Below are 56325 nucleotides of genomic sequence, written 5' to 3'. Positions count from 1 at the left end.
CCCAGCTCTGGATCTGAAACGGGTGATCCTCGAAATCCAGGCTTTGCACGCGGGTGAACGGCGGCACCGCGTACAGGCGCTTCTCGCGACCGGCACCGAACAACATCAGGGCCGGGCTCATGTCGAGTTTGGGGTTATCGAATTTCGGGATCGGCGACGGGTCCATCACGTAGCGCTCATCGACCATCACCGGGTATGCATAACTGGTGGCGATATGGCCGAAGGTGGCGATGTCCTCGTAAAGTTTCACGTGCATCACGCCGTAATCGTTGAGCGCGTGCATGGTCCGGGTTTCGGTTTCCGAAGGCTCGATAAAGCGCAATGGCTCGGGGATCGGCACTTGATAAACCAGAATCTGGTCGGCATGCAACGGGGTTTCCGGAATTCGGTGGCGAGTCTGAATGACGGTCGCCTCTGGAGTGCGCTCAGTGGTGGCGATGCCTGCGGTGCGGCCGAAAAAACGCCGGATCGACACTGCGTTGGTGGTGTCGTCCGCGCCCTGATCGATGACCTTGAGCACGTCTTCAGCGCCGAGGATCGCCGCCGTCAACTGCATGCCGCCAGTGCCCCAGCCGTAAGGCAACGGCATCTCGCGGCCACCGAAAGGCACCTGGTAACCGGGAATCGCCACGGCCTTGAGCAAGGCGCGACGGATCATGCGCTTGGTCTGTTCGTCGAGATAAGCGAAGTTATACGCTTCGTCGGGTTCCGGTCGGGCCGGTCGGGATGTCTGATAGGCATTCATGCGTGCGGCTCCTTGTGCGCAGGTGCGCGCAACTTGCGGATCAGCCCCAGTTCGGACTGGAAATCCACGTAGTGCGGCAGTTTCAGGTGCGAGACAAAACCGGCGGCCTCGACGTTATCGCAGTGGGCCAGAACAAATTCTTCCTGCTGCGCCGGTGACTGGATCTCTTCGTTGAACTCCTCGGCACGCAGCGAGCGGTCCACCAGCGCCATGGCCATGGCCTTGCGCTCTGCATGACCGAACGCCAGACCGTAACCGCGAGTGAACTGCGGCTGCTCGGTGCCGGAGCCGACGAACTGATTGATCATTTCGCATTCGGTGACTTCCAGCGTGCCGATGGAAATAGGGAAACCCAGTTCTTCGGGCTCGATCCACACCTCGACTTCGCCGATACGAATCTCCCCGGCGAACGGGTGATTGCGGCCATAACCGCGTTGGGTCGAATAGCTCAACGCCAATAGAAAGCCCTCGTCGCCACGGGCCAGCGCCTGCAAACGCTGGGCGCGGGTGGCCGGGTATTCCAGCGGCTCGCGGGTGATGTCAGCAACCGCTTCACCGTCATCCGCTTCGTTCTTGATCAAACCTTCCTTGGCAAGCAAGCCCAGCACACGCGGGCAAGGGGCCAGCGCCGCATCTTCCTGCACCTGCGGACCTGGATAGTTACCTTCGGCGAGCAGGCTGAAATCCAGCAGGCGGTGGGTGTAATCGAAGGTCGGGCCGAGCAGTTGCCCGCCCGGTACGTCCTTGAAGGTCGCTGACAGGCGGCGGTTGAGCTGCATGTTTGACGTGTCGATTGGCAAGCTGGCGCAGAAGCGCGGCAACGTGGTGCGATAGGCCCGCAGCAGGAAGATCGCTTCAATCATGTCTCCGGCCGCTTGCTTGATCGCCAGCGCCGCCAGTTGTTCGTCGTACAGCGAGCCTTCAGTCATGACCCGAGCCACGGCCAGCGGCAATTGCTGGCGGATCTGCTCGACGCTGAGTTCGGTAATGGAAGTATCGCCCCGGCGCTTTTTCGCCAGCAGCTTGTGGGCATTGTCGATGGCTTGTTCGCCACCTTTGACCGCGACGTACATCAGGCACGCTCCTGCACACGAGTGCTGCGTGGCAAACCGAGCAAGTCACTGCCGGCGAGGAAAAACACGTCCAGGCCACGGGGGAAATCGTTGTGGGTTTCCCGCTCCTGCCAGAACGCATCGTTGACCGGCAGCGCGACGCGGTTTTCCGTTTGGATACCCGGCCCGCGCCAGCTCAGCAGCGGTCCGCCGGACAGACTCGGCAGCTGGATCAACAAGGTGCAGGATTGATCAGGGTAACGGTCGTTGCCCAGATCGAAGCCGTGCAGATCATGCAGCTGACTGTGATCGAGCAAGGCGAAGCGTGCGTTCTGCCGCTCGCTGACAATCGGGCAGCCGCAATGGAAGGTCAGGTTGGCGCGAATGACCGGCGTATCAAACGCTGGCGCCAGCCACAACGGCGTGTCGATATCCAACAGCGCCAGACACAATGCATGAGTCGCCGACGCCAGGCCTTGCAGTGCCGGTGGCTGTTGCGCCGCCTGCAAAGGGTGAATCACGCCGGGACCGGCCAGCGCCTTGAGCGCCGCACGAAAACTGCGTTGCGCATCGAGCACAGGATCGGCGAATGCCGGTTGCAGAAGGGTTGCGCTCATCAGTCTTCTCCTCTGACCAGGGTAAAGAATTCCACCTTGCTGGCGGCGGTCTGTGCGTCTTGCTCGGCGCGTCGTGCGGCCTGAGTGCGAGCCAGCGGCTCGATCAGTTCGTTGAGCCAGTGCTGCTGTTGCGTGCCTTGCAGATGGGCGTCGGCCAGGGCGGCCAGTTCAGCCCGTGCCTTGTCGCGCCCGGCCAGATAACTGAAACCGGTGCGCCCGTCGGCGAGGCGCACCACGCAGCGGGTCACGCTCATTTCCCCGACGTTGAACGGCGCGCCGGTGCCGCCCATGCGGCCACGGACCAGAGTCATGCCGATTTCCGGGGCGCGAATCAATTGGTATTCGGCGTCGCGCAAGGCCGATTCATGGCGGTTCAAGTCGTCGCCACTGGCGCGGGCAAGCAGCCCGATCCAACGCTGGCGAGCGACGATGGCGGGGTCTTTTTCAGGGTTCATGTCTGGCGTCTCCATCATGTAATGACCTGATACTGGAAGCGGTCGGAGCGGCTGGTGGAACGGGACAGTTCCACCGGATTGCCGGCGTCGTCGCGAGAAACGGTGAGCACCGTGAGCACCGGTAAATGCCGGGGCATCATCAAAAGCCCGGCTTCTTCACGGCTTGGCAAACGTGAGCCGATCAGGCTCAGGATGCGCGTCAAAGGCAACTGGCGCGAAGCGAAGTACTGCCGCAATGAGCCGCTTCGATAGGCCGAAAGCATTTCACTGCGGCTGGCACAGAAACGATGCCGGATCAGGCTGACCGGCTGCCCGTCAAGACGGCGCAAGGTGTTCAGCTCGATCAGCGGCGCATGTTCGGCCACGCCCAGATGTTGAGCATCTTCGGCAGCCGCCAGGCATTCATTGCGATGCAAGAGCGTTGCTTCAACTCCCAGGCCCAGCGCCGACAATGACTGGCTGTAGGCACTGTCGGCCTGCACCGGGTAAATCAACCGACGCTCCAGCACTTGCGTGCCCTTGCCCTGGCGGCGCAGCACGCAGCCCTCTCGCACCAGTTCGTCGATGGCCCGGCGAATGGTGTGGCGGTTGACGGCGAAGCGCGCGGCCAGCTGGATTTCGGCGGGTAGATAATCCCCGGGGCGATAACCGTCCAGTTCGTTGCGCAAGGTGTCCGCCAGTTCGCGGTACACCGGCTCTGCTTGTCTAGACATTTCCATGATTAAAAAAAGCGCAGCAAAGCGCCCCTCTCCTCCTAGATGAACTGCTTGCGCAAGCGCTGGGACACGATGTCGATGGCGCTTACCACGACGATGATCACCAGCAATACCGCACAGGTCTGGGTGAACTGGAAGGCGCGGATGTTTTCCCAGAGGATCACACCGATGCCGCCCGCGCCGACCATGCCCACCACCGTCGCCGAGCGCACGTTGGATTCGAAGCGGTACAGCGCATAGGAAATCCACAGCGGCATGACTTGCGGGATCACCCCGTAGATCACTTCCTGCAAGGCACTGGCGCCGGTGGCGCGCACCCCTTCAACCGGTCCCGGATCGATGGCTTCCACGGCTTCGGCGAACAGCTTGGCGAGCACGCCGGTGGTGCTGATCCACAGCGCCAGGACGCCGGCAAATGGACCCAGACCCACCGCCACCACGAACAACATGGCGAAGACCATTTCATTGATGGAGCGGAAGGAATCCATGACCCGGCGCAACGGCTGGTGAATCCACCACGGGGTGATGTTGTCGGCGCACAAAATGCCCAGCGGCACCGAGCAGACAATCGCCAGCACCGTGCCCCACAGAGCGATTTGCACGGTGACGATCATTTCCTTGAGGTATGAACGCCATTCGTGGAAGTCCGGCGGGAAGAAATCGGCAGCGAAAGTCGCCATGTTCCCCGAGTCGCGGTACAGCGCCAGCGGGTTCATTTCGGCGCCATGCCAGGCCCAGGCCAACATCGCCAGGAACAAGCCCCAGCCCAGGTATTGCGGCCAGGTGCGCTTACCCACGGCCTGGACGTATGCAGCGTGCGTAGTGCTCGTCATAAATAGCTCTCGGTGGCCAGAAACGGGCGCGGCACAACACCGCGCCCGGTCAATCAACCGGCGGTGGCAGTGTTTTTCTTCTCAAGCTCGGTGATGCGGTCTTGCAGCTTGGTCAGGCCGGCGTCAATGTCTTTGAGGCGCTTGGCCTTTTCATCAGCATCCAGCGTGGTGCTGGCGACCACTTCGGTGCGCTGCTTGAACAGATCGAGTTGGCGGATCGGCAACAATTGGTCATCGCTGGACTTGAGGAACTTGCCCAGCTGCATGCCTTTGAGCACGGCTTTCTCTTCATCGGTGTTGCCGTAATCAGCGAAGAACTCACGAATCTTGGCTTTGTTTTCGTCCGAAAGCGCCTTGCTCCAGACCATCGGGTCGGCCGGGATCAATGGCGATTTCCAGATCACCTTGAGCTTGGCCGCCATGTCCGGCTGGGTGACTTCCAGACGATCCCAGCTCTCGGTATTGAAAGTGGCGACATCCAGTTGACCCTTGGCGACGCTGAGGGCGTTCACTTCATGGCTGGAGTTGAGCGTGCGCTTGAACGCCGTGGCGGCATCGACGTGGTTCTTGGCGAACACGTAGTAGCCCGGGACCAGATAGCCGGAGGTGGAGTTTGGATCACCATTGCCGAAGGTCAGGGTCTTGGCGTTCTTGAGCATGTCCTCGACCGAGTTGATAGGGCTGTCCTTGCGGGCAATGATCACGCTCCAGTAACCGGCGGCGCCATTGGCGGCAGCGGTCTGGGCAAAGATTTCACCGTTGGAACGGTCCACCGCTTCCATCGCCGCCTTGTTACCCAGCCAGGCCACGTCGACCTTGTTGAAGCGCATGCCCTGAATCAGCCCGGCGTAGTCCGAAGCAAAGGTCGCGTTGACCTTCAGACCGGTTTTCTTGCCCATGTCATCCAGAAATGGCTGCCAGATGCTTTTTAGGTTCTGCGACGATTCGGTAGACATGATGCCGAAGTTGATGACTTTCTCGTCGGCATGGGCAGTGCCCAGCAAGCAACTGCCGAGTAAAGCAGCAGATACAACGACGCGACCAATACGGTTCAACATGGAAGCACTCCTGAAGTGATGTTCATGGATTGGCTGTTGGTTTTATTGCTGTATTCGTGAGTTCGGCGTCGCCGCTCAAACACGGGCGAGCGCCAGTTTGGGTGGCTGCACGGTGCGGCGGCCTTCGTCGGAAATCATCAGGCTGGTGTCTACATCCGCGCCGTAAAGGTCATTGAGGAACTGACTGCTGAGGCCATGGGCATTGCCGTCGTAATGAATACGACCGCCCTTGAGCGCCACGGCCCGCGGGCAATAACGCACGGCGTAATCCACCTGATGCAGGGTGACCACCACGGTCTTGCGGTCAGTGCGATTGATGTCGGCGAGGATTTCCATGACCTTGCGCGCCGACTCGGGATCGAGAGAGGCAATGGGTTCATCGGCGAGAATCACTTCGGCGCGCTGAGTCAACGCCCGGGCAATTGCCACGCGCTGTTGCTGGCCGCCAGACAAGGTCGAGGCCCGTTGTGCAGCGAGGTCAGCCAGGCCAACGCGGTCCAGGGATTCCATGGCACGCTGCTTTTCGTCGGCGTTGAACAAGCCAAAGTTGCCACGCCAGCCGGGCATGCGCCCCAGGCAACCAATGAGCACGTTGTCCAGCACGCTGAGGCGATTGACCAGATTGAACTGCTGGAAGATGTAGCCGATGTCCGAACGCAGATGCCGCACTTTGCCATTGAGGCGCCCGCTGGACTGCACTTCACGGCCCAGCACTTCGACCCGGCCGCCGTTGCTGCGGTCGCAACAGGCCAGGCCCGCCAGATGACGCAGCAGCGTGGATTTACCCGAGCCGGAAGCGCCGATCAAGGCAACCATTTCACCGGGTTGTATAGACAACGCAAGGTCAACCAAAGCGGGTTTGCGCGCAAAAGTCTTGTTCAGACGTTCGACATGGATGGCTGCGGACATAGGCTTCTCTGTCTGGTTGCGCAGCCGGAATGGCCGCTTGGGTGCAACAAACAGTAGAACCGGGGTATTTCAGCGGGATGAACTGAACATGACGGTTGGGTAACCGTTTGGTGAAAGGTTGAGTATGAAGGGATGACCAACCAGCATGTTCAGGACATCAACACGTGTTGGTTACACCCGTTATCTACCTTCAGAAAACCAATGTTTCATATCGATTACAACAACTAAAAGAATAATCAATGCAATATTGACGGCCCGAAGAAATACCACTAGACCCAAATAGTCACTGTTGTGACCTATCCCGGAAGAATGCTTGACCCGGCGTTATCGATGGCTTTGCCGCTTCGAACTATTTGAAAGAGATAGTTGGATAACGGAGGAATCACGGTCATGACAACCCAAACACAAACCCGGCGACCCATCACAAAAATCATCGTTGCCATTCACGGCATAGGCAGTCAGAGCCGTAGTAACACGATTCGCACTGTCGCACACCGCTTCGGAAGTCTGTCCGAGGACCCGCCACCGATCATGCCGCTGGGCTTCTTCCAGTTGGGTAACAACGGCGAAGTCCATGTCAGCAAGCTGGAAGTCGAAGAGGGCCATCCAATGGAAACGGTGGGTTTTGCCGAGATCTATTGGGCCGATGTTCCCAAACGTGTGGTCACGCAAGGAGATACGCTGGAAGAGAGCAAAGCCTGGGGCAAAACCGTTGTTGCCCGAGCCCACGCCTTGTACCAAAGGAGACTCAGGGAAAAGAATCCATGTCTGGATGACAAGGATTTCGCCTTGGCTGCGGGTGCGGTGGATGAAATATTAGAGGCCGTTACCGTGATCGAAAACCTGAGCTGGGTGTTCAAGAAGTCCGGAGTTTTCGAATTCCAGATTTCTTCCCTGCTCACTGATTACATCGGCGACGTGCAATTGGTTGCCGACTTCAAATCCTATCGAAAACAAATAATTGATAACTTCCACGACGCGATGACACAAATTGTCGACAGTTTTAAAACCAAACAACCTGAGACGCCGAGGATTTACATCGTCGCCCACAGCGAAGGGACCGTTATCAGTTTTCTCGCAATGCTTGAAGCGCTGTCCGCTCCCGTAAACAGTTCTTTGCAGGCCGAGTCCGGCCGAACCGCGACGTATCAGTGGATTCAACACGTTTCCGGCTTCATGACCCTGGGTTCGCCTATCGACAAACATATACTGCTGTGGCCAAAGCTCTGGCCGGTTGACACTATCGCAACCGAGAATTTCACCGGCGCATTGCCGTTGGGCCCCGTCACCGTCATTACGCAATCGCCGGAGAATGGCATCACCCTGCCCGCGCCGATCAAATGGCGTAACTACTACGACTTTGGAGACCCGGTCGGCTTCCAGCTGGATAGCGCACGGGCTTACCTGCAGGATCAGCGATGCGCTGCATTTGAGTTCAATTTAGAACATGACTTCGGTTTTGCCAGGTACTGGCTACCGGGCAAAGCACACGTCGATTACTGGCAAGATCCTGATGTGTTTCATCATTTCATTGATGACGTGGTGTTTGCTGATCCCTCGCCCAAAGTGGCAGATACGTCAGCAGCCGCAACCGACACGCCTGGCACCAGCGGTTCTCGCCCGGCGAAAAGCCCCCCGCCGAAGACCAGGCAAGTAGTCAGTCTGGTGAGTGTCGCTATTCCTTATGTACTGTCATTCCTGCTGCATGTCGCCGCTGTGTACTTCATGCTCAAAGCCGTCATGACCTTCCTGTATCTGGACTCCTGGACTGCGCTCCAAATAACAACCTGTGTCATCACACTGTCCATCCTGCTCGCCAGTATCACCGTCGCCGGCCGACTTCCGCGCCTGGTAAAACGCACGCAAAAGCGATGGTGGATACTTGCAATAGGTGTTTATGCAGTGGGGGCTTTCGCCGTTATATATATACTGGATGACCGAACTGCGGCCTTCCTGACTTTTGGCATCGCAGACGCGACGACAATTGAAAGCTTTTATGGGGTTTCGCTGGAGAAAGCATGGCTTATCGGCTTGGGTGCCTTTGTCGCGGCGTCGTGCTGGCTGGTTCCACGCAATCCTCGCTGGGGCCGTAGGTTTATGGTCGGTTCAGGTATGTTGGTGGTGGGGATTGCAATAGCAGTGGGCTATATCAATGCACCGACTATGTTCGAACCACCTACTGCAAATGGGACCGCAGTCAAGGAAGTAAAACGCCTGCTCTGGCCGCTTGTGCTTGCAGCGCTGGCGTTTATCTATCTGTGGTGGCTGGCGATCCTGACCTTTGATCTCGCGTTCATCTGGCATCGTTATATCCGTAACTCGGTGGCCATCGATGCCGTCAGGTGCTGGCAGGATGAAAAAGATGCAAAGCCACGAACATTCAAAGGGCGCGAACCCAGTCTGGCAGTACCTCATTTTTCACTGGTCAGCCAGGTCACTAAAAACCGATTGCCGCGATGATGTAGCTGGAACGCTGTCATCACTGTAGGAGCCGAGCTTGCTCGCGATAGCGTCAAGTCAGACGAATGATGGTTCGAATGACAGATCCAATCGCAAGCAAGCTCGGCTCCTACACTGTCCGTTTCAGGTAACGCTTCGCTTTATATCCGGAACGTCCCCACCAAATGCTGCAAACGCGCAGCCTGTTCTTCGAGATGGCCACAGGCATCCAGCGTGAGCTTGAGGTTGTCGACGCCTTCCTGGTTGAGGGTGTTGATCTGGGTGATGTCGACGTTGATCGACTCCACCACTGCAGTCTGCTCTTCGGTGGCCGCCGCCACAGACTGGTTCATGCCGTTGATTTCGTCGATGCGTCGGGTAACGCTGCTCAAGCGTTCGCCCGCCTGGTTGGCAACGGTGACGCTGCTTTCGCTCTGACGCTGGCTTTCGGTCATGGTGACCACCGCTTCGCGCGCGCCGACTTGCAGCTCTTCGATCATGGTCCGCACTTGCTGCGCAGAATCCTGCGTCCGGTGCGCCAGATTACGGACTTCATCTGCGACCACCGCAAAGCCGCGCCCTGCTTCGCCAGCTCGCGCAGCTTCAATAGCAGCGTTGAGCGCCAGCAAGTTGGTCTGCTGGGAAATGCTGGTAATCACTTCAAGAATCTGCCCGATGTTCACCGTCTTGCCATTCAGGCTTTCGATGTTGGCGCAGGACTCGCTGATTTTCGACGACAGCTCATTCATCGCCGTGATGGTCTGCTGCACCACTTTCTGGCCATCGCCTGCCAGTTCGCTGGCATCCGCCGAGTGCTGGGAAGTACGCGCGGCGTTCTGGGCTATTTCCTGGGCCGCTGCGCCCAACTGATTGATCGCTGCTGCCACACTTTCGGTGCGGTTGGCCTGCTGATCGGAGTTGGTCATCGACGAGTTCGAAGCTCTGACCACGCGCAATGCCACTTCACCCAGCTGACCGGCGGTGGACGCCACTTCACGGATCGAACCGTGGATACGTTCGACGAAATGGTTGAACGACTGCGCCAGGGCACCGAATTCATCCTGGGAAGTAATTGCCAGACGCTTGGTCAGGTCGCCGTCCCCATCAGCGATATCGCGCATGGCGCGGCCCATCTGGTGCAGCGGCTGCATCAAGACGCGGATCAGCAAACCGAGCAACAGGATGATGATCACCACGGAGATCACCATCGCGGTGATGGCCGAGGTGCGGAACTCACCGAGCATCGAATAGGCAGCGTCCTGATCGAGAACCAGCGCTACATACCAGTTGGCCGAAGAAACGCCCTCGACTTTGGTGAGCGACATGATTTCGGCTTTACCCGAAGATTCAATCTCCCGCACGCCAGCAGTGATTGCCGGAGTGTCGTTCGGGTAAGCCTCGCTGATGTTTTTCAGCACCAGTTTGCTGTCCGGGTGAATCAGGATCTTGCCTTCGCCGCTGACAATGAACGCATAACCATGACCGCCAAAGTTCAGCGAGTTGATGGTTTTACTGATGCTGTCCAGGGAGATATCCGCACCGGCGACGCCGATAAATTGATTCTGGTATTTGACCGGCGTTGCCAGCGTCACCACCAACTTACCCGAAGAGGCTGCAATATACGGTTCAGTCACAATGGTGCCGGAAGCGTTTTGCGCAGCTTTATACCAACCCCGCGCACGTGGATCATAATCGGCCGCGCGATTACCGGCAGGTACGGAAAACATTACGCCGTCGGTACTGCCGAAATAACTGAGCTGGAAGTTGTCGCTGTACGCCGGCACACCGATGGCGCGCTGCAGCTCAGGCAGCGCCTTGCCGTCGGCGGCAATGCGCTGGGACATGGATTGCAGCAACTGCGTGCGGCTGTCGAGCCAGGTCTGGATATTCTGCGTCGTCAAACTGCCAAGCTGTTGCAACTCGGCAAATACATTGGTTTTTAATGTTTCGCGTTGTCGATAATCGTTCACGACGATAAAGCAAGTAAACGCGACAACCACAACCAATGCGGCGGCAAGCAGGATCTTCCTGCTGAAACCCAAACTTTTCATCATCACGGACACTTCCACTGCAAAAGAACAACGACGGAGGCGGCGTATTCTGCAGATAACAGAGAATGCCGTGCGGCGTTGTACTGGGCTTCGCAATAAAAGGAAAGTCGCTTCTTTTGAATGTATCTTCCAAATTGCCACTATCAGACGGATGACCTTGAAAGCGCCGAATCCGGAGCCGATGCGGCCTTGGCAGGCGCCAACCTGTTGGCGAGTCGGCGGCCCTGCCCAGGCAGATCAAGCTAGCTGCTGCGCACAACAGACTGCAAATGGCATCGCACCTGTGCTTCTCCACCCCTGGCTGCTGCCAATACCTGAGGTTTGTCACAGCCCACTGTGGCTTTCGGGCAGCGGTCACGGAAGAAACAGCCGGTCGGAAGCCTGCGGTTACCGGGTAACTCGGTCGGCGCGGCGACCTGAGTATTGTCCAGCGGCGCACCGAGGCGCGGCACTGCATCGAGCAACAGTTGCGTATAAGGATGGCGCGGTTGTTCCAGCACCTCGGCAGCGCTGCCCAGTTCGACGATTTGTCCCAGATACATAACCGCGACCCGGTCCGCCATATGCCGCACCACCGACACGTTGTGGGAGATCAGGATATAAGTCAGGTCGCGGCCGCGTTGCAGTTCGGCCAGCAAATTCAGAATCTGCGCCTGCACCGAGATATCCAGTGCCGAGGTCGGTTCGTCGAGGACGATAATGTCCGGATCAGACGACAACGCCCTTGCAATGGCGATCCGCTGCCGCTGACCTCCGGAAAACTGATGCGCGAATCGATCCAGGTACTCAGGGCGGATGCCCACCTGCGCTGCGACCCTCGCCGCAATGTCACGCATGTCCCGACGCGGGACCGTACGTTGCACATACAGCGGCTCGGTGATGATTTTCCACACCGGCAAGCGCGGATCCAGCGAGGACTGCGGATCCTGGAAAACGATCTGCACATTGCTGCTGCGCTCGCGAGCGTCGTTGTAGATCCAGTCGACGCTGCCCAGGGTTGGCTTGATCAAACCCATCAGCAATTGCGCCAGGGTGCTCTTGCCACAGCCGGATTCGCCCACCACGCCCAGTGTTTCCCCGGCGCGGACCTGCAGGTCGAGACCGTTCAGGGCATGAGCCACGCCTTTAGGCCGCCCTAGCCAGTCGCTGCCGACCGGGAAATGCACCCGTACATCGTTGAGGGCAAGGATCGCCGAGTTGTCTTCCGGCAGGCGTTTACGTGCGTTATTGATCATGAGGCTTGCTCCGCAGCGTTCAGCCAGCAGGCGCTCTTGCGCAAGCCGGCAGCATCTATGGCCAGCAGCGGCGGACGCTCCAGGCACTTGGGCATGGCGAACGCGCAACGATCACGAAACGTGCAGCCGTCGGGTAAGGCGGACAGGTTCGGCACCTGACCGGGAATAGTCATCAGGGCTTCACCGGGCCGGACTTGCTCGGGCAGTCCGCTTAACAAGCCCTTGGTGTAGGGATGACGCGGATCGGCCATGACCTGAGCGGTATCCCCTTGCTCCACCACCGCGCCGGTGTACATCACGTACACCCGGTCGCAGAACTGCGAAACCAGCGCCATGTCGTGGGTAATCAGCAAAATCGCCGTACCCCGCTCCCGGGCTTTTTCTCGCAGCAACAGCAGCACCTGCCGTTGCACGGTGACATCCAGCGCGGTGGTCGGCTCGTCAGCGATCAACAGTTGCGGGTCACAGGAAAACGCCAGGGCGATCATCACCCGCTGGCGCATGCCGCCGGACAGTTCGAACGGGTAGCTCTCCAGCACCTGCTCCGGGTCGGCAATGTGCATGTCGCGCAGCAATGCAATCGCCTTGCTTCGAGCCTGATCCTTGCTCAAACGCTGATGATGAATGATGACATCAGTCATTTGCCTGCCGATGCGCCGGGTAGGATTCAGGGCGGTCATCGGCTCCTGAAAGATCATCGCGACATCGCGCCCGCGCACCTTCAACAGTTCTTTCTCCCGGGCCGCCAACATGTCCCGGCCGAGGATGTTCAGACTGCCTGCGGTGACCCGATAGCTGCGCTCCGGCAGCAACCGCAGGCTCAACATGGCCGTCACCGATTTACCGGAGCCGGACTCGCCAATCACGCCGACGATCTCGCCGGGATTGACATGCAGGGAGACGCCATTGAGTGCCTTGACCGTGCTGCGATAGGCCGGAAATTCAATGCTCAGGTTATCAATGGTCAATACCGGCGCGAGGCTCGTTGCCGGGATGCTAGCGCTATGAATAGGCATGGTCATTTCCCCTGTTGCCGTGGATCGAGCAAGTCGCGCACGCCGTCGCCCAGCAGATTGAAACCGGTGGCAGTGACCAGAATCGCCAAGCCGGGAAAAGTCGAATACCACCATTGGTCAAGGATGTAGTTGCGCCCGGTTGCGACCATCGCGCCCCACTCCGCTGTCGGTTGTTGCGCACCCAGACCGATGAAGCCCAGCGCCGAGGCCATGAGAATCGCCGCACCGATATCCAGGCTCAGTTGCACCAGCAAAGGCGGCGTGGCGTTGCGCGCCACGTGCCAGAGCACGATGTGCCAGCGCCCCGCGCCAAAGGTCTGCGCCGCTTTGACGTAGCCCATCTGGCGGATGCTCAGTGCCTGGCCACGAGCCAGCCGCACATAGAACGGAATGCGCACCAGGGTAATGGCCAACATGGCGTTGAACAGACTTGGACCCAGCGCCGCCGTCAGGGCCATGATCAGCACCAGCGATGGCACCGAGAGCATGATGTCCATCAAACGCATGATCAGACTGTCGAAACGACCGCCAATGACCCCGGACATGCAGCCCAGCAAACCGCCGATCAGGCAGGAAGAAAATGCGACGAACAAGCCGACTCCCACGGATTGCTGGCTGCCGAACAACACACGGCTCAATAAGTCGCGTCCCACTTCATCCGTGCCGAACCAATGCTCCGCCGAGGGCGGTGCGAGACGATGAATAAGGTCCAGTGCATTGGGATCGTAAGGCGCCAGCCACGGCGCGAAAATCATGCATAGCAGTACTAAAGCGCTGATGACCAGACCAGCAATGGTCAGCGGGCTGCGACCGATCTGATAGCGCAAATAGGCGAACCGTTCCCGCCACGCAGGGGTTTGCGCTACAGACGGAATGCTCAAGGGCGTGAGTGGAGTCGTCATGTCAGTTGACCTCGCCGATACGTGGGTCGATCAGGCGGTAGACAAGATCGATTGCCATGTTGAGCAGCACATAGATGAAGGAAACCACGATCGCAAAGCCCATCACCGCCGGAAAATCCAGAGACTGGATCGACTTGACCACGTAGGCGCCCATGCCTGGCCAGGCGAATACCGTTTCGGTCAGCACTGCGCCATACAGCAGATCGCCCAATGTCAGGCCCAGGACCGTCACGGATGGAATCAATGCGTTGGGCAGCGCGTGGCGCAGAATCACTGCCCACTTCGACAAACCGTAAGCCCGCGCGGTACGGATGTAGTCCTCGCCCAATTGATCGAGCATCGCGGAGCGTATCTGCCGCGCGATCACGCCAAGATTGACGAAGCCCAACGTCACAGCGGGCAGAAGCAAATGCTGCGCGGCATTCTTGAACAACTCCCAGTCGCCCATCAGCAACGAGTCAATCAGATAGAAACCGGTGATGGTTCGCGGCGGTGTCAGGCCTTCATCCAGCCGGCCACTGCCTGGTAACCAATTCAAGTGGCCGTAGAACAGCACGATCAGGCCAAGTCCTAGCCAGAACGCCGGGGTGGAAATGCCGGTGACCGCCACCGTGCGGGCAATCTGGTCAATGGCGCGGTTGTGGTACACCGCCGACAGCACGCCCAGCGGCACGCCAATCAGGATCGACAGCAACAAGGCGGCAAGCGCCAGTTCCAGAGTCGCCGGGAAATAGGCCTGCAAGTCCTCAAGAACCGGGCGACTGGTGCGGATGGACGTACCCAGATCACCCTGCAGCAGATCGAGCATGTAGCGGCCATATTGTTGATAAAGCGGCAAATCCAGCCCCAACTGATGGCGGATGTTGGCAACAATGGCATCGCTGGCCCGGTCGCCGGCGATCAGCCGGGCCGGGTCGCCGGGAATCAGGTGAGAAATCGCAAAAGTGATCACGGAAACGCCAATCACGACCAGCAGCAGGCCGAACAGACGTTTGCGCAGAATATTCAGGAAGGCCATCAGGCACCTCGGTCACGCTATAAATGGCAATTCAAAACGACTGCCTTGGGCACGGCGTTGCAGCACTCCCCTCTTTTGCCATGCAGGGAAGCGCTGAACGTTTACGGTCGAACGGATGAGCCGGTGACGGTTACTTGGTGATCGTCGCCACGTTGAACACTTGCTCCAGCATCGGATTGAACACATACCCTTTAACGTTATCCCGCATCGGCAAGGTGTAGGCTTTCTGGTACAGATAGGCATAGACGCTGTCATTGAGGACGATCTTCTGCGCCTGCTGGTACAGCTCGGTACGCTTGCCTGCGTCATTGGTGGCCGCTGACTCACGAATCAGCTTGTCCACCGCAGGGTTTTCGTAAAAGGAGCGGTTGCCGGCCAGGCCTTGCAGCTTGGAGTCGAACCAGAAGTTCATGAACATGTAGGGGTCGGCGAAGTCCGGGCTCCAGGAACCAATGGCGATGTCGAAATCACCGCTGCCCAGCCGCTCACGCATTGTCGCGTTGGCCATTTTTTCCATCTTCATATTGATGCCCAAGGGTTGCAGACCGGCTTGCAGGGTCAGGCCGATGGGTTCCCAGTTCGGGTCCTTGTCAGAGTAGATGAACTGCAGTGCGCTGATCTTGGTGGGCACCTTGGCAAGATCGGCCTTGGCCTTGGCAAGATCCTGTTTCGGGACCGGCAACCTCTCATCGTAGGCCCACATGCCTTGAGGAATCGGACCATTCATAGGCTTGGCCTTGCCTTTGAGAATGCCGTTGATGATGCCGTTGTAATCCAGGGCATCGACAATGGCCCGGCGTGCATCCGGGTTATTCATCGGGACCTTTTTGTTGTTCAGGTACAGCAGCGTGACCCGCAACGAAGGGAAGTCGCCAATGACCACGCCAGATTTCTTGCTCAAGGCTTCAAGCTGGTCTTCCGGCATGTCCTCGATGATGTCCAGGTCGCCATGTTCCAGTTGCAGACGGCGTACCGAGGCCTCACTGATGATCTTCACCACGACCTTGTTCAGCGTCGGCTTGGGACCGGCGTAATAGCTGTTGTGCTCCATGGTCAGCGATTGTCCCTTCTGCCAGCCGGTCAGCTTGAACGCCCCGGAACCCGCCGTGTGGGTCGACAGATACGCATCGGCACCTTCGGTTTTTTTGGCCACTTCCGGGTTAACGATAGCTGCACCGTTGTGGGCCAGGGTCGAAAGGAATGGCGCATAAGGCGTTTTCAGCGTGAAGCGCACGGTCAGCGGGTCGACCACGGAAACGGCCATGTCATCCGGGAACGCCCCGGACGGGCCCTGCTTCAGTTTCATGACCCGATCGAAGGAGAACTTGACCGCGTCGGCATTGACGTCGGTACCGTCATCGAACTTGTTACCCGACTTGAGCTTGAACTCCCAAACCAGACTGTCAGCCGAGGTGGTCCAGCCGGACGCCAGTTCGCCTTGCACTTCGGTACTGCCTTTGCCGTTCTCGACCTTGTAGGAAACCAGTCGCTGATAGGCTGGATAAGTCACCGTCCAGTCGTTGTTATCGATGGTCACGGCCGGGTCGAGGGTCTGTGGATCGGCAGGCTTGCCGATCATCAAAACGTCCTTGGGCACTGCAGCACTGGCGGACTGCCAGGCGCCAAGCCCCATGGCGGTACACAGCAGTGCCATGACCAGATTGCGCGGGTTCAAGCGCGGGTTGCAAAGAGAGTTCATGCCGGTTCCTTGATCATTCGATGTGTGGAAGTTCGTCAGGTTTTTTATTGAAGCTATACCGGGCAGTTCAAACTCGGACTTGCGTCCGAAAACGGCGTTTTCTCCAGGAAGATCACGCCGGATTCAAGCCGGGATTCATGGTCGTCCCGGTCCTATAAAACGTCAGTGCTGTCAGTGGCTGGCGGTGCAGATGGTCTGCTCATCGATCAACGGATAGTCGTCGGCCTCCGGTAATTCGTAGTGCCACCATTCGCTGTCGATGTGCCGAAAACCTGAAGCCAGCATGATGCCCAGCAGCATCAGGCGATTACGCTGCACCGCAGGCGGCAGGTCGGCATAAAACTGATGAGAAGGTTCGCGCATGTCATCGAAACCGGTGCCCATGTCCAGCGGCTGACCGTCCGGATCGAGCAGCGTCAGGTCCACTGCGACACCACGGCTGTGATGCGAACCCAGGCTTGGGTCACGCACATATTCCGGGTTCGGCAACGCCTGCCAGAGCAGAAGCTGCGCATACGGCGGGCGATAGGCATCGAAAATCCGCAGCCGGTAGCCCGCCTGGCGCGCCAGGCGGCTGGCTTGGCGCAGACAACGTTCGGCGTCCACATGCAGCAGGCAGCGCGGGTCCTGATAAATCACCTTGCCAGCCAGATTGTCGGCACCGGCATAAATCAGGTCGATGTCGACCTGCAGGGCATTGGCGTCGACTTCGACAAGTGGGCTGTTGTTCACGCGATTACTCCAGTGATACGTGGATCATTAAATGGCAATTCGACGGCCGAACCCGTTATTCAAACTGGCCGAACAATTCCTGCAACTGACGATTCTTCGCCAGGCGCTCGTCTAGGCTGTCGCCATACCGCTCGGCCACAGCGGAAACCATCAGATTGAACAGGCATGCCAGCGGTGCCGGTGAATCCCAGAACTGCCCGACGTCGGACTTCAGTTGCAGCAGATCAAGGGGAAAATCCCGTGCCCAGGGGCAATGGAAGTCGGTGATCAAGGCCAACGGCAGCCGTTGATTGCTGGCAGCCTCGCAGAACTTTCGGGTCATGCTGGAGTAGGTTCGGAAGTCGGCAATGATTGCGTAAGGGTTTTCGAAATCGGAGTTCAACGACTCGGCATAGGTCCCGGACAAACCGTCAACGTAGTAGACCTTTGGCCGGATGTATTCCAGGTGGCTGAAGAAGGTATTGAGGATGCCGCGGGTGGTCTGCACGCCGACGATAAATACCGCATCGGCGGCATGAATACGCTCGACAATGCTGGCAAACGCTTCGCTGCGCGCCAGGGCATAAACGTGCTGGATCGCCTCCAGTTCGCGATTCAACGAACGTTCCAGGGCGTCGCCTTGGGTCGCTTCTTCACGGAAGGCACCCAGTCGATCGGTCAGCACCCAACTGTGCGGGGATGCGCCGCGCAGGCTTTGCTTCACATCATCGATATTGCGATAGCCCAGCGAGCGAAAAAAACGCCCCACGGAAATGCCGGTGGTGCCGGTCTGCTGGGCGATGCTGTCGGCCGTCTCGAACGGCAGTTGCTGCGGATTGGCCAACAAGTAACCGGCAATGCGCTTGCCAGTAGGCGTCAGCTCAGTGAAGCGCTGTTCGAGGGTATCGAGGAAGCTGGGAGTTGGCGTGGAATTCATGCTGGATTCAGCATCCTGCTTGGCGCGAGAAATGTTAGAAATGACTCACGCCATCTCGAAGTGTTATCAACATAACATTCGATTTCGAGGAAATACAACGCCTTTTTTGCTGATTTTTCGGAGATTGATTGGGGTGATTCAAGTCGGTGCAGCAGGCGATCAAAGTGCGCTTTTAATGGGCAGAAAATGCCCGTTCGTGTACTGGGTAGAGCCAACGTGCTGGCGACGCGATGTCCGCCTGCACACAGGATCCGTAGGACCGGCTTTAGCCGGGAGGGCGCAAGGTCTGACGACGCAACTGCTGCGAATGTATCGGCCTGCTCCCGGCTAAAGCCGGTCCTACGGGTTGTGTGATGAGGATCAAGACGGCATCCACCTCCAGCGCTAGCGCAAATTAGTCTTCGCCAACTCAAACACCTCATCCCCGCGCCCGCTGAGTACGGCACGCATCATGTACAGGCTGAAGCCCTTGGCCTGGGCCAGTTTGATTTTTGGCGGGATGCCCAGTTCCTGCTTGGCGGTGACCACGTCGAGCAGGACCGGCCCCGGATGATCGAAGGCCTTGCGCAAGGCCGCTGGCAGTTCCTCAGCGTTTTCTACGCGAATCCCCAGAACCCCCGCGCCCAGGGCGATTCCGGCGAAGTTGGTTTCGTACAGATCGGTGCCGTGGGGAACGTAGCCGCTGGCTTTCATTTCCATGTCGACAAAGCCCAGCGAACCGTTGTTGAACACCACCATTTTGATCGGCAGGTTCAACTGGCGCACGCTGAGCAAGTCGCCCAGCAACATCGACAGCCCGCCGTCACCGCACATGGAAATCACCTGACGCTCCGGGAATGCCGCCTTGGCGCCAAGCGCTTGCGGCATCGCGTTAGCCATCGAGCCGTGGTTGAACGAGCCGATGAGTGTGCGCTTGCCGTTCATGTGCAGGTAACGTGCGGCCCACAACGTTGGCGTGCCGACATCGACGGTGAAGATTGCGTCAGCGTCGGCTTGCTCATCGATCAGCTTGGTCAGGTATTGCGGGTGGATTGGATTGCCCGGCGATGACGGCGTGGCCAATTCATCCAGCCCTTCCCGCGCCTTGGCGTAATGCTTGAGGGCCTTGTCCAGAAAGCGACGGTCCTCGTGGCGATCCAGTTTGGGCAGCAACGCCGAAACCGTTTCCTTCACCCCGCCCACCAGGCCCAGGGCAATCGGGGTACGCCGCCCGAGCGCAGTGGGATCGAGGTCGATCTGCACGATCTTCGCGTCAGTCGGATAGAAATTGCGATACGGAAAACTACTGCCGAGGATGACCAGCGTGTCACAGGACAGCATGGCGTGGTACCCGGAGCTGAAACCGATCAGACCGGTCATGCCCACGTCGAAGGGGTTGTCGTATTCCACGTATTGCTTGCCGCGCAAGGCGTGAACCACCGGTGCACCGAGTCGGTCGGCCAGCGCCACGACTTGCTCATGAGCGTCGGCACAACCTGCGCCGCACAGCAAAGTGATTGCCTTGGAATCATTGAGAATGTCGGCCAGTTGCTGAATGTCCTCATCGTCCGGCGTGACGCTGGGCGCGGCAACATTGACCCACTTTGCCGGGACATCCGGCGCATCGCTCAAGGCTACGTCGCCGGGCAGCACGATGACCGCAACGCCTTGCTGGCTGATCGCGGCACGCATGGCGCGTTCCAGGACGCGAGGGAACTGCTCGGGGTTGGTGACCAGTTCGACGAAGTGACTGCACTCTTTGAACAGTTCCTGCGGATGGGTTTCCTGGAAGTAACCGAGGCCGATTTCCGACGAAGGAATATGCGCAGCAATCGCCAGGACCGGCACCCGGCTGCGATGGCAGTCGTACAGTCCGTTGATCAAATGCAGATTCCCCGGCCCGCAACTGCCCGCGCACACCGCCAGCTTGCCGGTAGCCGCCGCTTCGGCTCCGGCAGCAAACGCAGCGACCTCCTCATGGCGAGTGTGCATCCAGCGGATGGCGCCGAGTTTTTCCAGGCTGTCGGTCAAGCCATTGAGGCTGTCACCGGTAACGCCCCAGATACGGGTGACGTCGGCTGCGGCGAGGGTCTGTGCGAGGTGATCTGCGATGGTCTTGGACATGCGGGATTCCTTGTCGAGACAGATGTTGGATCGCGCCGGGATTGCGACACGCATCAGTCATCGACCCGCTGTAGCCGGGACAAGTTCAGAACCTGGCTCTTACGGGCGGCGCAGAATCATCGTGGGAGCGAGCTTGCTCGCGAAGCTGTCTACCTGACAGCACCATCCGCACTGGCCTCTTCGCGAGCAAGCTCGCTCCCACAGGTCGCGCTTCATTCGTCCAACGAGCGCTCCTTGGCCCCTACACATGCGGCACATCCGGCTTGGCCTGCGGGGCGTATTGCGCCTTGAGCTTGCCGTCCTTGTCCAGCAGCCACGCGTCGAGGATCTGTCGCACCACCGGACCGGCAACCCGGCCGCCGGCTTCGCCGTTCTCGATCATCACCGACACCACGATCTTCGGATGTGCCGCCGGGGCGAAGCCGACAAACAAAGCGTTATCCCGGTTACGTTCCAGGGTCTTCAAGCGGTTGTAGCGCTCGCCCTGCTTGATCGCCACCACTTGCGCGGTGCCGCTCTTGCCCGCGATGCGGTATTGCGCACCCAAGGCTGCGGCGCGGGCGATGCCTCGGGGATCATGCATCACCATCTGCATGCCTTCGTTGACCTGATTCCACTCATTCGGGTCGTGCAACACGATATTGGGCATCGGGTGCTCGTCGACCGGCGCGACATTGCCGACGGTCATCGCCAGATGCGGCCGAACCCACACGCCTTTGTTGGCGATCAACGAAGTTGCCTGCGCCAGTTGCAACGGCGTGACCTGCATGTAGCCCTGGCCGATACCCAGGATCACCGTTTCACCGGGGAACCACGCCTGCCGCCGCGTGGCGCGTTTCCATTCGCGGGACGGCATCAGTCCTGCGGCCTCTTCGAACATATCCAGCGAAACTTTCTGACCCAGGCCGAACATGGTCATGTAGTCGTGCATGCGGTCGATGCCCAGCTTGTGCGCCAGGGTGTAAAAGTAGGTGTCGTTGGAGCGCATGATCGCCGCGTCCAGGTCCACCCAGCCATCGCCGCTGTGGTTCCAGTTGCGGTATTTGTGATCGAAGTCCGGCAGCTGGAAATAGCCGGGGTCGAAGACCCGCGTCGAGGCATTGACCACGCCGCTGTCCAGGCCGGCAATCGCGACTTCCGGCTTGATGGTCGAGCCCGGCGCGTAGAGCCCGCGCAGCACCCGGTTGAACAGTGGCCGGTCGATGGAATCACGCAGCGCGGCGTATTCCTTGAAGCTGATACCGGTCACGAACAGGTTGGGGTCAAAGCTCGGTTTGCTGACCATGGCCAGCACTTCGCCGGTTTCCGGATCCAGCGCCACCACCGAACCACGGCGGTCGCCCAAGGCTTCTTCGGCCGCTTCCTGCAGGTGGATATCCAGGCTCAGGGTGATGTTCTTGCCGGCAGTCGGATCAGTGTGTTTGAGCACTCGCAATACCCGGCCCTGAGCGTTGGTCTCGACTTCCTCATAACCCACATGACCGTGGAGTTCCGATTCGTAGAAACGCTCGATGCCGGTCTTGCCAATGGACTGCGTACCTCGGTAGTCCACAGAATCCAGTTGCTTGGACTCTTTCTCGTTGATGCGCCCGACATAGCCGATGGAATGGGCGAAATGCGCACCCAGCGGGTAATGACGCACGAACTGCGGCTCGACTTCGATGCCTGGTAATAAGAACTGATTCACTGCCAGCACGGCTATCTGCTCTTCGGTCAGCTCATATAACAGCGTCACCGGTTCGAAGGGATGCCGTGCCTGCTTGAGGTCTTTATCGAACAGAATCCGGTCTTCGTCGGGGAGCTTGAGCAGCTCCATCAGTTCGTCGATGACCCGACGCCAATCCCCGGCACGCTCGCGTGTCAGCGTCAGGTTGAAACTGGGACGGTTGTCGGCCAGCACCACACCGTTGCGGTCGAAGATCAGCCCGCGTTCCGGCGTAATCGGCAACACATGCACGCGGTTGTTTTCGGAAATCGTCGAGTGATAGGCGAATTCGGTGACTTGCAGGAAGTACATCCTGGCCACCAGACAGCAACTCAATATGGCCACGAACAGGGCGCAGGCGATCAACCGTTTGTTGACCAGACGCGTCTCTTTTTCGTGATCCTTCAAAGGTATCGGATCGGGCATTACTACAGCTTCTCGGTGGAATGACGAACGTTTGGAAGGTTACGCGAAAATATGTATGAATAAATATTTCCTGGATTATGCCTGCGCACGATACCAACAAGCATGAATATAAAGAGATTTGTCTTCTGAAAACGGTACCAGAGGCGATCAAGCAGAGGAATTGTTGCAAATAACGTAATAGTTAATTGCGAAATGAAGGCAATGCAACTTTTAGTAACACATCTATGATGGTTAAACCCGTGGAAAAGATGGCGACGGACTCTGGGTTTCGCCCGCTTAGCGTGCGCCTTATGCATGCCGCATTACCAGAGACTAAATGCCACACCCTCGCGTTAGCTCTCATTCGTCCCGTCGGTTGCCTGACGCGGACGTAAAACCGTGCACTGATCTCGAAGAACCAGCCCTTGACGGGGCTTGCTTGTGTTCGCCCGTCAGCGGTCTTCGCAGGAGTCCTGAATGTCTGAAAAACCCTCCAAAGGCCTGACCCGGCGCCAACTCCTGGTCTCATCCGCCACGTCCATCGCCGTCGGTGCGGCCGCCAGCGCCAAGGCTGCGACCCTGGCTGGCCTGCCGCAATGGGTGCCGTTCGACCGTAACGGTCCGATGCACTACGACACGCCAGGCTGGCAGTTTTTTACCGCCGACGAAGCGCGCGAAGTGGAAGCCATCGTTGAACGGCTCATCCCTGCCGACGACCTGAGCGTCAGCGGCAAGGACGCCGGTTGCGCGGTGTTCATCGACCGTCAGCTGGCCGGTGAATACGGCACGTTCGACCGCCTGTATATGCAAGGTCCGTTCGAAAAAGGCACGCCGATGCAGGGCGATCAGTCGCCGTTGGTGCCCCAACAGCGTTATCGCCTGGGACTCGCCGGCCTGGCGGGTTACTGCCAGAAGCAGTTTCAGAAAACCTTCAGCGCCCTGAGTGCCGAAGACAAGGACAAGGTTCTGACGGATCTGGAAAAAGGTGCGATCAGCCTCGATGGCATCGACGCCAAGCTGTTCTTCCAGCAGGTGCTGGGCAACACGATGGAAGGCTTCTTCGCCGACCCGATCTATGGCGGCAACCGCGACATGGTGTCGTGGAAAATGATCGGTTTCCCCGGCGCGCGTTATGACTACCGCGACTACATCGGTCTGCATAACCAGAAGCTCGACCTCGTACCGATTTCCATCATCGGCAGCTCCGCCTGGAACAAAAAGGGTTAATTCGACATGGCAAAGAAACTACCTTCCACCGACGTCGTGGTTGTCGGACTCGGCTGGGCCGGTTCCATCATCGCCAACGAACTGGCCGATGAAGGCCTGAGCGTTATCGGCTTCGAACGTGGCCCATGGCGCGACACGGCAAGTGACTTCAATATCGCTTCGGCCACCGACGAGCTGCGCTATTCGCGCCGTCAGGAACTGATGCTGCGCACCAAGCAAAACACCACCACCATGCGCAACAGTGTGACCGAAACGGCGTTGCCGATGCGCACCTGGGGTTCTTTCCACCCCGGCAACGGCACGGGCGGCGCGGGCAATCACTGGGCGGGCATCAGCTTCCGCTTCCAGCCCCACGAATTTCGTCTGCACAGCCATTTGACCGAGCGTTACGGCAAAGAACTGTCCCCTGAGTTGACCCTGCAAGACTGGGGCACCGACTGGGAAGAGATGGAGCCGTTCTACACCAAGTTCGACCGTCTGGCCGGTGTTTCCGGCAAGGCCGGTAACATCAAGGGCGTGATCCAGGAAGGCGGCAACGTCTTCGAAGGCGCACGTTCGGAAGAATACCCGAACCCGCCGACCGAGCAGACCTACGCCCCGGTCCTGTTCGCCGAAGCCGCGCGCAACCTGGGTTACAAGCCGTTCCCGGTGCCATCGGCGCTGGTTTCCCGCGCTTACACCAACTCCCTTGGCATCACCATGGGCGCCTGCACCTTCTGTGGTTTCTGCACCAACTACGGCTGCGCCAACTACTCCAAGGCCAGCGCGATCACCACGGTGTTGCCAGTGCTGATTCGCAAGCCGAACTTCACTGCCAAGACCAACTGCGAAGTGCTGCGCGTGACCATGGACAGCACCGGCAAACGTGCGACCGGGATCATCTTCGTCGACGCCAACGGTGACGAGTTCGAGCAACCGGCCGACCTGGTGGTGATCAGCGCGTTCATCTTCGAAAACGTGCGCCTGATGCTGCTTTCCGGCGTTGGCAAGCCTTACGACCCGGTCACCAACACCGGCACCACGGGCCGCAACTACGCGTACCAGACCGCCAACAGCGTGCGGATGTTCTTCGACGACAAGAACTTCAACCCCTTCATCGGTGGCGGCGCCATCGGCATGGGCATCGACGAGTTCAACAACGACAACTTTGACCATTCGGGTCTGGGTTTCGTTGGCGGCGGCAGCACCCGGGTAACCCCGATTGGCGCTGCACCTATCGACTCGCGGCCTTTGCCACCCGGCACTCCGGCCTGGGGTGCGGCGTGGAAGCAAGCGACGGTGAAGAACTACGCCAGCACCATGTCCATCGGTTGTGAAGCCAGCAGCTATTCGACGCGCACCAACTACTTGTCGCTGGACCCGACCTATAAAGATCCACTGGGTCGACCGCTGTTGCGCATCACCTTCGACTTCCCGGAGAACGACCGCAAGATGGCCGCCTACGTGACGGGTAAAGTCCAGGAAATCGCCAAGAGCATGAACCCGAGGCAAATGGTCCCGAGCGCGCAAACCGGTCACTGGAACAGCGCGCCGTATCAGTCTTCGCACATCGTTGGCGGCTTCATCATGGGCGCCGATCCGAAGACCAGTTCGGTGAATAAATACCTGCAAGTCTGGGACGTGCCGAATCTGTTCGTGGTCGGCTCTTCCGCCTTCCCGCAGAACCCCGGCTACAACCCCACCGGCACCGTTGCGGCGCTGGCCTTCAAGGCCGCCGACGCGATTCGCACCCGCTACCTGAAACGCCCTGGGGAGATGATCACCGTATGAAGACTCTTCTTTCGGTTTGCGTAGGCGTGCTAGGCCTGGCCCTTAACGTCGCACACGGCGCCACCGGTGCCGACTCCTACAACCTGGTGGAAAAAGGTCGTTACCTGACCACCCTGGGCGACTGCACGGCTTGCCACACTCTGCCCGGCAAACCAGCGTTTTCCGGTGGTGTCGTGCTCGACACGCCGTTCGGCAAACTGTTGGGTGCCAACATCACCCCTGATCCGGTCAACGGCATTGGCCGCTGGAGCTTCGAAGATTTCCAGAACGCCATGTCCAAAGGTCATGGCCTGGACGGCAAGCGTCTGTACGGCGCCATGCCTTACACGGCGTATACCAAGGTGCTGCGTCAGGACAATCAGGCGATCTGGGCCTATCTGCAAACCATCGAGCCAGCGGACAACAAGGTCGAAACCAACCAACTGCCCTTCCCGTTCAACGTCCGCACCAGCTTGCTGGGCTGGAACCTGCTGAACTTCCAGGAAGGCGAGTTCAAGGCCGATCCGAAGAAGACCGAGCAGTGGAACCGTGGCGCGTATCTGGTGCAAGGCCTGGGTCACTGCGGCACCTGCCACACGCCGAAAAGCCTGACCGGCGGTGACAAGAACGACCAGTTCCTCGGTGGCGCCAACCTGCAGAACTGGGTCGCGCCGAACATCACTGCCGATGCCCACAGCGGCATTGGCAGCTGGTCCGAGGACGACATCGTCAAGTACCTGAAAACCGGTGCCAACCGCTTCGACATCGCTTCAGGCCCCATGGCCGAAGAAGTCGAGCACTCTTCCCAGCACTGGAAAGACGAAGACTTGATGGCGGTCGCGGTGTTCCTCAAGGACGGCAGCAAACCGGCCAATCCGCCGAAAGCCCTGGCGGCTACGGATAGCGCGATGGTCGCGGGCAAGGCGATCTACGCTGATCGCTGCTCGGCGTGCCACGTCGGCAACGGCGAAGGCACAGAAAACCTGTTCCCGAAACTGGCCATGGCGCCTTTGGTCAACGGTGCCGATGCATCGTCGATGATTCGTGTCGTACTGGCCGGCAGCCGCGCTGGCGCCACCGATGCGGCTCCGACCGCACCGGCGATGCCATCCCTGGGCTGGGCGCTGTCCGACGACAACGTCGCCAACGTCCTGACTTACGTGCGCAATAGCTGGGGCAACGCGGCACCGGCCGTGTCCAGCGCGGACGTAAAGGCTGTGCGCGAGCAATTGCAGCCCAAGTAAAAGCGCTGCAATAAAAAATGCCCGGCCTTGTGATGAGGTCGGGCATTTTTTTGCTCGGAATGAAATCCTACGAGCCCCGCGCTTCCATGATCCTTGGCAGATTCCCTTCGATCCAGCTCGCCAACGTATCGACCTGCAACGCCACTTCTTCCCCCAGAGGCGTCAACCGGTATTCGACATGGGGCGGCACCACGGGCAGCGCCTTGCGCTCGACAAAACCATCGTGTTCGAGATTCTGCAGGGTTTGCGAAAGCATCTTCTCGCTGACACCGCCGATCTTGCGGCGCAGCTCACTGAAGCGATGCATGCCGCCACGCAGCACCACCAACACCAACACGCCCCAGCGGCTACAGACATGGCTGAGGATAATTCTCGACGGGCAATCGGTGGCCATCAGCTCCCCGGAGCGGGCTTGCATGATGGTCGAACAGAACTCTGTGGGAACCTTGGCACTTTGCGTCATGACACTTACCTTTTTGTACGTACTTACGAAAGGTTAGCATGATGCTTATGCTTGGGCTTCACTAAATGCCTAGCAAGGAAATCTGCCATGTACATTGTCACCGGTGCAACCGGCCAGCTCGGCCGCCTGGTAGTCGAACAATTGCTCAAGGTCGTTCCAGCCTCGCAGATCGTCGCGGCTGTACGCACTCCGGAAAAAGCCGCCGACCTGATTGCCTTGGGCGTCAAGGTCCGGCATGCCGACTACGACAGGCCAGAAACCCTGGACAGCGCGTTCAAAGGTGCTGAAACGCTGCTGCTGATTTCCTCCAGCGAACTGGGCCAACGTGCGGCGCAGCACCAGGCCGTCATCGATGCCGCCAAGCGCGTCGGCGTTCAACTGCTCGCTTATACCAGCGTGCTGCGCGCCGATTCTTCACCCTTGAGCGTGGCCGTCGAACATCGCCAAACCGAGGCGGCGCTACAGAAATCAGGCCTGCCTTTCGTGCTGCTGCGCAACGGCTGGTACACGGAAAACTACACTGCGGGCATCCCCGGCGCATTGGCTCATGGCGCGGTGTTCGGCAGCGCCGGCGGTGGTCGGATCAGTTCCGCGCCTCGAGCTGATTACGCCGCTGCGGCGGTGGCGGTATTGACGGCCAAGGACAATCAGGCGGGTCGCACCTACGAACTGGCCGGAGACGACTCCTACACCTTGGCCGAGTTTGCTGCGGAACTGTCGAAGCAGACCGGCCAAGCCATCGGCTACACCGACCTGCCTCAAGCCGACTTCGAAGCCGCGTTGGTTCAGGCCGGCCTGCCGAATTTCGTCGCGGCGCTGTTGGCTAACTCGGATGTCGGCGCGTCCAAGGGTGCGCTGTTCGATGAGGGGCATCAGCTCAGTTCGCTGATCGGTCGCCGAACCGTGCCACTGGCACAGACCGTCGCGGCTGAACTGAAAAACTGATCGTCGTGCCGTTCACCTTTCTGCAGTTGAGGCGAACGGCAACTTCAAACCGAATGTTTTTTGGCAACGGTGGTCCTAGCTACACGAACAGAGCATTACGCACTGAGCCGTTAGCAAATCAGGAACCACTTATGAACAGTAAATCGCTCATCGCTTGTCTGGCTATTCTTGGCTGCGTTTCTGTCACCAATGTCGCCGTCCAGGCTCAGGAAAAGCCTGAACCGAAAGTTGAACAATCCAAAGAGAATATCCGTGATCTGGAACTGGGTTCCCGGGCGCCAGCAAAATTCCAGCGCCCTGAAGCCGGCATGAAGGACTGGAGCAAGCACGGCCTCAAAGCACCGTCCAAAGAAGCCCAGTGGGTCAAGATCAATGACAAGTACGTGATGGTGCAGATCACCAACGGTCAGATCACCGAGATCGTGCCGATCAGAAAATAACAGCTTGTAGGAGCGAGGCTTGCCCGCGAATCATCGTCTGGTCGCATTTTTCATCGCCAGTTTTGACGCCTTCGCGGGCATGCCTCACTCCAACGGGTTTTAGAGAAAAATCCCGCCTGACGCCTCAATCCGTTGCCCGTTGATCCACTTCCCGCCGTCACCCAGCAACATGCTGATCGCCGCGCCGATGTCATCGGCTTCACCGACCCGTCCCAGTGCGGTGCTGGACGCTATCAGTTGGTTGACTTCAGCATTGTCCCGCACTGTCCCGCCGCCAAAATCCGTTGCAATCGCGCCGGGGGCCAGCACGTTGACGTTGATGCCGCGTGGTCCGAGTTCCTTGGCCAGGTAACGGGTCCAGACTTCGATGGCACCTTTCATCGAGGCATACGCCGCGTAACCGACCAGGCTGAAGCGTGCGAGACCGCTGGATACGTTGACGATGCGCCCACCATCGGCCAGCAATGGCAGCAGTTTCTGGGTCAGGAAAAACGGCCCCTTGAAGTGAATATCCACCAACTGATCGAACTGCGCCTCGCTGGTTTCGGCAAAGCTGTTGTAGATGCCGACGCCCGCATTGTTGACCAGGAAATCGAACTGACTGGTCTGGAAAACATCCGCCAGCGTCCGGGAAACCTGCGCGCTGAAAGCATCGAAACTGCTGCTGTCGCTGACATCCAGTTGCAGCATGTGCGCACGACCGCCAAGGGCCTCAATTTCGGCGACCACGGCTTGGGCTTCTGCCTGCTTGCTGTGATAGGTGCCGATCACATCGACACCTTGGGCCGCCAGGTGCAACGCCGTACTTTTGCCAAGCCCGCGACTGGCACCAGTAATCAAAGCGATTTTCTTGCTCATGGGTATTTCCTCGAAGAGAGTGGTCAGGGAGTGGGAACGAGTCTATTGTTCGATCCACTAGCGATAAACTGCTGATAAGCGAAATGACTAGACGCTTTAAGCGAACAATTGAAGGAAAGCCGCGCAGAGGATTTATCCATGTCGCTTACACCGCGATGTCGGCCAGCACACAGGGTCCGTAGGACCGGCTTTAGCCGGGAGGGCGCAAGGTCAGACGACGCAACTGCTGCGAATGTACCGGCCTCCTCCCGGCTAAAGCCGGTCCTACGGGTTGTGTGATGGGATCAAGGCGGTATCTACGGAGATTCATTCGGCATGAACAAACTGGAACTGTTGCGCACCTTCGTGCGCGTCGCCGAACTGTCGAGTTTCACTCAAGCCAGCGAAGCCTTGGGCCTGCCGCGCTCGACCGTGTCGGAACAGGTCCAGGCCCTCGAAGAACTGCTTGGCACGCGCCTGTTATTACGAACCACGCGCCGGGTTCAGGTCACGCCTGATGGGCAGCTGTTGTACGAACGCAGCAAAGACATGCTGGCGCAGATGGATGAGCTTGAAGGCTTGTTCCGCAGCGATGCAATGCTCAGCGGTCGGTTGCGGGTCGACATGCCGACCGCCATGGCGCACAACATCCTTCTGCCGCGTTTGAGTGAATTCCTGAGCCAGCATCCAGGGATTGATCTGGAAATCAGCAGCACGGATCGTCGGGTCGATCTGGTGCGCGAAGGCTTCGATTGCGTTTTGCGCATCGGCGAGCTGCCGGACTCGCATCTGGTGGCGCGCAACCTGGGCGACTTGCCGATGGTCAATTGCGTCGGCGCCGGTTACGCCCGGCAGCATGGCGTCCCGACCAGCCTCGCGGATTTGCAGCAGCATCGCTTGATCAATTATGTGATGGCGTTCGGCGCGAGCACCGCGCACTTCGAATACCAGGATCAGGACAAAACCCGCACAGTGGCCATGCCGCACAGCGTGACCGTCAACAATGTGCAGGCTTATGAGGCCGCTTGCCTGGGCAATCTGGGCATCGTCCAGTCGCCGCGCATGGGCATGCGCAAACATCTGATGCGCGGTGACTTGATTGAAATCCTGCCTGAGTTTCGTCCCGCGCCGATGAAGATTTCCCTGGTGTACGCCCATCGACGCCATCTGCCGGAACGATGTCGGGTGTTTATGGACTGGTTTCAGGGCTTGATCGAGTTACACAACGCCGCTTGAATGCCGATCCCGGATTGGTGGTGCGAACCCGGGATAGGCTAATCTCACTTTCTACTACTACGCCTCGGGATTGAATCGGCATGGACCAGGACAGCGCCAAACGCTTGGCCGCACCGTTTTTCTGGCGCGACGCTCGCTTGCCTTTCATCGAGGCACGTTCGGTGGGCGATGGGCGCAAATTCTGTTACGCCAAGCATTCTCACGAGGTGTTTTCCATCGGCGCAATCACCGCCGGGCAAAGCACGTACCTGCATGAGAAGACCAGCCACCGCGTCCAAAGCGGCACAGTGGTGCTGATGAATCCCGGCGATGTGCATGCCTGCAACCCGATTGCCGACCAGCATTGGTCATATCTGATGCTGTACGTCGACAGCCTGTGGCTACGAAACCTTCAGCACCAGTTGGGCATGGACACCAACCTTGATTTCCAGCCCATCGCCCAGACTCACAGCAGCTCCGTCGAGCTGTTTCGGGGGATCAATCAGCTGTATGCCACGTTGATCGACACCGAAACGGATGTGCTCGGTAAACAATGCGCTGCGGTTTCCTTCTTCACCCAGATGCAACAGACACTGGGCAGTGCCGTCCTGCATGCCGACCAACCCGTGGATCGCGTGGAACGGGCTGAGCACTACATCAACGATAACTTCAAGGCAGCGATCAGCCTCGACGATATCTGCGGCGCTGCGAATATCTCGGCGTCGTACCTGATTCGCGCCTTCGAGCAGCGTTACCACATGACGCCCCATGCCTACCTGATCAATCGACGGATTCAACATGCCCGCACGCAGCTCAAAAGCGGGCGGCTGATCGCCGATGTAGCTCAGGAAACCGGCTTTGCCGATCAGGCGCATTTTCAACGAGCGTTCAAGAAACATCTCGCCGCGACCCCAGGCCAATACAAGCTTTAAGCGGCCAGCAGATACCCAGCGCAGCCCACCAGCAGCAAGGCCATGCAGCGGTTGAACACGCGAATGCCCAGCGCACTGGTTAAATAGGGGCGCAGGAAAGTCCCGGCAAAAGCCCAGCACGCCAGGGACAAGTAACAAATCACCAGGTAGATCGCGGCAAACTGCCAGATGAGCCGCGCCTCACCGCTGGCGGCAAAGGCACCCATGCCGGCAATACACGCCAGCCAGGCCTTGGGGTTAAGCCATTGCATGACCGCGCCGTACAGCATCGACGGCCGGTCGCTGGCCTGATCGACGCTCAAGCGACCGTTGTCACGGGCCAGCTTCCACGCCATGTACAACAGAAAACCCACCCCTGCCCACTTGATCCCCTGGGTCAGGAACGGCCACTGAATCAGCACCTCATGCAATCCGAAACCGGTCAACACCAGCAATAACGTGAAGCCCAGGGTTGCGCCGGTTACGTGCTGCAACGCCGGTCCCAAGCCAAATCTGGCCCCCGAACTCAGGGCAACGATATTGACCGGTCCCGGCGTAATCGACGAAGCCAGTGCGAAGGCCGCCATGGAAAGAAACACACTCATCTGAATACCCTGACTTAACCCGGAAATGAGTCGATCACGGTAAAGACGCGCACCGGCTGGGTATTGAAGAAAATTACCCAGCGATGTGCAAAAAACCCGCAGAGACACAACGCAAATGCTGATCATCTGGCACCGATAGGGCAGAATTACGGGCATTGCTTTCCCCAGACAGAGTTGCTGAATGATTACCCGCCCACAGAAACCGTCCCTTTGGGCGCTGTTATTTGCCATCCGCGGCACCATCGTGCCGGCGATCTGGCCCAAAGTGCTGTTCACGATGCTGATCAGTTCGGTGGTGGTTGCTACCCATGGCAAGCTGTTCGATTACAAAGTGGTGCTGACCGCAACGCCATTCACCCTGTGGGGGCTGACGCTGGCGATCTTCCTCGGCTTTCGCAATACCGTGGCTTACCAAAGGTTCTGGGAGGCGCGCACCTTGTGGTCCGAGCTGTCCATTGTGACCCGCAACCTGACCCGGCAAAGCCTGAGCATGATGCCCAACCTGCCGTCGACCGAACGACGCGCCCTCCTCGATGCGCTGATTGCCTTCAGCTACTTGCTCAAGGACTGGCTGCGCGGCGAGAAACCCGGTGAGGACAGTTGCCGGCTGCTGGAGCCAGCGCTGCAACGCGCCACCTTCGACAAGGAAAACCCGCCAAGCGTACTACTGGGCCTGATCGGCCAACGGCTGATGGACCAGGCGCGGCAAAGCAGCATCGGCGACCCGTTGAAAACCGACATGGATCAGCAGCTGAACCGCTTGTCTTACGTACTGGGCGGCTGCGAACGCATCAGTAATACGCCGATCCCCTACCCTTACATTCTGATGCTGCACCGCATCGTGCATGTCTATTGCTTCCTGCTGCCGTTTTGCCTGGTGGACAGCATCGGCTGGTTTACGCCGTTTGCGGTGCTGGTATTGGCTTATACTTTTTTCGGACTTGACGCGCTGGGCGACCAGATCGCCGACCCTTTCGACACCCAACCCAATGATCTGCCGTTGAACGCACTGTGCCGTGACATCGAAATCTCGGTGCTGGACATGCTCGACGAACCCGCCCCACCTCGCCTGGAGCCTGTCAATGATGTGCAGCTGTAGCCGTTTCAAGGCCTTATCCGGAAAACCTTCCCTTGCCGAGCACACCTATGAACAGCTTTGAGCAATCGATCATCGAAGCCGCGCAGGACGCCACGCTTAACCACACCGACGCAGAGCGCGCCGAAGCCAAGGCTGCGGCGATTGCCGCAGTCGCCGAAATCATGGCGACGACTTCCGGGCTGCAACGCACCCTGGCCCTGGCAGCGCTGCTGGACTCCTATTCCGAACAGGAAGACGAGTAATCAGCGGATTTGTTGACTGCCCGCAGGAGACACGGGGTGCTGATTCAAGCACTATGTCGCCCGAATGCGATGCCATCGCCGCAACACTTTATCTGGACGCGACATGACTCCCAACGCTGAACATTACAACCCGGCCACCGAATACGCTGACAAACTGATCAGCCGCATCGGTCAGACGCCATCCTGGATTGCCAAGCGCATTGGTGTCACCGACAAACGCATGCGCTACATCCTGGAAGGCGAACGTACCGTCAAGGGCGAAACAACCCCGATCCAGATGACCTACACCGAGCAGTTCGCTCTGGAATGCCTGGCAGCCGAGGCCAAGGCGCGCAGTAAATAAACGCTGAAAATCCTGCTGACGTCAATGGCCAAACGATTCGGCTTTTTGAGTCGCAACCGTGAGCATTGATCCTTGAAAGAAATTCAGCAAGACCTGCAAAAAACCGCAAATGATCTGGAAAGCATTTCCCTGAGCCTGGCCGGTCATGCTGTCTTTCTGCAGCACTCCATCCACGCCAAGGATGCCGCAGATGTGAGTCATCAGGTCGTCAAGCTGCAAGATACGGTCGATGATTTACGGACCATTGCCGACCGGATCACACCTTGATCCGGTCCTGCTGATACCTCTGATCCTGTTGAGCAACAAGGAACTGAACCAACTGCGATGACAGGCTTCCTACTTGGATAGCGTTCCAATCTGTACGCTGTACTTCAGGGTAACACCATGTCTATCGAGAGCAATTCAGCCTTACTGCAGTCATTGATCGCTCAGTTATCAATTGTTGATTACAGCTCGTCACTGGCCCTGCGAGGGGATGCAGAGAATAACCTTCTGGGTCTGAGAGACTTGTTCGAGCTGGACATGATCACCGGTCATTTCATCTACGGCGTACTCAGCGACCCATTGGGCCTGCTGTTTCTCTCCGCCGATCATATTTTGCTGACCAAACGCGGCGCGCTATTCGCCCTGCATTAAGTACCATGAGTCAAGCGCCGCCCGCTCAATCCTGAGCTTGCGACAGTGGCCTGGCCACCTGTTCCAGCGACTTGCGCTCAGCGGCTGCGCCCCAGATCCCCTGGACAATTGCAGCCACTATCATCAGCCCCGCTCCGATCAAATAGCCGATCAGGACGTTGCTGCGGTCATGGGTCTGGATCAGATAGCCGAACAGGCTCGGCCCGATAATCCCGCCCAGGCCGGTGCCAAAGGCATAGAACACGGCAATCGCCAATGCGCGAATTTCCAGGGGAAAGGTCTCGGCCACCGTCAGATACGCTGAACTGGCGGCAGCGGACGCGAAGAAGAAAATCACCATCCAGGCAATTGCTTGCTGCGTCACATCCAGAACGCCTTGCTCAAACAAGTAGCCGCTAATGGCCAACAGCACGCCGGAGATTCCGTAGGTCAGGCTGATCATCACCCGGCGCCCAATCACATCGAACAAACGCCCCAGCAGCAGCGGGCCGCAAAAGTTGCCCAGGGCCAGAGGCAACACGTACCAGCCGACCTGCTCAGCCGGAACCTGGTAGAAGTCCGTCAGCACCAGCGCATAAGTAAAGAAAATCGCGTTGTAGAAGAACGCCTGGGCAGTCAACAGCGTCATGCCGACCAACGCCCGCTGGCGAAACTTGACGAACAAGGTCTGGAATATCTCCCGCAGCGGCGTGTGATCCCTGGCATGCAAACGCAGCGGTTTGCTGGTGACATCGGGCAATCGGTGGCCCTGCTTGATCATGCCTGCTTCGATCTGCTCGACGATGCGTCGCGCTTGATCCGCCTGATTGTGGATCAGCAACCAGCGCGGACTTTCCGGCAGCCACAAGCGCATGAACAGGATGATCAGCCCGAGTGCCGCGCCGATGCCGAAGCACAACCGCCAGCCTAGGTCGCCGCCGACCCATTGCGGATCGAGCAAGACGATCGAGCCTGCCGCCCCCAATGCAGCGCCCAGCCAGAATGTGCCATTGATGGTCAGGTCCACCCAGCCACGGTAGCGCGCCGGGGTGAACTCCTGAATGGTCGAGTTGATCGCCGTGTATTCACCGCCGATGCCCATCCCGGTGAGAAAGCGAAACAACAGAAAACTCGCGACATTCCAGGAAAATGCAGTAGCCGCAGTGGCGCCGACGTAAAGCAGCAAGGTAATGAAGAACAACTTGCGACGACCGAGGCGATCGGTCAGCCAGCCAAAGAACAAGGCACCTAACACTGCGCCGGCAATGTAAACCCCGCCCGCCAGGCCGATCTCGCTGTTGGACATCTGCAGCAGTTCGCTGGACTTGAGCGCGCCCGATACCGAACCGGCCAGCGTCACTTCCAGGCCGTCGAGCAGCCAGGTAATGCCCAGCGCGAACACCAGCAGCGTGTGGAAACGCCCCCAGGGCAGACGATCAAGACGCGCGGGTAAGTCGGTCTCGAAAACCCTGCCCTTTTCCCGCTCGGCGCCGGGAAGACTTGCACTCTCGACTTTCAAAGGACTCGCTCCTGCTCGCAGACACCTGATCTATTGACAGGGTTGTGAGTCAAAGGCGTCCACGGAGTTCAGGTCGAAATCAGCTGATCCAGAACCACAGCAGCGTCAGGTTCGCCGCCGAGATCAGGCCGAACAGGCTCCAGGCGGCGGTCTGCACCAACCGGCTGTTGACGAACGGCCCCATCAAATGCCGGTCGCTGGTGAAGCGAATCAACGGCCAGAGGGCGAATGGCAGTTGCAGGCTGAGCACCACTTGGCTGAGCACCAGCATCTTGCCTACCGAGCTATCGCCGAGCCACATCACGCCAATTAACGCAGGAATCAACGCCAGGGCGCGGGTGATCAACCGCCGCTGCCAGCAGGGAATCTTGGCCTGCAAGAAACCTTCGAGGACCACCTGGCCGGCGATGGTGCCGGTAAACGTCGAACTCTGCCCCGCCGCCAGCAAGGCTATGCCGAACAATACGCTGGCCACGGCACCGCCCACCAAGGGGTCAAGCAAGTGATAAGCGTCCTGAATTTCCACCACCTCGGTATGCCCGCTCTGATGGAATGCGGCGGCCGCCAGAATCAGGATCGCAGCGTTAATCAGCAGCGCAAGGCTCAGGGATGCAATGGTGTCGACGCGGGCGAACTTGATCGCGCTGGCCTTGCTGGCGTTATCGCTGCCGTTGACCCGGGTCTGCACCACTGAAGAATGCAGATAGAGGTTATGCGGCATGACCGTCGCGCCGAGGATACCGATGGCGATGTACAGCGGCTCCTGGCCACTGAGCACATCCCAACTTGGCTTCAGTCCTGCAAACACATCCGGCCAGAATGGCTTGATGAGGATCAGCTCGACCGTAAAACAGGCGCCGATGGTCGCAATCAACCCCAGGACGATGGCCTCCAGACGTCGGAAGTTGGCGCCCTGCAAGGCCAGCACGATCAGCGTATCGAAGGCAGTCAACGCCACGCCGACGGTGATGGAGACGCCGAGCAACAGATGAAAGGCCAAGGCCGCGCCAAGTACCTCGGCAAGGTCCGTGGCGACAATCGACAGCTCCGCCAATAACCACTGGCCTTTCGCGACGCGCGGGCTGTAACGCGCTGCCGACAACTGCGCCAGGTCGCGCCCGGTGGCAATGCCCAGCCGCGAGCACAGGTTCTGCAACACCATGCCGGACAGGCTCGCCAGTACCACCACAAACAGCAGCGAATAACCGAATCGCGAGCCAGCTTCAATGGCCGTTGCCCAGTTGCCGGGGTCCATGTAGCCGATGGAAACCAGCAGGCCGGGGCCGACAAACAGCATCATCTTGCGCGCCAACGAGGCATTGGCGGGAATGGCGACGCTATCGGTAACCGCGGACGGGCAAAACGGTGCAGTGGCAGTGGTGGGCAGTTTGAACTTCACGGGGACCAGACGGGCAACGGGACGAGGTGTCGATGTTAAAGTTTTGCGACATATCTTGATATGCAAAATATCGCCGCCTTCATCATGTAGATACCGTCTTGATCCTCATCACACACCCCTTTGAAGTTGAATAGATCCCGTAGGACCGGTTTTAGCCGGGAGGAGGCAGGTACATTCGCAGCAGTTGCGTCGTCAGACCTTCCGCCCTCCCGGCTAAAGCCGGTCCTACGGATTGCTTCGTGAACAAGTTCGCTCCCAAAGTGAAATGCGATCTGGCAGCGTAGCCAACCCTCACCCATCGACAGTCAAAACCACCTTCCCCTCAATGTGTGATTTTTCCAGGTAATCCTGAGCCGCTGCTGCGCTTTTCAGCGGGAAAGTGACATTGACCTTCACGCTCACCAGCTCGCCCTTGATCAACTGCGCGACGTCTGCAAGCTGCGCCCCACTGGGCTCAACCAGAAAAAAGCGGCTGTTCTTGCCGTACGCATCCGGGCGGTTGCGGGCGGGCTCGTTCAAGGTGGAAACCAATGTGCCGCCACGTCGCAATACAGCCCATGAACGCTGCTGCATTTCGCCGGACACCAGATTGATCACCAGATCGATATCCGAGCAGACATCCTCGAAACGTTCCTTGGTGTAATCGATGACCCGGTCCGCGCCCAGTGCGCTGATGAACCGCGTGCTTTTATCCGAGCCGGTGGCGTAAACCATCGCGCCCTTGGCGGCCGCGAGCTGCACGGCAAAGTGCCCGACGCCACCGCTGGCGCCCTGAATCAGCACGCGCTGGCCGGCCTCCAGATGGCCGTGATCGAATAGCGCCTGCCACGCTGTCTGCGCAGCCAGAGGCACGGCCGCAGCGTGTATGAAATCAAGATTTTCCGGAATTTTCGCCAGATGCTCGACCTTGATCACGGCGTACTCCGCGTAACTGGCATCACCGCCGACCATCCCGAAAACCCGATCCCCTTTAGCAAAACTTCCCACACCACCGCCCACCTGCTCGACAACGCCGGAAAAATCCCGCCCCAGAGTGATGGGCAACTTATCTTGGCTGACCGGCGGAAATTCGCCTTGGCGAATCTTGTAGTCCACCGGGTTGACACTCGCAGCGGCAATTCGTACCAATACTTCGCCCACTTGCGGATGAGGGATCTCAATAAATTCGAGTTGCAGCACACTCGAATCACCAAACTGGTGAATCCTTATCGCTTTCATGGTCGCCATGGGGCTGCTTCCTGACAGGTTGATAGGTAATGGGCTGACTACTGGTTCAACGCAGAGGTTCAGCTTAGTTGCCACGCATCCGGCCAACGGAGCCCAAAAATCGGTATAGCAGCGCTGATCAACCTTGAGCGACCGTTCGGCATAAAAACGTGAAATTTCCGACCATTCAGCAATTAACAGCCAAGATTCGCTATAACTAACCGATCTAAACAATCATTTCAAAATGTAAAAGATCTATCATGTGTGATCCAGTAATTCCGGAATCTGACCCATGACCTCTTTATCAACGGCGGACAGCGTGACGCCGCAAATCCCCTCCGATGGGGTTGATCCTGTTCGTGCAGCATCCATCAGCGCCCGCATCGATCGTTTGCCGGCAGTGGCGACGATCTGGCGCCTGATCGCGCTGTTGTCCATCGGTGGCTTTTTCGAGCTTTACGATTTATTCCAGACCGCTTACATCAGTCCAGGCCTGCTGCGTGACGGTATCTTCGCCACCGGCGCACAAGGCGTGTTCGGTTTTTCCGATCAGGCCGCCTTCGCCTCGGCAACCTTTCTCGGGCTTTTTCTCGGTGCCAGCCTGCTCAGCCCGATTGCCGACCGTTTTGGACGCCGTGCCATCTTCACCTTCGCGTTGATCTGGTACACCGTCGCCACCGTGCTCATGGGCGTGCAGAGTTCGGCGCTGGGCATCATTTGCATGCGCTTTCTGGTGGGTATCGGGCTGGGCATCGAGTTGGTGACCATTGATGCTTACCTGTCGGAGCTGGTGCCCAAGCGCATTCGCAGTTCGGCGTTTGCCTTTGCCTTTTTCATTCAGTTCCTTTCGGTTCCGGCCGTTGCCCTGATGTCCTGGTGGCTGGTGCCGCAAGCGCCGTTCGGGATTTCCGGCTGGCGCTGGGTGGTGCTGGCCAGCGCGGTATTCGCGCTGTTCATCTGGTGGCTGCGCTCGCGCCTGCCCGAGTCACCGCGCTGGCTCGCGCAACATGGGCGCTTTGATGAAGCCGAACGCATCATGGATGACATTGAAGCCAAGTGCCTGCGTGAACACGGCAAACCGCTGGACGCGCCCGAACCGGAAGTGGTTGCCGTCGAAGGCCGCGGACGTTTCGCCGACATCTGGAAGCCGCCCTACCGTCGTCGGGCACTGATGCTGATCGTGTTCCACATCTTCCAGGCCATCGGTTTCTTCGGCTTTGGCAACTGGCTGCCGGCATTGCTCACCGGCCAGGGCGTCAGCCTCACCCACAGCCTGGGTTATGCGTTTGTGATCACCCTCGCCTATCCGCTGGGTCCGCTGTTGTTCGTGAAATTTGCCAATCGCTATGAGAATAAATGGCAGATCGTCGGCTCGGCGTTGGGCTCGATGATCTTCGGCACCTTGTTTGCGTTTCAGACCTCGGCCGTGGGCCTGGTGTTTTGCGGCGTGATGATCACCTTCTGCAATGCCTGGCTGAGCTTCAGTTATCACTCTTATCAGGGTGAACTGTTCCCGACCAACATCCGCGCCCGTGCCGTCGGTTTCTGCTACTCCTTCAGCCGATTGTCGACCGTGTTCAGCAGTTTGCTGATCGGCTTTTTTCTGGAGCATTTCGGCACACCGGGGGTGTTGGCCTTCATCGTCAGCAGCATGTTGATCGTGATCATCACCATCAGCACGTTCGGCCCTCGCACACGCAACCTGGCACTGGAGAACATCGCTCACCGCTGATGTGCCATGGAGATTGCCGGCGGGTGGTGCAACCTGCCGGTAGTCAATGGAAGTGAACCGGTTGAATACCTGGCTATCCAAACCCGTATCAACTCCTGACCAATCCACAGATGAGGTGCACCATGGCCGGTTCCCGCCCGGAAAATCCAGATGTCGATGCCAATGAAGTAGCGTTTCCCGAAACCGTCCCGGACCCGATCACCGAAGAGCAAGACCCAGAAGCCGGGTTTGAGCCGGGAACCGAATTAGTGCCGGAAAAAGGCGATTTTCATGGCGTGCCAAGCAAGCAGTAGAAAGCGCAGATATTAGGCCCTGACAGGCTAATGGTCGCCGGTCCACACCATCGAAGGGTGGCCGGCACCGGGCATCAACTTTGCGCCCACTCGACATCGGTAATACCGAAATGCTCGGCGTAAGGCTTGGACACGCGGGCGACTTTTTCCAGGCGATATTTAGGAATGCGGGCAATGCCGGCATCGACGCTTGCGTGGTGCCAGGCTTCGGCATCGTCCATGCGTTCAGCACTGATATAGAACGATTTGAAGGCGCCATTGAACAGGTAATCAATTCGGTAATGTTTGTACTGGGACATCCAGGCAGTGCCTCATACTGTTTGTTTAGAGCAGTAGATGACCTTTGGTCCGAGCGAAAAATTCAGTCTTTTTTGACCAAATGATCAATCAGTACACAGCGCGGTTGGCCACGATACCCCGGCAACGGCGCTGCCGCCCCTAGCGAATACCCAAGCGTCTGGCCAGGCGACTGAGGTTGGCGCGGTCGAGCCCCATCTCCCGGGCGACGTCAACCCATTTACCCTGATGCCGGGCCAAAGCCTCCTCGATCAGCTTGCACTGGAACGCATCCACTGAATCCTTGAGCGTGCCGCCTGGGACGATTGCTGCGGGCATTTCCGTTGCGGAAAAATGGCTGACGGCGACTTCATCGATCAGGCCCAGCGCGGCAGCCTCGATGGTCAGAATGCGCGGACGCTCCTTGTGGGCCGAAAGGGATTTGAGCACCGCGCGGCTGATCAAGTGTTCGAGTTCGCGCACGTTGCCCGGCCAGGTGTAGCCGACCAGCAGTTTCTGCGCGTCGGTGTTCAAGCGCAGGCTGCGCAAACCCATGCGTGCGCGGTTCTCTTCGAGGAAGAAACCCGCGAGCAGCAAGACGTCGCGGCCTCGCTCACGCAATGGCGGCACCAGAAGCGGGTAAACACTCAGGCGATGATACAGATCGGCCCGGAAGCGACCGCTGCGCACCTCCTCGGCCAGATCCCGATTGGTGGCGGCGATGACCCGCACGTCCACATGGTGTTCCTGATCTGAACCGACCCGCTGCAACTGGCCGCTTTGCAAAACCCGCAACAGCTTGGACTGAACGGGAAGCGGCAACTCCCCTACCTCATCGAGAAAAATGGTGCCGCCATCGGCCAGTTCGAATTTGCCGCTACGACCGTTCGCGGCACCGGAAAACGCGCCTTTGACGTGGCCAAACAGTTCGCTCTCCACCAGCATTTCCGGCAGTGCGGCGCAGTTGAGGCTGATCAACGGCTTCTGGGCGCGGGGAGAATTCAAATGTATGGCCTCGGCCACCAGCTCCTTGCCGACCCCGGTTTCCCCGGTGATCAACACCGACAAGGCACTGTTGCCGACCAGCTGAATCTCCTGCTGCATCCGCTTATGTACGGCGCTCTGCCCGATCAGTTCCCGAGGACCTCGGCCGCCGGCGGCACGTTTGTAGACTTCAGCCAGTTGGCGTTGATCTTCAAAGCCGCGCGCCAGCTGCTTGATTCGCTCACTGGCCATGACGGTCGCGGCAGCCAGGCTGGCAAACGCTTGCAGGTTGTCTAGGTCGACGCTGCCGAAACGCGAGGGATTCAGGGAATCCAGAGTAATCAGGCCCCAGGGTTTGTCCTGGAAATACAGCGGACAACCCAGGCAGTCATGCACTTCGAGATGGCCTGGATGCCCTTCCACCAGACCATCGTAAGGGTCCGGCAACTCACAGTCGGTGGAAAAGCGTGTAGGGCCAGGGTTTTCCAGCAACACCTTGAGACGCGGGTGTTCCTCCACTCTGAAGCGCCGTCCCAGGGTATCGGCGCTCAGCCCCTGCACCGCCAAGGGAATCAGCACATCGTCCTCAAGCTTGAGCAACGCCACGGCGTCGCATGGCAACAATTGCCGCAGCGCCTGCAGCAAACGCCGGTAGCGTTCATCGTCAGGCAATTCCCGACTCAGGTCGGCGACCAGAGGAACCAATGCCGATAACAGGGGGTTTGTCATTGCGATTCCGTTGACTGATTAATGACCGACGATGCGGTCATTATGACTGCGCAACCCGCTCAATGTCGAAACGCAACCCGTTGGAGCGAGGCTTGCCCGCGAAGGCATCAGTTCAGGCAACGAAAATGTCGACCGCAATACCGATTCGCGGGCAAGCCTCGCTCCAACGAATGCGGCGAGATGCGGCGAGATGCGGTCATAACCTGGGACCGGATTCATCCGGGAAAACCTTTGCGAATAAAATCGGTCCCGGCAGGGATCTGCGGTGTTTCGGTGAGACCGGATTTTCGCCAGATCCCGTTGGAGCGAGGCTTGCCCGCGAACGCATCAGTTCACGCAACCAAGCTGTCGACCGCAATACCGATTCGCGGGCAAGCCTCGCTCCACCAATCCCGTTTACGGCTGCCACATCGTCTTCTCGCCATTGAGCTTGCGATCCAGGAAGCTTGCCGCGCTGATCAATGCCAGATGGCTCAGGGCCTGAGGCGTGTTGCCGAGGTGATGGCCGTGGACGTCGAATTCCTCCGCATAAAGCCCCAGCGGATTGGCGTAGCGCAGCAGCTGCTCGAACTCCAGATGCGCCTGCTCGACCCGCCCTGCCCGGGCCAGGCATTCGACGTACCAGAATGAACAGGCGGTGAATGCGCCCTCCTCCCCGGCGAGACCGTCGTCATGGTCGTCGTCGTTGCGGTAGCGATACACCATGCCATCGCGCACCAGTGTGCCTTCGATGGCGTCGAGGGTTGCGACCCAGCGCGGATCGCTGGCACCGACAAAACGCACCAGGGGCATCAGCAACATTGAGGCATCCAGGTTGCGACTGCCCTTGTATTGCACGAAGTGGCCCAGATCGGCGTCCCAGAAGTTTTTCCAGATATCGTCGTGAATCGCCTGCCGTTCCTTGTCCCAGCGATCAAAAGGCGCCGGAAGCGAACGCTTGAAGGCCAGGCGCAGCGCGCGGTCCAGCGCCACCCAACACATCAGGCGCGAATGCAGGAAGTGCTGATCCTGACCGCGCATTTCCCAGATGCCAACGTCTTTACTGCGCCAGTTTTCGCAGACGTAATCCACCAGACGAGTTGCGTGCTGCCAGCCTTCGTAGGAAATCGCTTCGCCATATTTGTTGGCCAGATACACGGCGTCCATCAGCTCGCCATAGATATCCAGCTGGGTCTGTTTGTAGGCCTCATTACCCACCCGCACCGGGGTTGCGCCGCCGTAACCGGAAAGATGCGTCAAGGTTTCCTCGAGCAGCTCTTCGCGGCCATCAAGGCCGTACAGGATGCCGAGGGTGCTCGAATCATCGCAGCAATCGCCCATTCTGCCGCGCACCCAGCCCATGAACGCATTGGCTTCATCGGAATAGCCCAGGCGCATGAATGCATAGACCGTGAACGAGGCGTCGCGAATCCAGGTATAGCGATAGTCCCAGTTGCGCTCGCCGCCGAGGGTTTCCGGCAGGCCAAAGGTCGCGGCAGCAACGATGCCGCCATGCTTGCGGGATGTGAGCAGCTTGAGGGTCAGCGCCGAGCGATTGACCATTTCCTGCCAGCGGCCACGGTACTCGGACTGTTTGCTCCAGCGCCGCCAGAACGCGAGCGTCTCATCAATGTAGCGCGGACATTGCCCGGCGCTGACTTGCTCGTCGTCGATCCCGCCAAGCACGAATTCGAAAATCTCGCCTTGCTGCATGGCGAACTCAGCAACAGCGGTCTGCTCATCGAGGTGCAACGGCGCGGTCGACGAAAGCCGCATACCGGGCTGCCCCTCAGCCTCGAAGCACACGTCTTCGCCATCCATGCGCACGCTCATTTCCGCGCGGCTGTAATCCAGCCGCACCCGGCAGCGCATGCGCACAATCGCTGCGCCGTAACGCACCTCGATACGCCGCACCACGCGAGGCAAGTCATCTTCATCGTGACCGACGGGCATCAGATCGGTGACCTCGACCACCGCGTCCTTGGCAATCCAGCGGGTCTGCAAGACATTGGTGTCCGGCAGGTAAATCTGCTGGCGACGCGCGTCAGGCAGATCCGGGGCCAACTGAAAAATGCCGGCATCGTTGCTGTCCAGCAGTGCGGTGAACACCGAAGGACTGTCAAAATCCGGCCAGCAGAGAAAGTCGATGCTGCCCGTGTCGGCGACCAACGCAGCGCTACGCATGTCGCCGATGATGCCGTGGTTTTCGATCGCGTTTTGCGCCTCTTCCAGAAACTCAGCCATTGTCGCGGAACTCCGGGTAAAGGCTCATGCCGCCGTCGATGAACAAGGTGGTGCCATGCACGTAATCGGATAGATCAGACGCTAGCCAGACCACTGCATTCGCCACGTCTTCTGCTTCACCGACGCGGCCATAAGGAATCAGCTTTAACAGTTTGGCTTCGGCATCGCCCTTCATCGCGTCCTGATTGATCGCCGTGCGAATCGCGCCCGGAGCAATGCTGTTGACGCGGATTTTCTTCTCGCCGACTTCCTGGGCAATGGTGCGCATCAACAGATCGACGCCGCCTTTGGACGCCGCGTAGTTGGCGTGCCCGGCCCAAGGAATCAGCTGATGTACGGAACTCATATGAATGATTTTGCCCATGGCCCTGGATATATCGTGGTCCATGCCTTGGGCGACGAACTGGTGCAAGGCACTCCGGGCGCAGAGAAACTGGCCGGTCAGGTTGACGTCGATCACCTTGTTCCAGTCGGCCAGGCTCATGTCGAAGATGGACGCATCTTTTTGCAGACCGGAATTGGCCACCAGAATGTCCAGACGCCCGAAATGCTCCAGGGTTTGCGCAAACAGACGCTCGACCTGAGCTTCCTGCGAGACGTCGGCACCAATGGCGATTGCCTGACCGCCTTCGGCAATGATGTGTGCCGCGAGCTTCTCGGCCGGTTCAGACTGGGAATTGAAGTTGATCACCACCGCGGCACCGGCCGCTGCCAGTGCCTTAGCGGCACCTGCGCCAAGGCCCGAACTGCCGCCAGTTACTAACGCAACCTGCTTATCCAATGAAATACGCATCGAGTCACAGCCTCATGTTAAGCATATAAAGCTGACCGGCGCGGCTTCCAGGAAGTTCAGTGCTGCAGGTTCCAGCGCTGGCGATATCCCATGCAGCCAAGGCATACGACCAATTGGCAGCTTGAGGCGCGGGGGCCTGAGCTGTTAGCTTTGCGCCCCTGAGCTGCAATCTCCTGGATCGTCACCTTCATGAACCGAAACCAACTGCGCAAGGCCGATATCAACCTGATGGTGGTGTTCGAGACCTTGATGCAAGAGCGCAATGTGACCCGTGCCGCGGAAAAGCTGTTTCTCGGCCAGCCAACCATCAGCGCCGCGCTCAATCGACTGCGCGCCTTGTTCAACGATCCATTGTTCATTCGTGTCGGGCATCGCATGGAGCCGACCGCACGCGCCCAGGAAATCATCCTGCATCTGTCACCGGCGCTGGACGCCATGTCTACGGCCTTGAGCCTGAGCCACGACTTCGACCCGGCCAGCAGCAACATGACTTTCCGCATTGGCTTGTCCGATGACGTCGAATTCGGTCTGCTGCCAGCCATGCTACGCGCCATCCGTCAGGAAGCACCGGGCGTGGTCATCGTCGTCAAGCATGTGGATTACTGGAATATTTCCGAGCTGCTGATTTCCGGGGAAATCACTGCGGGCGTGTGTCTGACCCGGGAGCTGCCAGCCAATGCCAAGCGCAAGCTGCTGCGCACTATTCAGCCTCGAGTGATCCGCGCCGACAAATCGTCCACGCCACTGACGCTGGATGAATACTGCTCACGACCGCATGTGGTGGTGTCCCACGTGGCCAACATCAGCAGTTTCGCCGATGAATGGCTGAGCGCGCTGGGCCGCAAGCGGCATGTGGTGTTGTCGATTCCGCAATACAGCACGTTGCCCGCTTTGATGGCGGGTACTGACTTGCTGTCGAACATGCCGACTTACACCGCCAGTGCGATGAGTGCGTTGGGATTGGTACAGGATGAACCGCTGCCATTCATTACCCCGACCCTGGATTTGTCCATGGTCTGGCTCAGCGTAATGGACACCGATCCGGCCGAGCGCTGGCTGCGTCGGCGGCTGGAAGACTTCATGGGCGAGGCCTCGACGGCGCCCGCCCATTCGGGGAATCCGGCTTGAATCAGCCGAAACGCCCGGTGATGTAGTCTTCGGTCTGCGTCTTGGAAGGCTTGGTGAAGATGGTGTCAGTGTCGCCGTGCTCGATCAGCTCGCCCATGAACATGAACGCGGTGTAGTCCGAGCAGCGCGCCGCTTGTTGCATGTTGTGGGTAACGATGATCACCGTGAACTGCTCTTTGAGCTCGGTAATCAGCTGTTCGATGCGCCCGGTGGAAATCGGATCGAGGGCCGAAGTCGGTTCGTCCAGCAACAAGACCTGTGGTCGCAACGCGATGGTGCGGGCGATGCACAGACGCTGTTGCTGACCACCGGACAGGCCGGTAGCGCTTTGCTTGAGCTTGTCCTTCACCTCATCCCACAGCGCCGCGCCACGCAGCGCCTGCTCAACGCGATCTTCCATCTCACGACGCGAGAGCTTTTCGTGGTGCTTGATCGCGTAGGAAATATTGTCGTAGATCGACATCGGAAACGGCACCGGCTTCTGGAACACCATGCCGACGTGACTGCGCAGGCGGTTCATCGAATAGCCAGGGGCCAGGATGTTTTCGCCATTGAGCAGCACTTCACCCTTGGCTTCCTGCTTTGGGTACATCGCGTAAATACGGTTGAAAACCCGCAGCAAGGTCGATTTGCCGCAACCCGAAGGGCCGATGATCGCCGTGATACGTTTTTCCGGGATCACCATGTCGATGGATTTCAGGGATTGCTGGCCGCCGTAGAAAAACTCCAGACCACGGACTTGAATCTTGGTTTTTTCATTGGCAAGGGAAAGGTTATTCATCATGACGCCCTATTGCGCAAAAGAATTAAGCGGGAAGCAAGACTGAGGAACAGCACGAACAAGGTCATGACCAGAGCACCTGCCCAGGCCAGAGAGTGCCAGTCGTCGAACGGGCTCATGGCGTACTGGAAGACCACCACCGGAACACTGGCGATCGGTTTGAGCAGATCGCTGCTCCAGAACTGGTTGCCGAAAGCGGTGAACAGCAACGGTGCGGTTTCGCCGGTGATACGCGCCAGCGCCAGCAGGATACCGGTGACGACGCCAGCCTTGGCGGCACGCAGGACGATCTGCAAAGTCAGCTTCCATTGTGGAACACCCAATGCCAGGGCCGCTTCACGCATGGTCGACGGCTGCAGTTGCATCATTTCATCCGTGGTACGCACCACCACCGGAATCACCAGCAACGCCAGCGCCAGGGCACCGGCCAGCGCCGAGAAGCCGACCTGATGATTGGTAATAGCGTTAAGCGGCAACACGACCACGGTGTAGACGAACAGACCGAGAACGATGGAAGGCGCCGACAGCAGAATGTCGTTGATGAACCGCACCGCGTTGCCCAGCTTGGTGTAACGGGCGAATTCGGCCAACCAGATGCCGGCCATCAAACCAATCGGTGTACCGATCAGCAAGCCGATGCCGGACATCAGCACACTGCCGTAAAACGCGTTGGCCAGACCGCCTTCGGTACCAGGCGGTGGTGTCATGCCGGTGAACAGCTGCAGATTCAGGGCATCAATGCCCTTGATGATGGTGGTCAACAGAATCCAGACCAGCCACAACAGACCAAATGCCGTGGCGCCGCAGCTGAGCACCATCGCAATTTTGTTCTTGAAGTTACGAGAGCGGTAAAGGCGCTCGCTGCCTGCCATGTCCTTACTCATAACCCCTCCTTGCGTGACAGACGAGACAGCATCAGACGTGCCAGAGCCAGCACGATGAAGGTGACGACAAACAACAGGAAGCCAAGGGCGATCAGCGCCGAGCGGTGCAAGTCGGTGTAAGCCTCGTTGAACTCGTTGGCGATCACCGAAGCGATGGAGCTGCTCGGCATCATCAACGAGGCCGAGAATTGGTGGGCGTTACCCAGCACGAAAGTCACCGCCATGGTTTCACCCAACGCGCGACCCAGACCGAGGAACACACCGCCGACTACCGCTGAGCGCGTGTAGGGAAGAACGATGTCCCATACCACTTCCCAGGTCGTGCCGCCCAATGCGTAGGCCGACTCTTTCAACGTGGTGGGTACGGTGCGGAAGACTTCCTGCATGACGGAGGTAATGAACGGCGTAATCATGATCGCCAGCACGATACCTGCCGTGAGCATGCCGATACCCAGTGGCGGCCCCTGAAACATCGGGCCGATCAGCGGCAATGCACCCAGGTTCTCGGTGATCCAGGGCGAAAGATGTTCAGCCATGAACGGACCGAATACAAACAGGCCCCACATGCCGTAAATGATCGAAGGAATCCCCGCCAACAGTTCGATGGCTGAGGCAATAGGCATCCGCAACCAGGGCGGTGCAACTTCGGTCAGGAAGATCGCAATGCCGAAGCTCACCGGAACGGCGATCAGCAAAGCCAGAAATGATGTCACCAGTGTGCCGTAGATCGGAACCAGTGCGCCGAACTTGCCAGCGTTTACGTCCCATTCGGTACTGGTCAGAAACTCAAACCCGAAGGTTTGAAATGCCAGACTGCCGCCCCACAGAGTGGACAGTGCAATACAACCCAGCATTGCAAGCACCAGCATGGCAGCTGCTTGTAACGACCGCTTGAACCACACGTCATGGCGGTGATCCCGCTTGGCGCGCTTTTCGCCATCGGATTCAACTTCGGTGACGTTAGCGGACAGGTATTGGGTGTTTTCAGTCATGTTGGGTCCACTCGCAAGAAAAAGCCCCTGCCACCGGGCCGATATCGCGGCTCGATGACAGGGGTGTACGGGCTTGGATCACTTACTTGGTGAATTCCGTTTTCCAGTAGGCATCCACGCGATCAACCAGAGACTTCGGCAGAGCAACATAGTCCAGCGACTCGGCTTGTTTCTGGCCGTTGTTCAGAGACCATTTGAAGAAGTCGAAAGCAGCTGTGCTTTTCTCTTCGTTCTTGGCTTTTTTGTACATGATGATCCAGGTAGTCGCGGTGATCGGCCATGCAGCCTCACCTGGAGCGTTGGTCATGATCAGGTTGAAGTCTTTGGCGCTTGCCCAATCGGCGGTGTCTGCAGCTGCAGCGAACGCCTTGGCGTCAGGCTTGATGAACTTGCCGGCAGCGTTTTTCAGCTGGGTATAAGCCAATTTGTTGGTGACAGCGTAAGAGTACTCAACGTAGCCGATCGAACCCTTGATCTGCTTCACGTAGGCAGAAACACCTTCGTTACCCTTGCCACCCACACCGGCTGGCCAAACCACTGTCGAACCAAATTTCAACTTCTCGCTCCACTCCGGGCTGACTTTGCTCAGGTAGTTGGTGAAGTTGTAAGTGGTGCCCGAACCGTCCGAACGGTGAACAACGGTGATCAGGGTATCTGGCAGCTTCACGCCGGAATTCAATTCAGCAATGGCTGGATCGTTCCACTTCTTGATGTCGCCCATGAAGATCTTGGCGATGGTTGGGCCATCCAGCTTCAGCTCGCCGCTTTCCACGCCTTCAACGTTGACGATTGGCACGATACCGCCGATCACGCTTGGGAACTGACCCAGGCCGCCAGCTTGCAGGTCTTCTGCGGACATCGGGGCATCGGATGCACCGAAGTCAACGGTGGCCGCCTTGATCTGAGCGATACCGCCGCCCGAACCGATGGACTGATAGTTGATGCGGTTGTCCGCGGTTTTGCTGTAGTCCTGGGACCACTTGGAGATAACCGGAAAAACGAAACTCGAACCAGCGCCGGTTACGTCAGTCGCATGGGCCATACCGCTCAGGCACAGCGAAGCGATCAGAAGCGACAAGCGTTTTTTAGTCAGCAGTATCACGGCAATACCTCAACAAGAGAATTTTGGTGGCCCATCCATGGGAAGGCCCGATGCGGATTTAATCCTCGGAATGTTGCGGTTTAATGACAATCAGTCGAGTTGTGTCATTTTCAGGATTTTTTGTAGGCGATGTCTTACACGCCAAAAACCAGAAACCCCCGGATTCAGTCAATGAATACGGGGGTTTCCGGGTTTTTCAGGCTGGGAGAAAATTAGAGGCTCAATGCCATTACCGACACACATGATCCGTGGCCGCGAATTGATTCGCGAGAGGCCAGCGATGGCATAAAGATGTCATTGCTACCCCTCAGAAGCCTTCCCGGATGAATCCGGTCCCACGTTTAGTTCGGGTTCGACAACGGTTAAGTCTCACTCCCCGTAAATATCAAAATCGAAATACTTCAGGCGAATCTTCTCGTACGTACCATTGGCGCGGATTGCGGCGAGCGCCTGATTGAAGCGGCCAGCCAAGGGGTCGTTCTTGCGTACGGCGATGCCGATGCCGGTTCCGAAATACTGTTCTTCGGTGAACGTCGGGCCGACGAACTGGTAATCCTTGCCTTCGGGTTTCTTCAGCAAACCTTCATCGATGGCCACGGAACTGGCCATGGTCGCATCCAGTCGGCCGCCCAGCAGGTCGAGGAACACTTCATTCTGCGAGCTGTACGGCACCAGAATCGCGCCTTGCGGGACGAATTTTTCAGTGGCGTAGCGCTCGAAGTTGGTCGCCCGCTGCACGCCGATCCGCTTGCCTTTGAGCTGCGCCGGCACGTCAGTGATGCCGCTGTCCTTACGCACCACCAGGCGCGCCGGGATTCGATAATAGCGGTCGCTGAAGTCCACGGACTTCATGCGCTCCGGCGTCATCGACATCGAGGAAATGATCGCATCGACCTTCTTGACCTTGAGGGCGGGGATCAAGCCGTCGAACTCGTTTTCCTTCCAGACGCATTCGACTTTCATCTCGGCACAGAGCGCCTGGCCGATGTCGTAGTCGAAGCCGACGATCTGGTTATCCGGCGTCTTGGACGCGAATGGCGGGTATGCGGCTTCAATACCGATGCGCAGCTGCGGCTCGGCGGCCTGGGCGTTGACGGCCAGCGCCAGGAGTGAGGCGAGGCCGAGTTTGATAGCGGTGTTTTTCAGGTTCATGCATAGCTCCAGACGATGTTGTTCAAATCGGTCACGCCCCGGGAAAGGATCGTGTCCGTTATTGGCAGCAGCAATGTGAACAGCGGGAGTGAGCGCTCTGTTGGCGCCCTACTCCATGGAAAGCAGACTTCAGACGGCAGCGGTGACGATCAGCTCCAGCAGGATCTGCGGGTCGTCGAACATCACTTGCGCGGTGGCGCGGGCCGGGGTTTGCGTGGCCTCCACCCAAGCGCTCCAGGTTTCGTTCATGCCGGAAAAATCCGCCGTCATGTCCTTCATCCAGATCTGCACGCTGAGCAAGCGGCCCTTGTCGCTGCCGGACGCCGCCAGCAGTTCGTCGACACGCTCCAGCACCTGCCGGGTCTGACCGCGAATGTCCTGGGTGCAATCGGCTGCGACAATGCCGCTCAGCCAGGCCACGCCGTTGTGCACGACGCTTCTGCTTAATCGCGCGTTGCTTTCAATGCGGTGGATGGGGGTACTCATGGGAAACTCCTTATTAAGGGGTGGTATTAATAGAAGATTGGCACCCTGCTGAAGGCTTTTCACCGGCCAATTGCAAAAGGGTGATGGGTTTGAGCGGCGAGCGAATTCGGTAATAACCCACTTGCGCAGGGCTGATTCGACGCCGTTCGGCAATGATTTCGGTGACCGTCAGCCCGCACATCCGCCCCTGACAAGGCCCCATGCCGCAGCGCCCGAACGCCTTGGTCTGATTGGGGCCCAGACAGCCCAGATCGACGTACTGGCGAATCGCACCGGCGCTGACCTCCTCACAGCGACAGACCGTGACACCATCGTCTGGGATGCGATTTTCCGTTTGCGGGCGATACAGCGTGTCGATCAAAGGCCGTGCCGCGTTTTCGCGATTCAAGGCCTGTCGCCAGGGTTTGGCCAGACGCTTCCATTGCGCCTGATCGATGCGTTGCTGTTGATAGGCAATCGCCAGCGCCGCGAGACGACCTTGGGACCGCGCAACGCTGGCGCCGCCAATCGCCCCGCCATCACCGGCAATGAAGATGCCCGGCAGGCTGGTCTGCCCCTCGGCATTACGGCGTGCAATCCAGCAGGCCTGGTGCTCATTCCAGTCATGCTCGGCCCGCAAGGACCAGCTGATCTGGGTATTGGGCACCACGCCTTGATGCAGCAGGATCAACGATGCCGGCAGCGTCCACGAGCGATCGGCGCAGTCGAAGCTCAAGCCCCTCGCGCGGCCCTCGCCCTCGACACGCAGCTGGCGCGCGTTGCGGTAATGTCGGACGCCCGCGCGTTTCAATTCCGCCAGCAGCCGCAGCCCTTTGCGCAAATCCCGCCAACCGCGCAATGCGCCGGGCAGTTGCCGCCAGCTGCGTACTGCGTCGCCGTGGCCGCTGGTATCGACCAGCGCCTGAATGGCGATGCCGGCCCGCAGATATTGCACCGCCAGCAAATACAACAACGGGCCGCAACCGGCGAGCACCACAGGCCCGGTCGGAATCAGTGCGGCACTCTTTAGCAGTATCTGCCCCGCTCCGGCCGTCATCACGCCGGGCAAGGTCCAGCCTGGAATCGGCATTGGCCGCTCGAACGCGCCGGTCGCGATCAATAGATGGCGAGCCTGCAAGACTTCGGCACGGCCATCGATCAGGTAATGCACGCGGCGCTCCGGTGTGACCTGCCATACCGACGCGTTGGGGCGGTAATCCACGGCACTGGCCATGAATGCTTCGGCAAGTTCGCCACCGGCTACATAGTCGGCGCCGAGTACGGCACAGGTGCGAGCGTCGGCGCTGCGAATATTTCGGTAAATCTGGCCGCCGGGGCTGGCCTGTTCATCCAGTAAAACGACCCTCAGGCCCAGGCGCGACGCTTCGATGGCTGCACTCATACCGGCGGGTCCGGCGCCGATGATCAGCAAATCCACAGGCTGATCATTCATCTTCATCACTCCAGGGCAGCAAGTCCCGTGCGCCGGCCTGCACCCGCACGCTCATGCCGGGCCGCACGGCAGTCAGACACGCCTGACAATTGGCCAGGCCGTCGATTTCCACCACACACTCAAAGCAGACGCCCATCATGCAATAAGGCGCGCCGGGCCTGCCGTTGATGGCGCTTTCCCGGGTTTGGTGAACGCCGCTGGCCAGTAACGCAGCCGCCAGGGACATGTCGGCGGGCACTGACAATAGTTGCCCCTCGAACTGGATATCGACGCGCCCGGCCTCACTGTCGAGACTGCGAAACAACGCTTCAGTGAGCATGACGTACCTCGTGGGTGCCGCTGAATCGGGCAAGGCTGAATGGCTGAATGGGTTGTTCATCGCCCTGCCCGGCTATCCACGGAGCAAGGCGCAGCACGTGCGCGGCGGCCAGCGTGACGCCGCTGTGGCAACTGACCACGAAGGCGCCAGGGCAAGCCGTCGGTGAGTCGTAGATGGGGAAACCGTCGGCGCTCAATACCCGCAACGCGCCCCAGGCCCGGACCATTCGCACTTGGCCCAGGCGCGGAAAACACTGCACGCCACGGCGGGCGATATCGCCCATCACATCGCTGCTGGTGCTGTCATCGAAGCCCACTGATTCCAGGGAATCGCCCAGCTGCACGGTGCCCTCGTCAGTTTGCCGAACGTAAGTGGTGGGGTAATGCAAAAACGGCTTGAGCCGTTCAGTCACCAGAATCTGTCCGCGATTGGGCCGAACCGGCACGTCCAGCCCCAGCTCGGTGCCTAATGGCCGATTGCCCAGTCCGGCAGCCAGCACCAGCTGCCTGCCGTAAAAGCGTTGCTCGCCGGCCGCCACCTCAAACCCTTGCGGATGCTGGCCGATAGCATCGACACGCTGACCGCTGATCACCTGCACTCCGCGCAATTGGCAGGCCGCATACAAAGCTCGCAGCAGCTTGAGTGGATTGACGTGGCCGTCCATTGGCGAAAAACACGCGCCCACCACTTCAGGACCGATGCCCGGCAAGCGCTTGCGCAATTGCGCCGGGTCCAGCAGCTCGAAGGGGTAATCGCCGTCGAAGGCCTCGCGCAGCCACACCAGACGGCGGGCTTCCTCGGCCATCTCCTCGTCGCTCAGGCACAGCTGAAAACCGCCGGGCTGACGCAGGTGAATCTCGATTCCGGTATCGGCACGCAGCGCTGCATCCAGTTGCGGCCATAGCGCCACCGACTCGCGGGTCCATTGCGCATAGGGACTCATCTGGTAACCCTTGCCCTGCACCCAAAGCAGGCCGAAGTTGCCCCGCGCCGCACGAAATGCATCGTCGCCTTCATCCAGGACGCAGACCTGCTGCCCCAGCAAGGCCAGTCCATAAGCAATGGACATCCCAACCAGCCCACCGCCTACGACAATCACATCAGCTTTATGCATAAGGCCCGTTTTCATCCGTTGCGGCTTGATCCATCAACGATCAGGCCGTCTTTATTCGATGAAAATGATCCTAGAAGGCTGACGCGCGCTTTAAAAATGCTTTATTTTCGTTCACTCATGTCTTTTTGTTATGGGTTGATGATTATGAATTTGCGGCAACTCGAAGCCTTCCGTGCGGTGATCCTTGGGCAGACCGTAACGCGCGCCGCAGAGATGCTGCATATCTCGCAACCGGCGGCGACTCGCCTGATCGCCAGCCTCGAAGATGACATCGGCTTTGCGCTGTTTGACCGCATCAAAGGCCGCTTGCAGCCCACTGCCGAAGCCATGGCCCTTTACCAGGAAGTGCAGCGCTCGCTGATTGGCGTCGAGCGCATCGCGCGCACCGCCCGAGACATCCATAACCTCAAGCGCGGCGCGTTGCAGATCGCTTGCGCGCCAGCCATGGGTTTGTCTTTTTTACCGCGAGCCATTGCCAGCTTCATCGCCGAGCATGATCAGGTGCAGATTTCTCTGGTGGTGAACTCATCGCGAGAGGTGATTGATCTAGTCGCCAGCCAACGCTGCGACCTGGGCATCATTGTCCTGCCCAATACTTATCCCAGTCCCCGTGGCGAGAAGCTGCTCGCAACTCGAATGCTGTGCGCCGTTCCCGCAGGGCATCGTCTGCAAGACAAACCCCTCATCGTGCCGCAGGATCTTGAAGGTGAGGCCTTCATCTCATACCCGCACGCCATCGGTTCGCGGCAACAGATTGATACGATTTTCGCGACCCATAACGTGGAGCGCCAATTGCGCCTGGAAACCCAGCTGTCGCTGCCCATGTGTGGCTTCGTCGAGCAGGGCCTGGGAGTCGCGCTGGTCGATGCGATCAGCGCCGTGGAATATCGAGGAAAAGGCATTGTATTCAAAGCCTTCGAGCCGGCAATCGAGATGGATTTCTGCATGCTGTTGCCGGTGCACGGCGAAGCTTCGCGCCTGCAGGACAGCTTCCTTGAGCACATGCATGCCTTCATCAAGAGGGAGATTCCCGAGATCTACCGTTTCTGAGGACATGCCGTTGGTCGGGCGCGGCGGCACCTACATCGTGAATCAAGCAACCAATCAGATGTATGGCCCCGATAACAATGGAGACTCACATCATGTTCAACAAAAGACTGACTGCCCTCGCCCTGTCCGGGTTGCTGGCCACGGTTGCGGGTACGGCATTTGCCGGTTCGACCGGGCCGACCGATCCCGT

At 58.8% G+C, this 56325-nt stretch carries 55 protein-coding genes and 1 pseudogene (2 of these 56 cut by a window edge); 18 read left to right on the top strand and 38 right to left on the bottom strand.

The window, feature by feature from the left end:
• The 8 genes from AFK24_RS17115 to phnC form a co-directional block, all read right to left on the bottom strand.
• Nucleotides 1–745, bottom strand: partial view of an alpha-D-ribose 1-methylphosphonate 5-phosphate C-P-lyase PhnJ gene (locus AFK24_RS17115; protein ID WP_065834322.1) — the 5' portion only. Its footprint begins 140 nt before the window's first position; the window shows 745 of its 885 coding nt (coding positions 1–745); the start codon lies at nt 743–745; the stop codon falls past the left edge of the window.
• Entirely contained in the window at nt 742–1818 is a 1077-nt protein-coding gene (locus AFK24_RS17110; RefSeq protein WP_065834321.1) for a carbon-phosphorus lyase complex subunit PhnI, read from the bottom strand. Before AFK24_RS17110 ends, AFK24_RS17115 begins: the two co-directional genes overlap by 4 nt.
• Nucleotides 1818–2414, bottom strand: a complete 597-nt coding sequence (gene phnH / locus AFK24_RS17105; protein WP_065834320.1) for a phosphonate C-P lyase system protein PhnH — start codon at nt 2412–2414, stop codon at nt 1818–1820. Before phnH ends, AFK24_RS17110 begins: the two co-directional genes overlap by 1 nt.
• Nucleotides 2414–2869 (bottom strand): phosphonate C-P lyase system protein PhnG, encoded by a 456-nt coding sequence (phnG, locus tag AFK24_RS17100; protein ID WP_065834319.1) that lies wholly within the window; start codon nt 2867–2869, stop codon nt 2414–2416. Before phnG ends, phnH begins: the two co-directional genes overlap by 1 nt.
• A gap of 14 nt (nt 2870–2883) precedes the next feature.
• Complete coding sequence (gene phnF, locus AFK24_RS17095) at nt 2884–3588, bottom strand: phosphonate metabolism transcriptional regulator PhnF (protein ID WP_065834318.1); 705 nt, start codon at nt 3586–3588, stop codon at nt 2884–2886.
• A 35-nt stretch (nt 3589–3623) separates the two neighbouring features.
• Complete coding sequence (phnE, locus tag AFK24_RS17090) at nt 3624–4418, bottom strand: phosphonate ABC transporter, permease protein PhnE (protein WP_020289826.1); 795 nt, start codon at nt 4416–4418, stop codon at nt 3624–3626.
• Between the two features lie 53 nt (nt 4419–4471).
• Entirely contained in the window at nt 4472–5476 is a 1005-nt protein-coding gene (gene phnD, locus AFK24_RS17085; protein WP_065834317.1) for a phosphonate ABC transporter substrate-binding protein, read from the bottom strand.
• 75 nt (nt 5477–5551) lie between these two features.
• On the bottom strand, nt 5552–6385 hold the full coding sequence (gene phnC / locus AFK24_RS17080; protein WP_065834316.1) for a phosphonate ABC transporter ATP-binding protein: 834 nt from the start codon (nt 6383–6385) through the stop codon (nt 5552–5554).
• A 390-nt stretch (nt 6386–6775) separates the two neighbouring features.
• On the opposite strand from phnC, the gene AFK24_RS17075 reads away from it, so the two are divergent.
• Nucleotides 6776–8845 carry a hypothetical protein gene (locus tag AFK24_RS17075; RefSeq protein ID WP_065834315.1) on the top strand — a complete coding sequence of 690 codons (2070 nt, stop codon included), beginning with the start codon at nt 6776–6778 and terminating at the stop codon, nt 8843–8845.
• Nucleotides 8846–8985: 140 nt separating this feature from the next.
• Here the strand turns inward: AFK24_RS17075 and AFK24_RS32095 are convergent, their stop codons facing one another.
• The 11 genes and pseudogenes from AFK24_RS32095 to mrdA form a co-directional block, all read right to left on the bottom strand.
• Complete coding sequence (locus tag AFK24_RS32095; RefSeq protein ID WP_371106423.1) at nt 8986–9750, bottom strand: methyl-accepting chemotaxis protein; 765 nt, start codon at nt 9748–9750, stop codon at nt 8986–8988.
• 93 nt (nt 9751–9843) lie between these two features.
• Nucleotides 9844–10875: pseudogene (locus AFK24_RS32090) on the bottom strand (HAMP domain-containing protein); the annotation flags it as partial.
• A 242-nt stretch (nt 10876–11117) separates the two neighbouring features.
• Complete coding sequence (locus tag AFK24_RS17065) at nt 11118–12110, bottom strand: oligopeptide/dipeptide ABC transporter ATP-binding protein (protein ID WP_065834313.1); 993 nt, start codon at nt 12108–12110, stop codon at nt 11118–11120.
• Nucleotides 12107–13126 carry an ABC transporter ATP-binding protein gene (locus AFK24_RS17060; RefSeq protein ID WP_065834312.1) on the bottom strand — a complete coding sequence of 340 codons (1020 nt, stop codon included), beginning with the start codon at nt 13124–13126 and terminating at the stop codon, nt 12107–12109. The genes AFK24_RS17065 and AFK24_RS17060 overlap by 4 nt, the downstream gene beginning before the upstream one ends.
• Before the next feature lie 2 nt (nt 13127–13128).
• Nucleotides 13129–14028, bottom strand: a complete 900-nt coding sequence (gene ddpC, locus AFK24_RS17055) for a D,D-dipeptide ABC transporter permease (protein ID WP_170826348.1) — start codon at nt 14026–14028, stop codon at nt 13129–13131.
• A gap of 1 nt (nt 14029) precedes the next feature.
• A complete protein-coding gene (locus tag AFK24_RS17050) occupies nt 14030–15046 on the bottom strand; it encodes an ABC transporter permease (protein WP_065834311.1) in 1017 nt (338 codons plus the stop codon).
• Between the two features lie 130 nt (nt 15047–15176).
• The gene (locus AFK24_RS17045; RefSeq protein ID WP_065834310.1) at nt 15177–16745 is read right to left on the bottom strand and encodes an ABC transporter substrate-binding protein; all 1569 of its coding nucleotides are present in this window, start codon (nt 16743–16745) and stop codon (nt 15177–15179) included.
• Nucleotides 16746–16916: 171 nt separating this feature from the next.
• Nucleotides 16917–17477 carry a D-alanyl-D-alanine dipeptidase gene (gene ddpX / locus AFK24_RS17040; protein WP_065834309.1) on the bottom strand — a complete coding sequence of 187 codons (561 nt, stop codon included), beginning with the start codon at nt 17475–17477 and terminating at the stop codon, nt 16917–16919.
• Nucleotides 17478–17532: 55 nt separating this feature from the next.
• A complete protein-coding gene (locus AFK24_RS17035) occupies nt 17533–18393 on the bottom strand; it encodes a MurR/RpiR family transcriptional regulator (protein WP_065834308.1) in 861 nt (286 codons plus the stop codon).
• 384 nt (nt 18394–18777) lie between these two features.
• Nucleotides 18778–20496, bottom strand: coding sequence for a ubiquinone-dependent pyruvate dehydrogenase (poxB, locus tag AFK24_RS17030; RefSeq protein WP_065834307.1), 1719 nt, complete (start codon nt 20494–20496; stop codon nt 18778–18780).
• 241 nt (nt 20497–20737) lie between these two features.
• Nucleotides 20738–22627: a penicillin-binding protein 2 gene (gene mrdA, locus AFK24_RS17025; protein ID WP_065834306.1), complete on the bottom strand. Its 1890-nt coding sequence runs from the start codon at nt 22625–22627 to the stop codon at nt 20738–20740.
• A 456-nt stretch (nt 22628–23083) separates the two neighbouring features.
• Here mrdA and AFK24_RS17020 point away from each other — a divergent pair, with 456 nt between their 5' ends.
• Genes AFK24_RS17020 through AFK24_RS17010 form a run of 3 tightly spaced genes read left to right on the top strand, consistent with a single transcriptional unit; the run spans nt 23084 to nt 26826 of the window.
• On the top strand, nt 23084–23833 hold the full coding sequence (locus tag AFK24_RS17020) for a gluconate 2-dehydrogenase subunit 3 family protein (RefSeq protein ID WP_065834305.1): 750 nt from the start codon (nt 23084–23086) through the stop codon (nt 23831–23833).
• Nucleotides 23834–23839: 6 nt separating this feature from the next.
• Complete coding sequence (locus AFK24_RS17015; RefSeq protein WP_065834304.1) at nt 23840–25603, top strand: GMC family oxidoreductase; 1764 nt, start codon at nt 23840–23842, stop codon at nt 25601–25603.
• A complete protein-coding gene (locus AFK24_RS17010) occupies nt 25600–26826 on the top strand; it encodes a c-type cytochrome (protein WP_065834303.1) in 1227 nt (408 codons plus the stop codon). The genes AFK24_RS17015 and AFK24_RS17010 overlap by 4 nt, the downstream gene beginning before the upstream one ends.
• 67 nt (nt 26827–26893) lie before the next feature.
• On the opposite strand, the gene AFK24_RS17005 is transcribed toward AFK24_RS17010, so the two are convergent.
• Nucleotides 26894–27289, bottom strand: coding sequence for a winged helix-turn-helix transcriptional regulator (locus tag AFK24_RS17005; RefSeq protein WP_065834302.1), 396 nt, complete (start codon nt 27287–27289; stop codon nt 26894–26896).
• 87 nt (nt 27290–27376) lie between these two features.
• On the opposite strand from AFK24_RS17005, the gene AFK24_RS17000 reads away from it, so the two are divergent.
• The gene (locus tag AFK24_RS17000; protein WP_065834301.1) at nt 27377–28234 is read left to right on the top strand and encodes an SDR family oxidoreductase; all 858 of its coding nucleotides are present in this window, start codon (nt 27377–27379) and stop codon (nt 28232–28234) included.
• 131 nt (nt 28235–28365) lie between these two features.
• Nucleotides 28366–28674, top strand: coding sequence for an RcnB family protein (locus tag AFK24_RS16995; protein WP_065834300.1), 309 nt, complete (start codon nt 28366–28368; stop codon nt 28672–28674).
• Between the two features lie 99 nt (nt 28675–28773).
• Here AFK24_RS16995 and AFK24_RS16990 read toward each other — a convergent pair whose 3' ends face one another.
• On the bottom strand, nt 28774–29532 hold the full coding sequence (locus tag AFK24_RS16990) for an SDR family NAD(P)-dependent oxidoreductase (protein WP_065834299.1): 759 nt from the start codon (nt 29530–29532) through the stop codon (nt 28774–28776).
• 315 nt (nt 29533–29847) lie between these two features.
• Between AFK24_RS16990 and AFK24_RS16985 the strand changes: the two genes are divergently transcribed.
• Nucleotides 29848–30747 carry a LysR substrate-binding domain-containing protein gene (locus tag AFK24_RS16985; RefSeq protein WP_065834298.1) on the top strand — a complete coding sequence of 300 codons (900 nt, stop codon included), beginning with the start codon at nt 29848–29850 and terminating at the stop codon, nt 30745–30747.
• Nucleotides 30748–30827: 80 nt separating this feature from the next.
• Entirely contained in the window at nt 30828–31658 is an 831-nt protein-coding gene (locus AFK24_RS16980; RefSeq protein ID WP_065834297.1) for an AraC family transcriptional regulator, read from the top strand.
• Here the strand turns inward: AFK24_RS16980 and AFK24_RS16975 are convergent.
• Entirely contained in the window at nt 31655–32242 is a 588-nt protein-coding gene (locus AFK24_RS16975; protein WP_065834296.1) for a LysE family translocator, read from the bottom strand. The two genes, AFK24_RS16980 and AFK24_RS16975, sit on opposite strands and share 4 nt — an antisense overlap.
• A gap of 181 nt (nt 32243–32423) precedes the next feature.
• Here AFK24_RS16975 and AFK24_RS16970 point away from each other — a divergent pair, with 181 nt between their 5' ends.
• From AFK24_RS16970 to AFK24_RS16950, 5 genes are all read left to right on the top strand, one after another.
• The gene (locus tag AFK24_RS16970) at nt 32424–33341 is read left to right on the top strand and encodes a bestrophin family protein (RefSeq protein WP_065834295.1); all 918 of its coding nucleotides are present in this window, start codon (nt 32424–32426) and stop codon (nt 33339–33341) included.
• A gap of 47 nt (nt 33342–33388) precedes the next feature.
• Nucleotides 33389–33583: a hypothetical protein gene (locus AFK24_RS16965; protein ID WP_065834294.1), complete on the top strand. Its 195-nt coding sequence runs from the start codon at nt 33389–33391 to the stop codon at nt 33581–33583.
• Nucleotides 33584–33686: 103 nt separating this feature from the next.
• Complete coding sequence (locus AFK24_RS16960) at nt 33687–33926, top strand: hypothetical protein (RefSeq protein ID WP_065834293.1); 240 nt, start codon at nt 33687–33689, stop codon at nt 33924–33926.
• A gap of 72 nt (nt 33927–33998) precedes the next feature.
• On the top strand, nt 33999–34193 hold the full coding sequence (locus AFK24_RS16955; protein WP_065834292.1) for a hypothetical protein: 195 nt from the start codon (nt 33999–34001) through the stop codon (nt 34191–34193).
• 117 nt (nt 34194–34310) lie between these two features.
• Nucleotides 34311–34562 carry a hypothetical protein gene (locus AFK24_RS16950; protein ID WP_065834291.1) on the top strand — a complete coding sequence of 84 codons (252 nt, stop codon included), beginning with the start codon at nt 34311–34313 and terminating at the stop codon, nt 34560–34562.
• A gap of 25 nt (nt 34563–34587) precedes the next feature.
• On the opposite strand, the gene AFK24_RS16945 is transcribed toward AFK24_RS16950, so the two are convergent.
• The 3 genes from AFK24_RS16945 to AFK24_RS16930 all read right to left on the bottom strand — a co-directional run bounded on the left by AFK24_RS16945 (nt 34588) and on the right by AFK24_RS16930 (nt 38686).
• Nucleotides 34588–36060 (bottom strand): MFS transporter, encoded by a 1473-nt coding sequence (locus tag AFK24_RS16945; RefSeq protein ID WP_065834290.1) that lies wholly within the window; start codon nt 36058–36060, stop codon nt 34588–34590.
• A 79-nt stretch (nt 36061–36139) separates the two neighbouring features.
• Nucleotides 36140–37447, bottom strand: coding sequence for an Nramp family divalent metal transporter (locus AFK24_RS16940; RefSeq protein WP_170826350.1), 1308 nt, complete (start codon nt 37445–37447; stop codon nt 36140–36142).
• Between the two features lie 303 nt (nt 37448–37750).
• A complete protein-coding gene (locus AFK24_RS16930) occupies nt 37751–38686 on the bottom strand; it encodes an NADP-dependent oxidoreductase (protein WP_065834287.1) in 936 nt (311 codons plus the stop codon).
• Between the two features lie 271 nt (nt 38687–38957).
• Between AFK24_RS16930 and AFK24_RS16925 the strand changes: the two genes are divergently transcribed.
• Together AFK24_RS16925 and AFK24_RS31210 are read left to right on the top strand one after the other, a co-directional pair.
• Nucleotides 38958–40397, top strand: coding sequence for an MFS transporter (locus AFK24_RS16925; RefSeq protein WP_065834286.1), 1440 nt, complete (start codon nt 38958–38960; stop codon nt 40395–40397).
• 122 nt (nt 40398–40519) lie between these two features.
• Nucleotides 40520–40690, top strand: a complete 171-nt coding sequence (locus tag AFK24_RS31210) for a hypothetical protein (protein ID WP_170826347.1) — start codon at nt 40520–40522, stop codon at nt 40688–40690.
• 74 nt (nt 40691–40764) lie between these two features.
• Here the strand turns inward: AFK24_RS31210 and AFK24_RS16920 are convergent, their stop codons facing one another.
• The 4 genes from AFK24_RS16920 to AFK24_RS16905 all read right to left on the bottom strand — a co-directional run bounded on the left by AFK24_RS16920 (nt 40765) and on the right by AFK24_RS16905 (nt 45695).
• Nucleotides 40765–40989, bottom strand: a complete 225-nt coding sequence (locus AFK24_RS16920) for a DUF6555 family protein (protein ID WP_065834285.1) — start codon at nt 40987–40989, stop codon at nt 40765–40767.
• 139 nt (nt 40990–41128) lie between these two features.
• Nucleotides 41129–42679: a nitric oxide reductase transcriptional regulator NorR gene (norR, locus tag AFK24_RS16915; protein ID WP_065834284.1), complete on the bottom strand. Its 1551-nt coding sequence runs from the start codon at nt 42677–42679 to the stop codon at nt 41129–41131.
• Nucleotides 42680–43075: 396 nt separating this feature from the next.
• Nucleotides 43076–44902, bottom strand: a complete 1827-nt coding sequence (locus tag AFK24_RS16910; RefSeq protein ID WP_065834283.1) for a glycoside hydrolase family 15 protein — start codon at nt 44900–44902, stop codon at nt 43076–43078.
• Nucleotides 44895–45695, bottom strand: coding sequence for a glucose 1-dehydrogenase (locus tag AFK24_RS16905; protein WP_065834282.1), 801 nt, complete (start codon nt 45693–45695; stop codon nt 44895–44897). Before AFK24_RS16905 ends, AFK24_RS16910 begins: the two co-directional genes overlap by 8 nt.
• A gap of 189 nt (nt 45696–45884) precedes the next feature.
• Here AFK24_RS16905 and AFK24_RS16900 point away from each other — a divergent pair, with 189 nt between their 5' ends.
• On the top strand, nt 45885–46823 hold the full coding sequence (locus AFK24_RS16900; protein WP_065834281.1) for a LysR family transcriptional regulator: 939 nt from the start codon (nt 45885–45887) through the stop codon (nt 46821–46823).
• Between the two features lies 1 nt (nt 46824).
• On the opposite strand, the gene pstB is transcribed toward AFK24_RS16900, so the two are convergent.
• From pstB to AFK24_RS16855, 9 genes are all read right to left on the bottom strand, one after another.
• Nucleotides 46825–47604, bottom strand: a complete 780-nt coding sequence (pstB, locus tag AFK24_RS16895; protein WP_020289787.1) for a phosphate ABC transporter ATP-binding protein PstB — start codon at nt 47602–47604, stop codon at nt 46825–46827.
• Complete coding sequence (gene pstA, locus AFK24_RS16890) at nt 47604–48488, bottom strand: phosphate ABC transporter permease PstA (protein ID WP_020289786.1); 885 nt, start codon at nt 48486–48488, stop codon at nt 47604–47606. The genes pstB and pstA overlap by 1 nt, the downstream gene beginning before the upstream one ends.
• A complete protein-coding gene (gene pstC, locus AFK24_RS16885; protein WP_065834280.1) occupies nt 48485–49480 on the bottom strand; it encodes a phosphate ABC transporter permease subunit PstC in 996 nt (331 codons plus the stop codon). The genes pstA and pstC overlap by 4 nt, the downstream gene beginning before the upstream one ends.
• Before the next feature lie 82 nt (nt 49481–49562).
• Nucleotides 49563–50582, bottom strand: coding sequence for a phosphate ABC transporter substrate-binding protein PstS (pstS, locus tag AFK24_RS16880; RefSeq protein WP_065834279.1), 1020 nt, complete (start codon nt 50580–50582; stop codon nt 49563–49565).
• Between the two features lie 369 nt (nt 50583–50951).
• A complete protein-coding gene (locus AFK24_RS16875; RefSeq protein WP_080482193.1) occupies nt 50952–51734 on the bottom strand; it encodes an ABC transporter substrate-binding protein in 783 nt (260 codons plus the stop codon).
• Between the two features lie 129 nt (nt 51735–51863).
• Nucleotides 51864–52220, bottom strand: coding sequence for a RidA family protein (locus AFK24_RS16870; protein ID WP_065834278.1), 357 nt, complete (start codon nt 52218–52220; stop codon nt 51864–51866).
• Between the two features lie 13 nt (nt 52221–52233).
• Entirely contained in the window at nt 52234–53652 is a 1419-nt protein-coding gene (locus AFK24_RS16865; protein ID WP_065834277.1) for an NAD(P)/FAD-dependent oxidoreductase, read from the bottom strand.
• A complete protein-coding gene (locus AFK24_RS16860; protein WP_065834276.1) occupies nt 53645–53971 on the bottom strand; it encodes a (2Fe-2S)-binding protein in 327 nt (108 codons plus the stop codon). The genes AFK24_RS16865 and AFK24_RS16860 overlap by 8 nt, the downstream gene beginning before the upstream one ends.
• Entirely contained in the window at nt 53961–55085 is a 1125-nt protein-coding gene (locus tag AFK24_RS16855) for an NAD(P)/FAD-dependent oxidoreductase (protein ID WP_065834390.1), read from the bottom strand. Before AFK24_RS16855 ends, AFK24_RS16860 begins: the two co-directional genes overlap by 11 nt.
• Nucleotides 55086–55229: 144 nt before the next feature.
• Here AFK24_RS16855 and AFK24_RS16850 point away from each other — a divergent pair, with 144 nt between their 5' ends.
• Nucleotides 55230–56135, top strand: a complete 906-nt coding sequence (locus AFK24_RS16850) for a LysR substrate-binding domain-containing protein (protein WP_065834389.1) — start codon at nt 55230–55232, stop codon at nt 56133–56135.
• A gap of 92 nt (nt 56136–56227) precedes the next feature.
• Nucleotides 56228–56325: the start of a hypothetical protein gene (locus AFK24_RS31205; RefSeq protein ID WP_065834275.1), read on the top strand. 241 nt of this gene lie beyond the right edge of the window; only the first 98 of its 339 coding nucleotides appear in the window; it begins with the start codon at nt 56228–56230; the stop codon falls past the right edge of the window.

Origin of the sequence: Pseudomonas syringae (assembly GCF_001698815.1) — a bacterium.
Lineage (GTDB): Bacteria > Pseudomonadota > Gammaproteobacteria > Pseudomonadales > Pseudomonadaceae > Aquipseudomonas > Aquipseudomonas syringae_A.
The sequence above is the reverse complement of the archived record's forward strand: the minus strand, read 5'-3'. Positions and strand labels throughout refer to the sequence as shown.

Coding starts and splice junctions, on each gene's coding strand:
- AFK24_RS17110 (WP_065834321.1), bottom strand. CDS start 1,818: ATGTACGTCGCGGTCAAAGGTGGCGAACAAGCCATCGACAATGCCCAC.
- phnH (WP_065834320.1), bottom strand. CDS start 2,414: ATGAGCGCAACCCTTCTGCAACCGGCATTCGCCGATCCTGTGCTCGAT.
- phnG (WP_065834319.1), bottom strand. CDS start 2,869: ATGAACCCTGAAAAAGACCCCGCCATCGTCGCTCGCCAGCGTTGGATC.
- phnF (WP_065834318.1), bottom strand. CDS start 3,588: ATGGAAATGTCTAGACAAGCAGAGCCGGTGTACCGCGAACTGGCGGAC.
- phnE (WP_020289826.1), bottom strand. CDS start 4,418: ATGACGAGCACTACGCACGCTGCATACGTCCAGGCCGTGGGTAAGCGC.
- phnD (WP_065834317.1), bottom strand. CDS start 5,476: ATGTTGAACCGTATTGGTCGCGTCGTTGTATCTGCTGCTTTACTCGGC.
- phnC (WP_065834316.1), bottom strand. CDS start 6,385: ATGTCCGCAGCCATCCATGTCGAACGTCTGAACAAGACTTTTGCGCGC.
- AFK24_RS17075 (WP_065834315.1), top strand. CDS start 6,776: ATGACAACCCAAACACAAACCCGGCGACCCATCACAAAAATCATCGTT.
- AFK24_RS32095 (WP_371106423.1), bottom strand. CDS start 9,750: ATGACCAACTCCGATCAGCAGGCCAACCGCACCGAAAGTGTGGCAGCA.
- AFK24_RS17065 (WP_065834313.1), bottom strand. CDS start 12,110: ATGATCAATAACGCACGTAAACGCCTGCCGGAAGACAACTCGGCGATC.
- AFK24_RS17060 (WP_065834312.1), bottom strand. CDS start 13,126: ATGCCTATTCATAGCGCTAGCATCCCGGCAACGAGCCTCGCGCCGGTA.
- ddpC (WP_170826348.1), bottom strand. CDS start 14,028: ATGACGACTCCACTCACGCCCTTGAGCATTCCGTCTGTAGCGCAAACC.
- AFK24_RS17050 (WP_065834311.1), bottom strand. CDS start 15,046: ATGGCCTTCCTGAATATTCTGCGCAAACGTCTGTTCGGCCTGCTGCTG.
- AFK24_RS17045 (WP_065834310.1), bottom strand. CDS start 16,745: ATGAACTCTCTTTGCAACCCGCGCTTGAACCCGCGCAATCTGGTCATG.
- AFK24_RS17035 (WP_065834308.1), bottom strand. CDS start 18,393: ATGAATTCCACGCCAACTCCCAGCTTCCTCGATACCCTCGAACAGCGC.
- poxB (WP_065834307.1), bottom strand. CDS start 20,496: ATGTCCAAGACCATCGCAGATCACCTCGCACAGACCCTCGCCGCAGCC.
- mrdA (WP_065834306.1), bottom strand. CDS start 22,627: ATGCCCGATCCGATACCTTTGAAGGATCACGAAAAAGAGACGCGTCTG.
- AFK24_RS17020 (WP_065834305.1), top strand. CDS start 23,084: ATGTCTGAAAAACCCTCCAAAGGCCTGACCCGGCGCCAACTCCTGGTC.
- AFK24_RS17015 (WP_065834304.1), top strand. CDS start 23,840: ATGGCAAAGAAACTACCTTCCACCGACGTCGTGGTTGTCGGACTCGGC.
- AFK24_RS17010 (WP_065834303.1), top strand. CDS start 25,600: ATGAAGACTCTTCTTTCGGTTTGCGTAGGCGTGCTAGGCCTGGCCCTT.
- AFK24_RS17005 (WP_065834302.1), bottom strand. CDS start 27,289: ATGACGCAAAGTGCCAAGGTTCCCACAGAGTTCTGTTCGACCATCATG.
- AFK24_RS17000 (WP_065834301.1), top strand. CDS start 27,377: ATGTACATTGTCACCGGTGCAACCGGCCAGCTCGGCCGCCTGGTAGTC.
- AFK24_RS16995 (WP_065834300.1), top strand. CDS start 28,366: ATGAACAGTAAATCGCTCATCGCTTGTCTGGCTATTCTTGGCTGCGTT.
- AFK24_RS16990 (WP_065834299.1), bottom strand. CDS start 29,532: ATGAGCAAGAAAATCGCTTTGATTACTGGTGCCAGTCGCGGGCTTGGC.
- AFK24_RS16985 (WP_065834298.1), top strand. CDS start 29,848: ATGAACAAACTGGAACTGTTGCGCACCTTCGTGCGCGTCGCCGAACTG.
- AFK24_RS16980 (WP_065834297.1), top strand. CDS start 30,828: ATGGACCAGGACAGCGCCAAACGCTTGGCCGCACCGTTTTTCTGGCGC.
- AFK24_RS16975 (WP_065834296.1), bottom strand. CDS start 32,242: ATGAGTGTGTTTCTTTCCATGGCGGCCTTCGCACTGGCTTCGTCGATT.
- AFK24_RS16970 (WP_065834295.1), top strand. CDS start 32,424: ATGATTACCCGCCCACAGAAACCGTCCCTTTGGGCGCTGTTATTTGCC.
- AFK24_RS16965 (WP_065834294.1), top strand. CDS start 33,389: ATGAACAGCTTTGAGCAATCGATCATCGAAGCCGCGCAGGACGCCACG.
- AFK24_RS16960 (WP_065834293.1), top strand. CDS start 33,687: ATGACTCCCAACGCTGAACATTACAACCCGGCCACCGAATACGCTGAC.
- AFK24_RS16950 (WP_065834291.1), top strand. CDS start 34,311: ATGTCTATCGAGAGCAATTCAGCCTTACTGCAGTCATTGATCGCTCAG.
- AFK24_RS16930 (WP_065834287.1), bottom strand. CDS start 38,686: ATGGCGACCATGAAAGCGATAAGGATTCACCAGTTTGGTGATTCGAGT.
- AFK24_RS16925 (WP_065834286.1), top strand. CDS start 38,958: ATGACCTCTTTATCAACGGCGGACAGCGTGACGCCGCAAATCCCCTCC.
- AFK24_RS31210 (WP_170826347.1), top strand. CDS start 40,520: ATGGCCGGTTCCCGCCCGGAAAATCCAGATGTCGATGCCAATGAAGTA.
- AFK24_RS16920 (WP_065834285.1), bottom strand. CDS start 40,989: ATGTCCCAGTACAAACATTACCGAATTGATTACCTGTTCAATGGCGCC.
- norR (WP_065834284.1), bottom strand. CDS start 42,679: ATGACAAACCCCCTGTTATCGGCATTGGTTCCTCTGGTCGCCGACCTG.
- AFK24_RS16910 (WP_065834283.1), bottom strand. CDS start 44,902: ATGGCTGAGTTTCTGGAAGAGGCGCAAAACGCGATCGAAAACCACGGC.
- AFK24_RS16905 (WP_065834282.1), bottom strand. CDS start 45,695: ATGCGTATTTCATTGGATAAGCAGGTTGCGTTAGTAACTGGCGGCAGT.
- AFK24_RS16900 (WP_065834281.1), top strand. CDS start 45,885: ATGAACCGAAACCAACTGCGCAAGGCCGATATCAACCTGATGGTGGTG.
- pstB (WP_020289787.1), bottom strand. CDS start 47,604: ATGAATAACCTTTCCCTTGCCAATGAAAAAACCAAGATTCAAGTCCGT.
- pstA (WP_020289786.1), bottom strand. CDS start 48,488: ATGAGTAAGGACATGGCAGGCAGCGAGCGCCTTTACCGCTCTCGTAAC.
- pstC (WP_065834280.1), bottom strand. CDS start 49,480: ATGACTGAAAACACCCAATACCTGTCCGCTAACGTCACCGAAGTTGAA.
- AFK24_RS16875 (WP_080482193.1), bottom strand. CDS start 51,734: ATGAACCTGAAAAACACCGCTATCAAACTCGGCCTCGCCTCACTCCTG.
- AFK24_RS16870 (WP_065834278.1), bottom strand. CDS start 52,220: ATGAGTACCCCCATCCACCGCATTGAAAGCAACGCGCGATTAAGCAGA.
- AFK24_RS16865 (WP_065834277.1), bottom strand. CDS start 53,652: ATGAATGATCAGCCTGTGGATTTGCTGATCATCGGCGCCGGACCCGCC.
- AFK24_RS16860 (WP_065834276.1), bottom strand. CDS start 53,971: ATGCTCACTGAAGCGTTGTTTCGCAGTCTCGACAGTGAGGCCGGGCGC.
- AFK24_RS16855 (WP_065834390.1), bottom strand. CDS start 55,085: ATGCATAAAGCTGATGTGATTGTCGTAGGCGGTGGGCTGGTTGGGATG.
- AFK24_RS16850 (WP_065834389.1), top strand. CDS start 55,230: ATGAATTTGCGGCAACTCGAAGCCTTCCGTGCGGTGATCCTTGGGCAG.